This is a genomic window from Caballeronia sp. A2-2, from assembly GCF_057612605.2.
This window is the reverse complement of the sequence record NZ_CM172587.1, coordinates 3,022,731-3,079,390: the sequence shown is the minus strand read 5'-3', so window position 1 is coordinate 3,079,390 and position 56,660 is coordinate 3,022,731. Positions and strand designations below refer to the sequence as shown.

Sequence of the window (56,660 nt, the reverse complement as noted above, 5' to 3'; positions counted from 1 at the left end):
TGCGCGATCACGTCATGCCTGCGCTTGCCGCCATCGGCCCTTTGCGCGATGCCATGCGCCGCACGGTGAGCGAGCTGTCGATCAACTATCGCAAGAGCCCGCTCACGCTTGAGCGTCTGCTCGATGGTGGTCCGCGCGCGGGCGAGCGTGCGCCGGATGCGCGTGTGCATGTGGTCGATGGGCCGCTCGGGCGCTGGCCGGGTGTCGGTTGTCTTTTCGATCTGCACGATCCGGCGTGCTTTTCGCTGTTCCTGCTCGTTAATCCTACGGGGGAGGATGATATTGCGCTCGCGCCGGCGACGATTACCGTTGCGCACGCCATGCGCGATCCTGATCTGGATGGGCTGGTGAAGTCTGTTGAAGCCATTCTGCCGGACGCGGTGCGGGTTTGGCGTATTACCGATACGACTGGCGAAGGTGCGCATTCGCTCACCGATAATTACGGACGCACGCGTCCTGCGTTTTATCTTGTGCGGCCGGATGGGTATATCGCGGCGAGAGGGCGTGCGCCTTCCGATGTGCATGCGTTGCTGCGGCATTGCGAATTGTGGTTTGGGGCGCAGGAGGTGCAGGGGTCGGAGACGCAGGCGGCGCAGGAATATCGGGAAGATTAATCGTGGACGGTAGCACTCGAAGTGTGTTTGTTGTTCTTTCGTGCAAAGGGCTTCTCTTGTTTGTGCGGTTTATTCAGTAGCCGCCTCCCCGGCGGGGGGGTAACTTTCTTTGCTGCTGCAAAGAAAGTCACCAAAGAAAGCAGCTTTTACCCCCATGCACGATGGCTGGAAAGTGTTGGTCTGGATTAACCAATACGGTGGCCGCAATAGGACTTTCCACGCGTAAAAAGCCGCTTAGGTAACCTTGCGATTGCGCGCTCGAATCCTTTGGTCTCAGTGGACCGCAGTCATTCATTCGGCCATGCGCTGCGCGCGCCGAGAGCTTTAGAACGGAATCCCGCAGCGTATCAGCGCCCAGCCACATCACGCCACATCGCACCTCTCCCATTGGGCCCTACCTTGGTTAGCGCTTCTGGGCAAAGCGCGCACACCAACGGCAGTCACCTTTAGTCGGAGCACTAATCAAGGTAGGGCCGAATAGCAATCTTGCGGGGAAGTGTGAGGTGGCTGGGCGCTTATAGGCTGCGGGGTTCCGTTCTCAAGTTCTCGGCGCGCGAAGCGCATGGCCGAAAGCATGAATGCGGTCCACTAAGCGTTGATTCTGAGAGCGCGCAATCGCGAGGTTGCCTAAGCGCTTGTTAAGCGTGGAAAGCCCTATTGCGGCCACTGTATCCGTTAATCCAGACCAACCCTTTCCAGCCATCGTGCATGGTGTAAAAAGCTGCTTTCTTTGGTGACTTTCTTTGCAGCAGCAAAGAAAGTTACCCCCCCGCCGGGGAGGCGGCTACTGAATAAACAGCACAAACAAGAGAAGCCCCTTGCACGAAGCTGCTTTCTTTGGTTGCTTTCTTTGCAGCAGCAAAGAAAGTTACCCCCCCCGCCGGGGAGGCGGCTACTGCAATAAAAGCCCAAACAAAAGCAGCCCCTTGCACGACATGCAGACAGCAGCCCCTTCAAGTCACAATAGCCTTAGGCATCAAATCCCCCCGATGCTTAGTCAACGCCTCGCGCAGGAAAGGCTCCATGCTAGCCCTAGCATCAGGATCATCCAACGCATTCAGGATCGCCAACCGCATGCGCGGCTCCCAAAACCGCCGGATATGATCCGCGACCCCATCCAGCGATTCCTCCCGATCCGGCATCGAATCGAAAAACTCGCTGATGCGGTTCGCCATCTCGATCAAATTATCGACATCCATTGCTTATTTTCCTGATGTCGAAGTAGCGAGGTTGAGCAATTCGAGCTGTTGCGTGTTGAAGCGCGAGTACTCCTTCTGCCATTGCGACGGCTGCTCCACCGGCATGACCTGCACAGCGGTGACCTTGTATTCCGGGCAATTGGTCGCCCAGTCGGAAGAATCCGTCGTGATGACGTTCGCGCCCGACTCCGGAAAGTGGAAGGTCGTATAAACGACGCCCGGCTGCATGCGCTCGGAAATCTTTGCGCGCAGCACCGTCTGCCCCGCACGCGATTCGATGCCCACCCAGTCGTCGTGTTTGATGCCGCGATCCTCCGCATCGACCGGATGAATCTCCAGCCGGTCCTCGTCGTGCCAACGCGAGTTCTCAGTGCGACGCGTCTGCGCACCGACGTTGTACTGCGACAGAATGCGCCCCGTCGTCAGCAGCAACGGATACTTGCGCGTGACCTTCTCCGGCGTCGCCACGAACTTGGTGATGACGAAACGCCCCTTGCCACGCACGAATTCGTCGATATGCATGGTCGGCGTGCCATCCGGCGCGCGTTCGTTGCACGGCCACTGAATGCTGCCGAGTTCGTCGATCCGCGCAAAGGACACACCATGGAAAGTCGGCGTGAGACGCGCGATCTCATCCATAATCTCGGACGGATGACGGTAGTTCATCTCATAGCCAAGCGCGGCGGCGAGCTTGATCGTCACTTCCCAGTCGGACAAGCCCGCGAGCGGCGGCATGACCTTGCGCACGCGTGAGATGCGGCGTTCTGCATTGGTGAAGGTGCCGTCCTTTTCCAGGAACGTGGAACCCGGTAGCAGCACATGCGCATACTTCGCGGTCTCGTTCAGGAAAATGTCCTGCACGACGATGCATTCCATCGACGACAAGGCATCCGCCACGTGCTGCGTGTTCGGGTCCGACTGAACGATATCCTCGCCCTGGCAGTACAGGCCCATGAACGTGCCGTGCATGGCGGCATCGAACATATTGGGGATGCGCAAGCCCGGCTCGTCCTGCAACGTTACGTTCCATGCTTCTTCAAAGAGCGCGCGCGTGGCGCCGTCGCTGATATGGCGATAGCCCGGCAGTTCGTGCGGGAACGAGCCCATGTCGCACGAGCCCTGCACGTTGTTCTGCCCGCGCAGCGGATTCACGCCGACGCCTTCGCGCCCGATGTTGCCCGTCGCCATCGCGAGGTTCGCGATGCCCATGACCGTCGTGGAACCCTGCGCGTGCTCGGTGACGCCGAGGCCGTAATAGATCGCGCCGTTGCCGCCCGTCGCGTAGACGCGCGCGGCTTCGCGGACCTTGTGCGCAGGCACGCCGGTGACCGCTTCCATCGCTTCCGGCGAGTTTTCTTCGGATGCCACGAAATCGCGCCAGTGCCCGAACGCGCGCGTGTCGCATCGCTCGGCGATGAAATCTTCCTTCATCAAGCCTTCGGTCACGATCACATGCGCGAGCGAATTGACCATCGCGACGTTCGTGCCGGGACGCAATTGCAGATGATGCTGCGCCTTCACATGCGGCGTATCGACGATATCGATGCGGCGCGGATCGATCACGATCAGCTTCGCGCCTTCGCGAATGCGGCGCTTCAAACGCGAGCCGAACACCGGATGCCCGTCCGTCGGATTCGCGCCCATCACGACGATCACATCGGCCTGCTCGACCGAGGCGAAGGTCTGCGTGCCCGCCGATTCGCCGAGCGTCGTCTTGAGGCCATAACCGGTCGGCGAATGGCACACGCGCGCGCAGGTATCGACGTTGTTGTTGCCAAACGCCGCGCGAACCAGCTTCTGCACGAGATACGTTTCCTCGTTCGTACAGCGCGACGAAGTGATGCCGCCAATCGAATTGCGTCCGTACTTGGCCTGAATGCGCCGGAACTCGCTTGCGGCATAACCGATCGCTTCGTCCCACGACACTTCGCGCCACGGGTCGGTGATCTTCGCGCGGATCATCGGCTTCTTGATGCGGTCCTTGTGCGTGGCATAACCCCACGCAAAGCGGCCTTTCACGCACGCGTGACCTTCGTTGGCCTGACCATTCTTGTTCGGCGTCATGCGCACGACGGTGCTGCCTTTCATCTCCGCCTTCAACGAACAGCCGACGCCGCAATACGCGCAAGTCGTGATCGCCGAATGCTCCGCCTGACCGAGCATGATGACGCTCGATTCCTGCAAGGTCGCGGTCGGGCACGCAGCGACGCACGCACCGCACGACACGCACTCCGATTCCATGAACGGCACGTTTTCGCTCGCCGCGACGCGCGATTCGAAGCCGCGCCCCGCAATCGTCAGCGCGAACGTGCCCTGCGTTTCCTCGCACGCCCGCACGCAGCGATTGCAGACGATGCACTTCGACGGATCGTAAGTGAAGTACGGATTCGATTCGTCCTTCTTGTCCTTCAGGTGATTCGCGCCTTCATAGCCATAGCGCACTTCGCGCAAACCGACCACGCCCGCCATGTCCTGCAACTCGCAGTCGCCGTTGGCGGGGCAGGTGAGGCAATCGAGCGGGTGATCGGAGATGTACAACTCCATCACGTTACGGCGCAGCGATTGCAGCTTGTCGCTCTGCGTGCGCACCTTCATGCCCGCTTCGACAGGCGTGGTGCACGACGCCGGATAACCGCGCTTGCCTTCGATCTCGACGAGGCACAGACGGCACGAGCCCCACGGTTCCAGCGAATCCGTGGCGCAGAGTTTCGGCACGTTGACGCCCGCTTCGATGGCGGCGCGCATCACCGACGTGCCCGCCGGAACCGTGACGGATTCGCCGTCGATTTCCAGCGTGACATCGACATCCGCGTGACGCAGCGGCGTGCCGTAATCGGTATCGTCGAAAGGATCGCGGCGCTGCACGGAAGCCGCGCTCTTGCACGCGCAGTTTCCCGAGCCGCAGCCGTTGTTGGTGTTGGACATGGTTGTCTCCTTGTTACGCCGCCTTCTGCGCGGGCGTGCGGGGCAAGCCGAAATCTTCGGGGAAATGGTCGAGCGCGGACATCACCGGGAACGGCGTCATGCCGCCCATCGCGCAGAGCGAGCCGGACACCATCGTGTCGCACAGTTCGCGCAGCAGCGTGATCTGTTTCGCCGAGGTATCGCCGCCGCGAATCTTCGCGATGACTTCCTCGCCGCGCGTCGAACCGATGCGGCACGGCGTGCACTTGCCGCACGATTCGAGCGCGCAGAAGTGCATCGCGTATTGGGCGAGATCGGCGAGATTCGAGGTGTCGTCGTGAATCACGAGACCGCCGTGGCCGACTACCGCGCCGACCTTCGCGTATTCCTCGTAATCGAGCGGAATGTCCCACTGGCTTTCGGGCAGATACGTGCCGAGCGGACCGCCGACCTGCACCGCGCGCGCCGGACGGCCGCTTGCCGTGCCGCCGCCGTAGTCGTAGACGAGTTCGCGCAGCGTCACGCCGAACGCGAGTTCGACGAGCCCGCCTTGCTTCACGTTGCCCGCAATCTGAAACGGCAGCGTGCCGCGCGAGCGTCCCATGCCGAAATCGCGATAGAACGTCGCGCCCTTCGCGAAGATGATCGGCACCGTGGCCAGCGTGATGACGTTGTTGATGACCGTCGGCTTGCCGTACAGACCGACCAGCGCCGGGACAGGCGGCTTCGCGCGCACGATCCCGCGCTTGCCTTCGAGCGATTCGAGGAGCGCGGTTTCCTCGCCGCACACATACGCGCCCGCGCCCTTCGCCACGAAAAGATCGAACGCATGCGACGAACCGAGCACGCTCGCGCCGAGCCAACCCGCATCACGCGCTTTATCGATCGCGCGATTTAACGTGGCGATGGCATGCGGGTACTCGCTACGCACGTAGATATACCCCGTGGTCGCGCCCACTGTCACGCCCGCGACGATCATGCCTTCGATCAGCATGTACGGATCGCTTTCCATCACGAGCCGGTCGGAGAACGTGCCGGAATCGCCTTCATCTGCATTGCAGACGATGTACTTCTGATCCGCCAGCGCCGCGCGCACCGTCTTCCATTTGATGCCCGCCGGAAACGCCGCGCCGCCGCGTCCGCGCAAGCCCGAATCGATGAGCGCCTGAACCACGGCATCGCCATTCATGTCGAGCACGTTGCGCAAGCCCTGCAAGCCGCCGAGCGCCACATAATCGTCGATGGAAAGCGGGTCCGTCTTGCCGATGCGCGCGAACGTGAGCCGCTGCTGGTTCTTCAGATACGGAATCTCATCGACGATGCCGACGTTCTTTTCATGCTCCGCGCCCTCGTGAAAGCGCGCGTCGAACAGCGCGGCGACATCCTCGGCTTCGACATTCGAATACCCGATGCGATGGCCTTCCGCCGTCTCGACTTCGACAAGCGGCTCCAGATAAAACAGGCCGCGCGAACCGTTGCGCACGATCTGCACGTCGATGCCACGACGTTGCGCCTCATCGGCGATGGCATCGGCCACGGCTTGAGCGCCGAGCGCGAGTGCGGCCGAGTCGCAGGGTACGTAGATGCGCGTCATGCCGTCACCTCGGTCACTTTGGATTGCGCGGCGGCGAACAGGCGGTCGAACTTGACCGATGTGACGCGCGCGTGGAGTTCGCCGTTGATCGTCATTGCCGGAGAAAGCGCGCACTGGCCGAGGCAGAAGACCGATTCGAGTTCGGTGTCTTCCGCGTGGCCAGCATCGAATTGGCAACCCGTGTGCGCTTCGATGTGATCCTTCAGCGCCTCGGTGCCCATGCTGCGGCACGCTTCGGCGCGGCACAGTTGCACCGTCACGCGCGCAGGCGGCGCGGAACGAAAGTGGTGATAGTAGGTGATGACGCCATGCACCTCGGCACGCGACAAGGACAACGCACGCGAGAGCGGTGCCACCGCCGATGCCGGCACGTAACCGACTTCGTCCTGAATGGCGTGCAGGATCGTCATGAGCGTCGCGCCTTGAATCGCGTGACGGCGAACGAGGTCTTCGGATGCGGCAGCGGACAGCTGCGGGTGTGTCATTGTGGGCTCCTCCAACAAGCTCGGCATATGTTTTATCAGCGCATATTCGGTGACTATAATGAAAGGCGCCGAGCTTCAAAAAGAACAATAGGCGTCGTGATATATCTTGGCAATAGGAGGAGGGAAAACATATGGTCGATGTCGACTGCCGCGCCGAGCTGATCCTGAGAGACGCCGATGGCCGGGAAACCAGTCTCAGCGCGGTCGTGCCGCTTTTGCAGCTTGTTTCACAGACGGGCAGCATCGCGAATGCCGCAAGCGCTAAGGGTTTGTCCTATCGGCATGCGTGGGGTTTGTTGCGCGAAATCGAGCAGCGGCTGGGCGGCGCGCTCATCACGAAATCGCGCGGACGCGGGTCGGTGCTGTCGGAACTGGGCGAGTCGGTGCTGCGTGCGGAGCGTGTGTGCAACGAGCGGCTCGAAGCGCCGATGCAGTCCGTCGCCAGCGATGTATCGAGCGAACTGAATCGCAGGCTGTCGGGCGCGGTGTCGCAGGTGCGGATTCATGCTTCGCACGGCTATGCAGTCGCGACGCTCGTGCGCGCGCTCGGCGAACAGCGCGTGCCGGTCGATATCAAGTATCGCGAGAGTGCGGAGGCCGTGTGCGCGCTGGCGCGTGGCGAATGCGAACTGGCGGGATTTCATTTGCCGATCGGGCCGTTTCGCGCGACCTGCGCCGAGATTTACCGGCCGTTTCTGGATTCGGGCAAGCATCAGTTGATTCATCTGACGCGGCGCACGCAGGGGCTCTTTTTGCCGAAGGGGAATCCCAAGGCTGTCGCGGGCCTGCGCGATCTCGCACGCGATGACGTGCGCTTCGTGAATCGTCAGCCGGGTTCGGGCACGCGCATGCTGCTCGATCTTTCGTTGCGCAACGTCGGCGTCGATCCCGATCAGATCAACGGCTACGCAACGACCGAACTCACGCATTCGGCAATTGCCGCGTTCGTCGCGAGCGGCATGGCGGACCTCGGTTTCGGCGTGCAGCCGGCGGCGCAGCACTTCGCGCTGGACTTCATTCCGATCGTCGACGAGGACTATTTTTTCGCTTGCGAACGCGCGCGGCTCGACGAGGCGCGGCTCGCTTCGGTGCTGCGCATTCTTCGCAGCGACGCGTTCAATGACAGCGTGGCGCACCTCGAAGGCTACGATCCCGCGCATTGCGGCGCGGTGCTCGAAGTGGACGACGGCTTGCGCGGCTGATCATGCCTATGCATCCTCGAAACGAACCGTAAAGAGGCGTAGTCCTACAAAAACTGTCACACCGGGCGATATGGTTTAACCTAACGGTTGGCCCACGGCGCAGCGCCCGTTGCGCCGCCCTCGGGAAAGTCCGGTTCCACCTTTGTTTTCGACGCGTCGCCCGCGCGACTTATCGCCATGAAATTCACGTTGCTCGCTTGTTCGTCCGCCGCGCTTATCGCCGGTGCGGTTTATCTGGTTCCTGTTGCTTTCGCGCAGAATTCGCCCGGCGTGCCCGGCGGCGTGCTACAGGACGAATTCCGTCTGAACCAGCATCCGCAGATGCAGTTCGCCGCGTCCGCGCCGTCGGGGAAGTATCAGACGGGCAAGTCGGCGCTGCGCCGCAAAGCCGATGACGGCGACCCCAACGGGTGCAATCTGAAGTGCCCGAACTACGAAAGCAACTCCAACTGACCTTCCCTCCACAACGCGGCGCGTTAATTGCGCCGCGTTCGTGTCAACTCGCGCGTCGTATCGTGCGCATCGTGTCTGAATTTTCCTCTCGTTGCACATGGTGCAATGCCGGCGTGCGCCGCGCCGCACAACGCTTTTAGTGCCACGAACACCGACCGAAAAACACTACCTGATGGCGTGCGTTTGGTATGAAGTCAGGAGTAACTTAACCGGGCGTGTCGCTGATCGGGTTTCATGGCGCGCGCGTTTCATGAATCTATACAAAGAAGAAAAACTGGAAGTGTGCCGCGACCGCATGTAGGCGGCTCGAACATTGCGGCGAAGCGGCAACGGGGTCACGAGATTGCAGGCATCATGTGTCCTTGGAAGCACACTTCGGAAACAGCCGAGGGACTGCACGATGCGTATTCTTCAAGTCATTTTGGCGCCCCGCTTATCGGGCGCAGAGGTACTGGCAAAAGGCGTGGCAATTGGCCATCAACACGCGGGGCACAGCGTGTGCATCGCCTCGTTGATGCCGGAGCACGACGATTTCAAGCACATCAGCGCCGAGCTTGCGTCGCACGGCGTGGCTTGCATTTTTCCGACCAAGAACCTGGGCAAGCTCGGGCGTTTGCTGTTTTTGCATCGCGCGATTCGCACGTTCAGGCCGGACATCATCTTCGCGCACGCGACCATTCCGGCGCTCTATGTGCGCGCGTTGCCGACGGCCGTGCCGATCGTCTGGGTCATGCACTCGGGCGCGAACGACTTCGCCAATCGCGCGCTGCTGCGCGCCGAGCGTCTGCTGTCGAGCCGCGCGAAAGCGGTGATCGGTGTATCGCAGAAACAGATCGACGATTACGTGAAGGAGATCGGCTCGCATCCTTCGATGATCGTCGTGCCGAACGGCGTGGACCTGTCGCGCTTCGCGAGCGAGCCGCAGGCGTCGATGCCTGCTGCGTGCAGGCAGATCGTGCAGGTGGGACGTTATATCCCCGAGAAGAACCAGTTGCAGACGGTCGAAGCGTTCGCGCATGTCGCGCGCACCGAACCGGATGCACGGCTGCTTTTGTGTGGCGTGATCGAGAATCTGGCGTATCACAAGGCGGTAGTCGATCGCGTCGCCGCACTCGGGTTGACGGAGCGCGTGTCGATCGAAGGGCCGCAGACGAACGTCGCGCAGATTTTGCGTGAATCGACCGTGTATGCCATGCCGTCGAGCTTCGAGGCGCACAGCGTGAGCTTTCTGGAGGCGCTGGCGTCGAGCATTCCGGTGGTGGCGAACGAGATTCCGTCGTTTGCCTTTGCGAGCAATTTCCCGAGCGTCAAGCTGCTGGATACGAACGATATCGATGCCTACGGCCGCGCACTTCGCGAGGCGCTCACGCAGCCGCGCACCACGCGTCCGCTGAATGGCTTTACCTTGCAGAGCACGGCGGACCGCTATCTGGCGATCGCGCGCGATGTGCTGAATCTGCGGGTTGGCTTGAGTTGATTTCGATGTGAAGAAAACGCGCCGCCCTTTATCGGGCGGCGCGTTTTTATTTGCTCCAGTAGGCGAGCGTTTTTAGCCACAGCGATTCCGAGAACAACCCCGGCAAATCACCCCAGATTTGCACCGGCCCGAGCGCGCCCGAAGCGTCGAAATCGTAGCCCGACAGACTCGGTGCGCCGCCCGTGTAGTAGTAGTCCTGCAGCCGTGCGTTCGCTCGCCGGAAAAGGATCAGCGTCGCGTGATCTTCGTTGTCTTTGTGGCGGATGATCGCGGGCATCGAGTCCGCGTAGGAGACGCCCGCGAGCGTGGCGGCTTCGCGCGCCGGGCCGAACACCTTGCCGCCTTTCATCGTGAAAACGTGCGTGCCGGTGGCATCGGCTTGCGGGGCGAGCACGGTGAGATCGTCGATGCCGTCGTCATCGATATCGCCCGCCACTACCTTCGCGTACGCCGCCTTGAATTGCGTGTAGGTGTTGGTGCGATAGCTTGCCGTGAACGCGTTGCCGTCGTTCGTAAATTGCGAGAGCGCGAGCGCGCCATCGACGTCTTCCAAGGCGAGCAGGCCTGTGTGCTTCGAGCCTTGAACGCGCGCGGGCAAGAGGCGGGCGCTTGCGTCCAGTTCGCGCGCTTCGAGCCAACGTACAGGCGCTTTGTCGCTCGATGTCAGCACCCAGAAGTCAAGTCCCGCATCCGGTCGCTTCTGCGCGATTAGCACATCGGCGCGGCCCGCACCTGTGAAATCCGCGGCGACGTATTGCTGGGCGATATCCGGCGTCCACTGGGCCGTCGTCTGATACCAAAGACGCGGCGCTTCGAAATGCGTGCCCGCGCTGCGCAGGAGCCAGAACGCAGTGCCGCCGTTGCGCGGCGTGATGACCATGAGGTCGGCGCGGCCGTCGCCGTCGAAATCGCCGAGCAGGAAGCGCGCGCTGTCGAAGCACATCGTGTCGGCCTGACAGGTTGGCGTGGTCGCCGCTTGCGGGTCGAACGGCACGGCATTCAGATACCACGGCGACGCCTGATCGATGCGCGACATCTCCGCGACCCATACGTTGAAGCCCGGGCCGTCCTTGCGTCGCTGAACGTAGACGGCGCTGTCGCGGCCCGTGCCCTTCACGTCGCCGAACAGCGCGCCTTCCTGACGCGTGTCCGTCCACACGGTCTGCGATGACGGCGACCAGCGGTATTGCGCGGTCAGCATCGAGCAACGGCTCGCGACGAGCGCGCCGTCCTTCTCGCCGAGACAATGGTTAAGCGGCGTATAAACGAAGCCGAAATCCCACGGCGTCCAACGTTGCGCGGCGCTTGTCGGATTGCACGCTTCTTCGACAAGCCCCGACTCTTTCTCCGCGATGCACGCGCGCGTCGCCGCGTTGACGAGCAGGGCGTCGTTCTTTTCGCCCGGATTGGCGGGGAGTTGTTGCCAGTACCAGTTCTGTTTGGGCGTGCCTGCGCAGGCGGCGAGCAGCGGTGCGTGTGTCGCGCCGTCGGAGGTGATGCATCGGCTCGAATATTCGTTGACGAGCTGAAATGGACGAAGCTGGAACTCCGCGCCGGCATCGTTCGCGTGCGCCATGCTGAAGTACCGGCGCGCGACCCAGTTGCCATCCCACATGTACTCGCCGAAGACGTGGCCTGCATCGTCGCCGTCGATGGCGAAATAGCTGCCGACCACGTCGCGCTTTCTGAGCGTTTGCGCGGCATCGAGATTCTTGGGCAGCCCGCCGGTCGGATAGGTGATGTGATAGCCGATCGGCAGATCCCGGTTCAGGCTCTGCGCGACCACGCGCGTGATGCGCGCCGCGAGAATGTGATCCGGATGCTCCATGAAGGCGACCGTGTCCGGATTGAGCGTATAAATTTCCGTGGCCGATGCGAGGATCGCGCGCAGTGTCGCCATCAGCGATGCGCGGTCGTAGGTCGTGGCGCCCGTGCCATCGGAGTGCAGAGGGTAGGTCGAAAGCGTCTGGCCGCGTTCCCACAACAGGCCCAGCGGCACTTTTCCGCCACGCACGGCGCCGCCCGGCAGACGCAGTTCGAGCAGCTTCACGCGCGGCTGCTTCGTGAGCACTAGTTGATGCACCGGTTTCCCGGCGATCGTCACCGTCGATTCGGTCCATTGATCCGGCACGTTCGCCATGCGCGCGTAGGCGAGCTTCGTGCCGGTCTCGCGCAGCACGACGTAATCGAACTTCGCGCCGTTCGCGCCGCCGATCAGATGCACGGTAGTCACGCACCATCCCGCATCGAGTTTGTCGCTGATGCCGGGGTTCACGAAGAGCAGGTCGTCATCCAGATGCGCCACGACGGTGATGAGCGTGCCGGCGTGACAATCCGGCGAAGGAGAAGGTGTGGCGGCGCGCGCCTGATTGGAGATCACCGCGGGGATCGCCCACGCGAGGATCGAACAGACAACCCGGAACCACTGCATCGATGCGCCTTTCAGCATGCTCTCCCCGAAGGCGCGAGTCCGTGCGCCAGCCCGTTAGGATAAAGCAGAAGAATGACGTGACCCCGTTGGATCGGTCGGTGGCCGAGCGAACATGCCGGTTGGATCGATCGCTTGACAGGCCTTTTGTGTCGGCGCAGGCCAAAAAAAAGGCCTCGTGCTAGACGAGGCCAAAGTACTTGGAATGACTCTTGTTGCCGAGGCGAACTCGAGTGGGTGGAGAATAAGTGCATTTACCCGAGCGGAACATAGGAGCTTTCCGGAGGATGCGCGGCCGGGGAGTTTATTGCCAGTAGGCAGCTAGTTTCGGAGCTATCCGATGTGAAGGTCTTCGCGATAAGCCTATTCTGTTCGACGTAGCCAAGGACGTCTCTGCCAAGGCTATGTCTCTCAAGGATGTTTGCCCCGCGCCATGCGGGGCTTTTTTTTGCGCATGAGATTCGTCGGGCAATAAAAAACCCGCATCAGCGGACTGATGCGGGTTTTCAAAAGTTGGTGGAGGCGGCGGGAATCGAACCCGCGTCCAAAAGCGCTCTACGACCAGTTCTACATGTGTAGTTCTGTCTTTTGATTTAACCCGAGCGACGCGGACGAACACGCTGCGCTAAGGCGATTCACTAGGTTTTCGACCCGGATGTCGTGACACCACCAAGGCTTAACTGACGTATATGACCTCTGTCGGTATTGCTACCGGTCTTGCGACTCTAGCCCGTCAGTAAGCTAGGCAGAGGACGGCGGCCCTTAGGCTGCCAGTGCGAACGTTTCGTCGTTTGCAGTTACGTTTTTCCCGCTTATTTACGAGGTGACGGGGCCTCGACATGCCCTGGCCGCTTTGCAACCCCTGTCGAAACCAGGTCGCCCCCAAGCGGAAAAGCGATTATCCCACGAAAGCCGATATAAAGGCGAAGAGCGGCACTTTCAAGCCGCGTCCTCACGCGTTTTAGCCGATGTCGCGCAACAATTGTTGTAGTTCTTCGGGCGACGCCACGACGTGATTGGCGTGCCAGCGCTGCGGCGGAATATCGTCGCCGCAATAGCCGTACGCGGCCGCGACGGTGATCATGCCCGCCGCAAACCCCGCCTGCACATCGCGCAGATCATCGCCGACATAGACGATGCGCTCCGGCACCGTGTCCAGCAACTCCGCCGCATGCAGAAGCGGCGCGGGATGCGGCTTCGAATGCGGCGTCGTGTCGCCGCACACAAGACAGCCCGCGCGTGTATCCAGCCCGAGCAGACCGACGAGCGGCGCCGCAAGCCGCGTCACCTTGTTCGTGACGATGCCCCAGCGCACGCCGCGCGCATCGAGCTGATCGAGCAACTCGGCGATGCCCGGAAACAGCGTCGTCTCGATGCACAGATCGGCTTCGTAATTGGCGAGGAATTCATCGCGCATCGCCGCGAAATCGTGATGCTCCGGTCCGATCTCGAACGCGCCGCCAAGCAGCCCACGCGCACCGGCCGAGGCGAACGGCCGCAGCGCTTCGAGCGGCCGCATTTCGAGACCGCGATCGTGCCGCATCTTGTTGACCGCCGCGACCAGATCCGGCGCGGTATCGGCGATGGTGCCGTCGAGGTCGAACAACACGGCCTGACACAGCCCGAGGCCGTCGCCGTCCGCGACGCGCTGAGGCAGGGGCGTGGGATCGTCGGGAAGGGGACGAGTGATGATGGTGCCTGTGGGATCGTCTTGAATCATGGCGTCAGGCTTCCCGGCGGCAAGCCATCATGTAGTTGATGCTCGTGTCGTCCGAAAGGCCGAAGCGCTTCGAGAACGGGCGATAGGTGATGCCCTTGAGATCCACCGGCAAGAGCGATGCCGCGCGCGCGAAGGTCGCGAGTTCAGACGGCTTGATGAAGCGCGCGTAATCGTGCGTGCCACGCGGCAGCATGCGCGCGATGTATTCCGCCCCGATGACCGCGAACAGATACGCCTTGGCGTTGCGGTTGAGCGTGGAGAAGAACACCCAGCCGCCCGGTTTGACCAGCGTCGCACATGCGGCGACGGTGCCCGCCGGGTCCGGCACGTGTTCGAGCATTTCCATGCAGGTGACGACGTCGTAGGACGCGGGTTCGCGTGCGGCGAGCGCCTCGGCGGCGATCTCCTCGTACGCCACTTCCACGCCGCTCTCGAGACTATGCAGATCCGCTACCCCAAGCGCACTCGACGACAGATCGATGCCCTTGACCTTCGCGCCGCGCGCCGCCATCGACTCCGACAGAATGCCGCCACCGCAGCCGATATCCAGCACTTGCTTGCCCGTGAGATGCGCGTGTGCATCGATCCAGTCGAGTCGCACAGGGTTCAGTTCGTGTAGCGGCTTGAACTCGGCGTTCGGGTCCCACCAGCGATGCGCAAGCTCGCTGAATTTCTGCAGTTCGTGGGGATCGACGTTGGTCATGTGATGAGGCTTCCAGAGTCGTGATGCAAAGTCGTGAATCGGTTAGAGCGAGTATATAGGCGGCGCAATAGGTCGGCAAAAAGGCGAATCGACTTCGGGCGCGACCCGACATCGATATTTGCGCCGGATGCCCGATGTTTCGCGCATAAAAAAACCCCCGCCGAGGCGGGGGTTCGATCTGCTACGAGACAGCTCGCAATTACTGTTGCGGCTGACGCGTCGTGCCGACAACTTCGACTTCCACGCGACGATCCGGCGCGAGGCAGGCGATGAGTTGCTTGCGGTTCTTCTGCGTGCAGCTGCCCTTCGTAACCGGGTCGCGCTTGCCCTTGCCTTCCGTGTAGATACGGTTGGCTTCGATGCCCTTGCTGACCAGATACGCCTTCACAGCTTGCGCACGGCGCAGCGACAGACGATCGTTGTACTTGTCCGAACCGATGCGGTCCGTGTAACCCGTTGCAACCACGACTTCCAGGTTCAGCGCGCCGATCTTCGATGCGAGATCGTCAAGCTTTTCCTTGCCAGCCGGCTTCAGGACGGCCTTGTCGAAGTCGAACAGAGCGTCGGCCTGATAGGTGACCTTTTGCGACTGAATGACCGGCGGCGGCGGCGACACTTGGGCCGGCGGCGTCGGTGCAACAGCGACCAGTGCGCCATCGCACTTCGCGTTTGCCGTAGCCGGGGTCCAGAATGCGTCGCGCCAGCACAGTTCGTTCGTGCCGTTCATCCACACATATTCGCCCGTGCCATTCACCCAGTTATCGTTCACAGCTTGTCGCGAGGCCGGCACGGACTGCGCCGAGGCCGATGCAGCCATAACTGCGGTAGCTGCAATGAACGCGAGCTTTGAAAGTTTATTCATATTTCTCCTCTCGAAATTGAGATTACCGCAGGTTTACTGCGAGCCTGTAGACGGAAGACTAGTCATACATTGCTCGAAGTATAACATTCCCACGGAACACAACGCGTTGTATAGACTTCGAGCAGTGTCTAACTTTGTGCGTTGGCATTTTGCCATATCGTTCCCTTGCAACGATAAAAATATCCCCGCACCCAGTTCGCCCGCAACCTTATGTGGTGCATGAGCAACAAGCAGGGAACAGGAGCCGCTTTGGGCCGTAGAGAGCGCGAAACATGCGCACTTTGCGTGCCCGAGGGCCATTTCCTGCGAATTTTTATCACCGCGTTTTCCCGTACCGGCGAAACGATGAGGCGGCATGATAGCCCGACGCGATGACGAATTGATTGATTCGTTCCCGCTGTTTTTGTAAGTAATTGGTACGGCGTTGCGCATCGTGCACGCGGCTTTCATCTGGCGGCGATCGACGTCAGCACCAACACTATGTATACGCACGCGTCCGGGGCGGCATATCGCGCATGTTAGAATCTTTTGATGCGCTGCGTCCGCAGCGCCGCAGCGTGCGTCGGCTGCGCGCCACACCGGCGCACGTCGTGCGGCTGGCGTGCGAATGTCCTGGACGCGCTGCCGTGTCGCCGCTGCACAGTTCAAGACACGGATAATGGATCAATTCGCCAAAGAGACTCTGCCAATCTCCCTCGAGGAGGAAATGCGCCGTTCGTATCTCGATTACGCGATGAGCGTGATCGTCGGACGTGCGCTTCCCGATGTGCGCGATGGCCTGAAACCGGTGCATCGCCGGGCGCTGTATTCCATGCACGAGCTGAACAACGACTGGAACCGCCCCTACAAGAAGTCGGCGCGTATCGTCGGCGATGTGATCGGTAAGTACCACCCTCACGGCGACGCCTCGGTCTACGAGACCATCGTGCGCATGGCGCAGCCGTTTTCGCTGCGCTACATGCTGGTGGACGGCCAGGGCAATTTCGGTTCCGTGGACGGCGATAACGCCGCCGCCATGCGCTACACCGAAATTCGCATGGCGAAGATCGGTCACGAACTTCTGGCGGACATCGACAAGGAGACCGTCGATTTCGGCCCGAACTACGACGGCAGCGAAAACGAACCGCTCGTTCTTCCCGCGCGTATCCCGAATCTGTTGATCAACGGTTCGGCCGGCATCGCGGTCGGCATGGCGACCAACATTCCGCCGCACAATCTGCGCGAAATCGTCGATGCCTGTCTGCATCTGCTGAACAATCCTGAAACGACCGTCGACGAACTCATCGAGATCGTGCCGGCGCCGGACTTTCCGACCGCGGGCATCATCTATGGCGTGGCCGGCGTGCGCGACGGTTATCGCACCGGGCGCGGGCGCGTGGTCATGCGCGCGACCACGCACTTCGAGGAGATCGACCGCGGCCAGCGCATGGCGATCATCGTCGACGAGATTCCTTATCAGGTGAACAAGCGCACGCTACTCGAGCGCATCGCCGAACTCGTCAATGAAAAGAAGATCGAGGGCATCTCCGATATTCGCGACGAATCCGACAAGAGCGGCATGCGCGTCGTGATCGAACTGAAGCGCGGAGAAGTGCCGGAAGTCATTCTGAACAACCTGTACAAGCAGACGCAGTTGCAGGACACGTTTGGCATGAATCTGGTCGCGCTCGTCGATGGCCAGCCCAAGCTGTTGAATCTGAAGGAAATGATCGAGTGCTTCCTGTCGCATCGACGGGAAGTGTTGACGCGGCGCACTGTATACGAACTGCGCAAGGCGCGCGATCGCGGACACGTGCTGGAAGGTCTGGCTGTTGCGCTCGCAAATATCGACGAGTTCATCGCCATTATCAAAGCCGCGCCGACGCCGCCCATCGCCAAGCAGGAATTGATGGCGCGTCCGTGGGATTCGTCGCTTGTGCGCGAAATGCTCACGCGCGCCGAGACCGAGGAATCGGGCGGGCGGCTGGCGTATCGGCCGGAAGGGCTGAACCCGGCGTACGGTTTGCAGGAAGACGGTCTGTATAAGTTGTCGGATGTGCAGGCGCAGGAAATTCTGCAAATGCGTCTGCAACGCCTGACTGGCCTCGAACAGGACAAGATCACCAGCGAATATCGTGACGTGATGGCGCAAATCGCGGATCTGCTCGACATCCTGGCGCGCCCGGAACGTATCCGCCAGATGATCGTGGACGAACTGGGCCAGGTTCGCGCCGAGTTCGGCGATGCACGCCGTTCGCGCATCGAGCTGAATGCAACGGAACTGAACACCGAAGACCTGATCACGCCGACGGACATGGTCGTGACCATGTCGCACACGGGTTACGTGAAGTCGCAGCCGCTGTCCGAGTATCGCGCGCAGAAGCGCGGCGGGCGCGGCAAGCAGGCCACGCAAATGAAGGAAGACGACTGGATCGATACGTTGTTCATCGCGAACACGCACGATCACATGCTGTGCTTCTCGAATCGCGGCCGCGTGTACTGGATCAAGGTCTACGAAGTGCCGCAAGGCTCGCGCAACTCGCGCGGCCGTCCGATCGTCAACATGTTCCCGCTGCAGGACGGCGAGAAGATCAATGTCGTGCTGCCGATCAAGGAGTTCTCGGCGGACAAGTACGTGTTCATGACCACTTCGCTGGGCACGGTCAAGAAGACGCCGCTCGAAGCATTCAGTCGTCCGTTGAAGAAGGGCATCATCGCGGTTGGTTTGGATGAGGGCGATTTCCTCATCGGCGCGGCGATCACCGATGGCGCACATGACGTCATGTTGTTCTCGGATGCCGGCAAGGCCGTGCGTTTCGACGAAAACGATGTCCGCGCGATGGGCCGCGAGGCACGCGGCGTGCGAGGCATGCAACTGGAAGACGGGCAGCAGGTCATCGCCATGCTGGTTGCGGGCGGCGAAAATCAGTCAGTGCTGACCGCTACCGAGAACGGTTACGGCAAGCGCACGCCGATCAACGAGTACACGCGTCACGGTCGTGGCACGAAGGGCATGATCGCGATCCAGACCTCCGAACGCAACGGCCGCGTGGTCGCGGCGACGCTCGTGGAGCCGGAAAGCGAGATCATGCTGATCACCACGGCAGGCGTGCTGATCCGCACGCGCGTGTCGGAAATCCGCGAAATGGGGCGTGCGACTCAAGGTGTTACACTCATCAGCCTTGACGAAGGAACGAAATTGTCGGGACTGCAACATATCGCTGAGGCCGAAGCCGAAGCCGCGCTGGAAGGCGAGGCGGATGCGAACGGCGCGGCATCCGAACCTGACGATTCCAACACCGGCGAAAGCGGCCCGAACGAAGAAGGCGCCTGATACTTTTTGTGTCGCGGCGCATTCGTTATCGCTTTTGTAAGCCTGAATTAGTTAAGCTGCGCGACTTGGGCACTTTTGCGGCGCTCCGTCCTCGCATGAAGTCGATGCATCATGGAACCGAAACGCGAAAGCCCGTCGCCAGTGCAGAACTGGATATTTTTAACAGGGAGTAATGATGCAAGGACGTTTCAAGCAGTGGATGTTGCTGGCCGCTTTCGTGCCGACTTTCGCGATGGCTCAGTCGCTTCAGAATCAGGCGCCGGCTCAGTCGGCCGCGCCGGCACCCGCAGCAGCACCGGTTGATCCGGCCAAGCAAGCTGCGATCAAGGATCTGCTCGACGCGATCGACGCGCAAAAGCTGGTCAGCGCAATCGGCAACAGCGCTCAGATGCAATCGAAGCAGCTCGTTCCGGCCATCCTGTCGGACGCGCTCTCCGAGAACAAGACCCTGAACGACAAGCAAAAGCAAGCTGCCGTGCCGACGCTGCAAAAAAACGCAGTGCCGAAGCTGGTTGATTCCGCAGGTCAGGTGTTCGCCACGGATTCCTTCCGTCACGACGCCATGCAAGCTCAGTACGACGCCTACGCGAAGTACTACACGACCGACGAAATCAAGGATCTGACCACGTTCTACAAGAGCCCGACTGGCCGCAAGTTCATTCAGGTTCAGGACCAGGTTGGCCGTGATGTCGTGAACGGTCTGATGCAAAAGTACATGCCGCAATCGATCAAGGCAACGCGCACGCAAGCCGATTCGGAAGTGGCAAGCGTCAAGCCGGGCAAGTAAGCACGGCGGCATCGTCCTTCGAAAATCCGGCGGCGGGGTCATCCGACTTCGCATTGGCGGGTTTTCGGGACAGTGCGATAATGGCTGTTTGCGCGCAAGCGCAAGCAGCCATTTCTTTTTGAGCGTGATTTCGCGAATATTCATCGCGTTTCGTTGACTTTCGCCGCTCTCGCTTCTGCACCACGGGATTCCACATGCGCGTGTTCAATTTCTCCGCCGGTCCGGCCGCTTTGCCCGAAGAAGTGTTGAAACAAGCCGCCGACGAAATGCTCGACTGGCACGGCAGCGGCATGAGCGTGATGGAAATGAGCCATCGTGGCGCGGAATTCATGTCGATACACGAAGAAGCGCTGACTGATCTGCGCGAACTGTTGAACGTGCCGGCATCGCACCGGATTTTGTTCTTGCAGGGCGGCGGCATCGGCGAAAACGCCATCGTGCCGATGAACCTGCTCGGCAAGAAAAAAACGGCGGACTTCGTCGTGACCGGCTCGTGGTCCGCGAAGTCGTTCAAGGAAGCGCAGAAGTACGGCACGCCGCACCTCGCGGCGAATGGCAAGACCGAGAAGGGCTACACGCGCGTGCCGGCGTTCAGCGAATGGAAGCTCTCTGACGATCCGGCCTACGTGCATCTCTGCACCAACGAAACCATCGATGGCGTGGAAGCGTTCGAACTGCCCGATCTCGGCGACATTCCGCTCGTCGCGGATGCCTCGTCGCACATCCTGTCGCGTCCCATGGATGTCGCCAAGTACGGCGTGCTGTTCGGCGGCGCGCAGAAGAACATCGGCATGGCGGGCGTGACTGTGGTGATCGTGCGCGAAGATTTGCTGGACCGCGCGCTGCCCATTTGCCCGTCGGCGTTCGAATGGAAGACCGTCGCCGAGAACAATTCGATGTACAACACGCCGCCGACCTACGCGATCTACATCGCCGGGCTCGTCTTCAAGTGGCTGAAGAAGCAGGGCGGCCTGACGGCCATGGAAGCGCGCAACATCGAAAAGGCCAAGCTGCTGTACGACGCGATCGATGCCAGCGATTTCTACCTCAACAAGATCGAGCGGCACAACCGCTCGCGCATGAACGTGCCGTTTTTCCTCGCGGACGAATCGCGCAATACCGATTTCCTGACCGGCGCCAAAGCGCGCGGTCTGCTGCAACTGAAGGGCCACAAGTCCGTCGGCGGCATGCGGGCATCGATCTATAACGCGGTGCCGGTCGAGGCCGTGCGCGCGCTCGTCGAATACATGAAGGAATTCGAGCAGAAAAGCGCCTGAGCGCCTTCGCCGATCTCACCGCATCCAATCAACCGCATGGACGACGATCTCAATTCAAGACTCAAACCGCTGCGCGAACGCATCGACACGCTCGACGCGCAGCTCATCGCGCTGCTGAACCAGCGCGCCTCGGTCGCGCTCGAAGTGGGCGAAGTGAAGAAGCATTTCAACGCGCCGGTGTTTCGTCCCGAGCGTGAGATGCAGGTCATCGCGCGCCTGCAGGAAATGAGCAAAGGGCCGCTTGCCGATGCGCATATCGAGTCGATCTGGCGCGAGATCATGGCCGCGAGCCGCGCGCTCGAACAGACACTGAGCGCGGCGTATCTCGGCCCGGTCGGCACGTACAGCGAACAGGCCATGTTCGAATATTTCGGCCATTCGATCGATGGCCTGCCGTGCCCGTCCATCGACGAAGTGTTTCGCTCGGTCGAAGCGGGCGCGGCGAACTACGGCGTCGCGCCTGTTGAGAATTCGGCGGAAGGCGCGGTGTCGCGCACGCTGGATTTGCTGCTGGAAACGTCGCTCTTGATCGGCGGTGAACTCGCGTTGCCGATTCATCACAACTTGCTGACGGCAAACGGCACGCTCGAAGGCGTCACGCGCGTGTGCGCGCATCCGCAGGCGTTGGCGCAGTGTCAGCGCTGGCTCACGGCGAACGCGCCGCATCTGGAGCGCGAGGCGGTGTCGAGCAACGCGCAGGCCGCGCGCATGGCGGTGGACGATCCGAGCGTCGCGGCCATCGCGGGCGACCGCGCCGCCACGCATTACGGTCTGGGCGTCGTGTTCTCGAAGATTCAGGACGATCCGCACAACCGCACGCGTTTCGTCATCATGGGTCGCGAGCCGACCGGCCCGAGCGGGCACGATCAGACCTCGCTCATCGTGACCGTGAAGAACGAATCCGGCGCGATGTTCAAGCTCCTCGAACCGCTCGCGAAGCACGGCGTCTCCATGACGCGTTTCGAATCGCGGCCCGCGCGCTCGGGCACGTGGGAGTACTACTTCTACATCGATTTCGAAGGGCATCGCGACGATCCGTTCGTTGCCGCCGCGCTGGAAGAACTGGGCCGCAAGGCCGCGTTCCTGAAGATTCTCGGCTCGTATCCGCGGGCGCGCTGAAGTTTGTCTCATGCCGTTGCGCGTGCCGGGTGATTTCGGCGCGCGCGGCGGTTCGATTGTCCAAGCGTCGCGAGACGCGTTTTTATCGATGTCCCGTGGCTGCGTTCTCTTTCAACAAACTGGTGATTTTCGGCGTCGGTCTGATCGGCGGATCGCTCGCGCGCGCGTTGCGTGAACGCGCGGGGCTGGCGGGGCACATCGTGGGCGTCGGGCGCTCGGCGTCGTCGGTCGCGCGTGCGCTCGAACTCGGCGTGATCGACGAAGCGGCCACGCTCGACGACGACGCATCGCTTGCGCGCGCGCTGCATGGTGCCGATGTCGTGCTGATCGCCGCGCCCGTCGCGCAGACCGAAGCGCTGCTCGCGCGCATCGCGCCGCTGCTGGATGCGCGCACCGTCGTGACGGACGCAGGCAGCACGAAGGGCGATATCGTCGCGGCGGCGCATCGTGCGCTGGGTGCGCGCGTCGGCCAGTTCGTGCCGGGACATCCGATTGCCGGGCGCGAGTCGTCGGGCGTGGATGCGGCGCTCGCCGATCTCTACGTCGGCCGCAATGTCGTGCTGTGTCCGCTCGCCGAGAACGCGCCGGAAGCCGTGGAACGCGTCGCGTCGATGTGGAGCGCGACCGGCGCGGCGGTACGTCAGATGAGCGAAACGCAGCATGACCGCGTGTTTGCATCGGTGAGTCATTTGCCGCACGTGCTTTCGTTTGCGCTGGTCGATCAGATTCTCGCCACGCCCGACGCCGAACTCAAATTCTCGTTCGCCGCTGGCGGCTTCCGCGATTTCACGCGCATCGCGGCGTCCAGTCCGGAAATGTGGCGCGATATCTGTCTCGCCAACCGTTCCGCGCTGCTCGCCGAACTGGATGACTACGCCGCCGTGCTCGCGCGTTTTCGCGCGGCCATCGATGCATCGGATGGCGCGGCGCTCGAAGCCGCGTTCTCGCGCTCGCGCGTGGCGCGCCAGGAATGGCAGGAACGCGGCGGCATCAAACCGTCTGGCGACATCGCCGCCAAATAAGGAATGACCATGGAACATCTCGATCTCGGACCCTTCGCCCGCGCGTCGGGAACGGTCCGGCTGCCCGGCTCGAAGAGCATCTCGAACCGCGTGCTCTTGCTGGCCGCGCTCTCGGACGGCGAAACGTCGCTCACCAATCTGCTCGATTCCGACGACACGCGCGTGATGATCGCGGCGTTGAAGGATCTGGGCGTCGGCGTGACGCAGGAGGGCGAGCGCGTCGTCGTGCGCGGCACGGGCGGCGCGTTTCCGTCGAAATCGGCGGAACTGTTTCTCGGCAATGCGGGCACGGCGGTGCGTCCGCTGACGGCGGCGCTGGCCGTGAATGGCGGCGAATACCGCGTGCACGGCGTGCCGCGCATGCACGAGCGGCCGATCGGCGATCTCGTCGATGGCTTGCGGCAGATCGGCGCGCGCATCGATTACGAACTGAACGATGGCTTTCCGCCGCTCAAGATCCACGCGGCGAAGATCGCGATCGATAAACCCATCCGCGTGCGCGGCGATGTGTCGAGCCAGTTTCTCACCGCGCTGCTCATGAGCCTGCCGGTGATCGAGGGCCGCAGCGCGCCGGTGACGGTGGAAGTCGAAGGCGAACTCATTTCGAAGCCGTACATCGAAATCACCGTGCGGCTGATGGAGCGCTTCGGCGTGACGGTCGAACGCGAGGGCTGGGCGCGCTTCACGGTTGCCGCCGACGCGCGTTATCGTTCGCCGGGCGCGATCATGGTCGAGGGCGATGCATCGTCCGCGTCGTATTTCCTGGCGGCGGGCGCGATCGGCCACGGCCCGTTGCGCGTGGAAGGCGTCGGGCGCGCGAGCATTCAGGGCGATGTCGGTTTCGCCGACGCGCTCAATCGCATGGGCGCGAACGTGATGATGGGCGAGGACTGGATCGAGGTGCGCGGCGTCGAATCGGACGATGGCAAGCTGCTGCCCATCGACATGGACTTCAACCTGATTCCTGACGCGGCGATGACCATCGCCGTGGCCGCGCTGTTCGCGAGCGGCACCACCACGCTGCGCAATATCGCGAGCTGGCGCGTGAAGGAGACGGACCGCATCGCCGCGATGGCGACTGAACTGCGCAAAGTCGGCGCGACGGTCGAGGAGGGCGCGGATTACCTTGTCGTCACGCCGCCGGCGACGCTCGTGCCGAATGCCGCCATCGACACCTACGACGATCACCGCATGGCGATGTGTTTTTCGCTGGTGAGTCTGGGCGGCGTGCCGGTGCGCATCAACGACCCGAAGTGCGTCAACAAGACGTTTCCGGACTATTTCGACCGCTTTTTGACGCTCGTCAAGGCGTGACCGACGAGGTGTAATGATGAAGCGCGAATCCTTCGACTTTTATGACAGCACTCATGCGCCTGACCGGCCCGATTCAATGAAACCGACGCGTCCATTCGACCCCACTCCAGTGATCGCCATCGACGGGCCGACTGCTTCGGGTAAAGGCACGGTCGCGGCGCTCGTCGCGGCCACGCTCGGCTTCCATCTGCTCGACAGCGGCGCGCTCTACCGGCTGGCGGCGCTGGCGAGCATCCGCTACCGCATCGAGAAGGACGATGCGCCGGGCCTTGCAAAACTGATCGAAGCGCTCCACATCACGTTCCGCGAAGGCTGCGCGCAGCTCGACGGGCTGGACGTTTCGACGGAAATCCGCGCGGAGGAAGTGGGCAACCGCGCGTCCGCCATCGCCGTGCACACGGAAGTGCGGCAAGCGCTGGTGGCGCGTCAGCGCGCGTTTCGCAAGCGTCCCGGGCTCGTCGCGGACGGCCGCGACATGGGCACCGTGATCTTCCCCGACGCGACGCTAAAGGTGTTTCTGACGGCCAGCGTCGAGGCGCGTGCCGCCAGACGGCATAAGCAATTGATGCAAAAAGGCTTTTCTGCTAATATGGATGACTTGCTGCGCGATTTGCGCGAGCGCGATGCCCGGGACATGAACCGAGCCACCGCACCGCTCAAGCCCGCAGCGGACGCGAAGACGCTGGATACTTCCGGTCTTTCCATCGATCAGACGGTCGAGGAAATCATCGGCTGGTATAGCAAGATTCGCGTGCAGTAACCGGCAGTTGCCGGAAGTTTGGTGCTCCCTCGAATCTGGGAGCGTGTGTTAAACCCTTTAACCCCGTTCGGCTTCGCGCACTTTCCGGTCGATACCGGCGGTCCATTTCAAGGACCATCGCGCCAGCTGTACAAATATCGATTTTTATGTCCGACCTGCAAACCTCTACCCCGAATACCGAATCCTTTGCGGCTCTGTTCGAAGAGTCGCTGACCAAGCAAGACATGCGCGCTGGCGAAGTGATCTCCGCCGAAGTCGTGCGCGTCGACCACAACTTCGTGGTCGTCAACGCTGGTCTCAAGTCCGAAGCCTACATTCCGCTCGAAGAGTTCCTGAACGACGCGGGCGAGGTAGAAGTGCAGGCGGGCGACTTCGTTTCCGTCGCGATCGACGCGCTGGAAAATGGCTATGGCGACACCATCCTGTCGCGCGACAAGGCGAAGCGTCTGGCTTCGTGGCTGTCGCTGGAAAAGGCGCTGGACAACAACGAACTCGTGACCGGCACGATCACGGGCAAGGTCAAGGGCGGCATGACCGTGATGGTCAACGGCATCCGCGCGTTCCTGCCGGGTTCGCTGGTCGACACGCGTCCGGTCAAGGACACGACCCCGTACGAAGGCAAGACGCTGGAATTCCGCGTCATCAAGCTCGACCGCAAGCGTAACAACGTCGTGCTGTCGCGCCGTGCCGTGATCGAAGCCACGCAAGGCGAAGAACGCGCCAAGCTGCTCGAAACGCTGAAGGAAGGCGCGATCGTGGAAGGCGTGGTCAAGAACATCACCGATTACGGCGCGTTCGTGGACCTCGGTGGTATCGACGGCCTGCTGCACATCACCGACATCGCATGGCGTCGCGTGCGTCACCCGAGCGAAGTGCTGTCGGTTGGCCAGGAAGTCACCGCCAAGATCCTCAAGTTCGATCAAGAGAAGAACCGCGTTTCGCTCGGCATCAAGCAACTCGGCGACGATCCGTGGGAAGGCATCTCGCGCCGTTACCCGTCGGGCACGCGCCTGTTCGGCAAGGTCACGAACATCACCGACTACGGCGCATTCGTCGAAGTGGAATCGGGCATCGAAGGCCTGGTCCACGTGTCGGAAATGGACTGGACGAACAAGAACGTTGCACCGTCGAAGGTCGTGCAACTCGGTGACGAAGTCGAAGTCATGGTTCTCGAAATCGACGAAGACCGCCGCCGTATCTCGCTCGGCATGAAGCAGTGCAAGCCGAATCCGTGGGATGACTTCAGCCGCAACTTCAAGAAGGGCGACAAGATCAGCGGCGCGATCAAGTCGATCACCGACTTCGGCGTGTTCATCGGTCTGCCGGGCGGCATCGACGGTCTGGTTCACCTCTCCGACCTGTCGTGGAGCGAAACCGGCGAAGAAGCCGTGCGCAAGTACAAGAAGGGCGACGAAGTCGAAGCCGTGGTTCTGGGCATCGACGTGGACAAGGAACGCATCTCGCTGGGCATCAAGCAGCTCGAAGGCGATCCGTTCAACAACTTCGTCGCGATCAACGACAAGGGCGCCACGGTTGACGGCGTCGTGAAGTCGGTGGATGCGAAGGGCGCGGTCATCACCCTGACGGCGGACGTGGAAGGTTACCTGCGTGCTTCGGAAATCGCGCAAGATCGCGTGGAAGATGCTCGCAACGTGCTGAAGGAAGGCGACAAGGTCAACGCGATGATCATCAACATCGATCGCAAATCGCGTGGCATCAACCTGTCGATCAAGGCGAAGGATTCGGCCGAACAGCAGGAAGCAATTCGCAGCCTGCAGGGCGATTCCACCGCTGCCGCCACCGGCACGACCAACCTCGGCGCGCTGCTCAAGGCCAAGCTCGACGGCCAGAACAGCTAAGCCCTTCAAGGCAAGCTGAAGTATGACCAAAAGTGAATTGGTCGCCCAGTTGGCGTCGCGATTTCCGCAACTTGTCCTCAAGGATGCGGATTTCGCGGTGAAGACGATGCTGGATGCGATGTCGGAGGCGCTTGCCAACGGTCATCGCATCGAGATTCGCGGCTTCGGCAGCTTCGGGCTCAATCGTCGTCCGTCACGCGTCGGGCGCAATCCCAAGTCGGGTGAAAAAGTGCTGGTGCCGGAGAAATTCGTGCCGCACTTCAAGCCGGGCAAGGAACTGCGTGAACGCGTCGATGGCCGTGCAGGCGAGCCGCTGACGGAGTCGGATGACGACGATTCGGACGATCTCTGATCGCAGCGCTTCGTCAATCAGGCCAAACGGGCACTCGACCAGAAAGGCACCCTTCGGGGTGCTTTTTTTATGCCCGCGCGCCCGGTGATCTGCGTAAAGTGCGATGGGTGCGCGCCTTGCTGCCATCGACAAACACCGACGATGCGCCGTTGCAAACGCATCCATTACAATACCGGTCACTTTGACCTGATCGTCCATCCCGCAGGCTGCGCCGAAAGGGCGGCCGCGCACTTGCGAGAGACCACCATGAAAATAATCGTCTGGCTGTTTCGCGTCTTGATCTTCGTGCTTCTGCTGGTGCTCGCTGTCGAGAATCGCGATTTGGTCACGCTGCACTTCTACGCGAATTACGACTGGTCCGCGCCGCTGATTCTGATCGGTCTGGCTTTCTTTATCGTGGGCATGCTGGCGGGTCTGCTCACAGCCGTGGCGCCGATCTTTCGCATGCGCATGGAAAACGGCCGCCTCAAGCGCGAACTGCGCGTGGCTCGCGAGCAGCCGGTGGTGAAAGAAGAACCGCCGATGCCGCCGCTCATCTAACCGATTCAACGACTAAACGCATGGATCTAGACTTTTGGTGGCTGCTCGTCATCCCTATCGCGTTCGCGCTGGGCTGGATGACGTCGCGCTATGACCTCAAGACGCTGCTTTCCGAGAACGCCAACCTGCCGCGCTCGTATTTTCGCGGTCTCAACTTTCTGCTGAACGAACAGCACGACAAGGCCATCGACGCGTTCATCGAAGTGGCGAAACTCGATCCCGAAACCATCGAACTGCACTTTGCGCTGGGCAATCTGTTTCGGCGACGCGGCGAGACGGATCGCGCGATTCGCGTGCATCAGAATTTGTTGAGCCGTGCCGATCTGCCGGTTGCGGAACGCGATCACGCACTGTACGAACTCGGGCAGGATTTTCTGAAGGCCGGTCTGCTCGACCGCGCCGAGGAAACGTTCCGCTCGCTCGAAGCCGGCGAATATTCGCTCGGCGCGCAGCGGGCGCTGCTGACCATTTACGAGATCGAAAAAGACTGGCCGAAGTCGATCACGACAGCGGAGCGCATCGAAAAGATGGGTGCGCCGTCGCTGCATATGGAGATCGCGCATTTTCACTGCGAACTCGCGCAGGAAGCCTTGCAGCGCAAAAGCCCGGACGGCGCGCGCAGCGAACTGAAACTCGCGCTGGCATCGAACCCGGACAACGTGCGCGCGACCATTCTCGCGGGCGATGTCGAAGCCGCCGCCGGCAACCTCGACAGCGCGATCGAGCACTGGAAGCGCGTCGAGGCGCAGAACGAGGCGTATCTGCCGCTCGTCGCCGAGAAGCTGATGAAGGCGTACAGCGCGATGGAGCGCAAGGATGCGGGCGTCGATCTGCTGATCGATTACGCAAGCCGCTATCCGTCGAACGATTTGCTCGATGTCGCCTATAAGCATGTTCAGGAATTGCGCGGCCTCGATGCGGCGCACGCGCTCGCGCGCAAGCAAATGCAAAGCGCGCCGAATCTCGCCGGCATGACGCGGCTGCTCGAAGCGCAGGAAGCCACCGCCGAGGAACCGCGACGCGGCGAGCTTGAACTAATGCGCAATCTGGTGAAACAGCGCACCAAGAATCTGCCACGCTATACGTGTCAAACTTGCGGTTTCCGGGCGCGTCTATTCTATTGGCAATGCCCTGGCTGCAGCGGCTGGGAAACTTACGCGCCGCGCCGCGTCGAACCGATCACGAGTTCGGCCTGAAACCCGGACGCACCACCGGGTTCGAAACGCTGGAGACACACGCGCGGCGCAGGCCTTCGTGGCGCGCCGCTTTCGCCATCCCTCTCTGAAGAACCTCCAGACCCATGAAAATCACTATCGTCGGCACGGGTTATGTCGGTCTCGTCACTGGCGCTTGTCTTGCGGAAGTCGGCAACGATGTTTTCTGCGTCGACGTCGATGCCCGCAAGATCGAAATCCTCAATAACGGCGGCGTGCCGATCCACGAGCCGGGCCTCGAAGAAATGCTGCGCCGCACGCGCGCGTCGGGCCGCATCCAGTTTTCCACCGATGTGAAGGCGAGCGTCGAGCACGGCGACATTCAGTTCATCGCGGTCGGCACGCCGCCCGATGAAGACGGTTCCGCCGACTTGCAATACGTGCTCGCGGCGGCGCGCAATATCGGCATGTACGCGAACGGCTTCAAGGTGATCGTCGATAAATCGACGGTGCCGGTGGGCACAGCGTTGCAAGTCAAGGCCGTCGTCGAGGAAGAACTGAAGGCGCGCGGTTTCGAGAATCGCGGCAAGCACGGCTTCTCGGTCGTGTCGAATCCCGAATTCCTGAAGGAAGGCGCGGCCATCGACGATTTCATGCGGCCAGACCGTATCGTGATCGGCATCGACGACGATGAAAACGGCCAGACCGCGCGCGAGAAGATCAAGCGCCTCTACGCGCCGTTCAACCGCAATCACGAACGCACGCTTTACATGGATGTGCCGTCCGCCGAGTTCACTAAATACGCCGCCAACGCGATGCTCGCCACGCGCATCTCGTTCATGAACGATCTGTCGAATCTCGCGGATACGGTCGGCGCGGATATCGAATCGGTGCGGCGCGGGATTGGCTCGGACCCGCGGATCGGCTATCACTTTCTGTATGCGGGCTGCGGTTACGGCGGCTCGTGTTTCCCGAAGGACGTGCAGGCGCTCGTGCAGACGGCGCGGGAGAACGGGCATCGGCTGCGCATTCTCGAATCGGTCGAGGCGGTGAACAACGACCAGAAGGAAGTGCTCGTCAACAAGATCGTCAAGCTCATGGGCGAGGATTTGCGCGGGCGCACCTTCGCGATGTGGGGCCTCGCCTTCAAGCCGCAGACCGACGACATGCGCGAGGCATCGAGCAGGCGTATTGCGGCGGCGCTGCTGGCGCGCGGGGCGACCGTGCGCGCCTACGATCCCGTCGCGATGCAGGAAGCCGAGCGCGTGCTCGCCCTGGATCTGAAGGATCGTCCTGACGACATGAAGCGCATGCATCTGGTCGGCACGCAGCACGAAGCGTTGCGCGGCGCGGATGCGCTCGTCGTCGTGACCGAATGGAAGGAATTCAAGAGCCCGGATTTCGCGTATCTGAAGAACGAATTGAAGGTTCCGGTGATCTTCGATGGCCGCAATCTGTACGAACCGGAAGCGATGGCCGAATTGGGCATCGACTACTACGCAATAGGACGTCCCCATGTCGAACTCGACAACCACGGCAGCAGCCGTGACTGAACCCGCCGATATTCCCGTCGTGCCGCGCGCCCGCATTGCCGCCGCGCGCGTGCTCGTGGTCGGCGATGTGATGCTCGACCGCTACTGGTTCGGCGATGTGAACCGCATCTCGCCGGAAGCGCCCGTGCCGGTCGTGCGCGTGCAGAGGAAGGAAGATCGCCTGGGCGGCGCGGCCAACGTCGCGCGCAATGCGGCGGCGCTCGGCGCGCAGGCGGGCTTGCTGTGTGTCGTTGGCCATGACGAGCCGGGCGAACGCATCGTCGAATTGCTGGGTGAGAGCCGGGTGGCGGCGCATCTGGAGCGCGATCCCGAGCTGCCGACGACCATCAAATTGCGCGTGCTGTCGCGCCAGCAGCAGTTGCTGCGTGTCGATTTCGAGGATGCGCCGAATCACGAAGTGCTGACCGCGTGCCTCAACCGTTTCGCGGACCTGCTGCCGCAACACGACGTGATCCTCATGTCGGACTACGCGAAAGGCGGCCTCACGCACGTCACGCAAATGATCAGCGATGCCAAACGCGCCGGCAAACCCGTGCTCGTCGATCCGAAAGGCGACGACTGGGAGCGTTATCGCGGCGCCACGCTCATCACGCCGAACCGCGCGGAGTTGCGCGAGGTCGTCGGCCAATGGAAGTCGGAGGACGATCTGCTGAACCGCGTGAGAAAGCTGCGCGAGGAACTCGAACTGAGCGCGCTGTTGCTGACGCGCTCGGAAGAGGGCATGACGCTCTTCACGGAGAACGAAGTGCTGCACACTTCGGCCGAAACGCGCGAAGTGTATGATGTCTCGGGCGCGGGCGACACCGTCATCGCGACGGTCGCGACCATGCTGGGCGCGGGCGTGCCGCTCGTCGATTCGATCGTTTATGCGAATCGCGCGGCGGGCATCGTCGTGGGCAAGCTCGGCACGGCAACCGTGGACTACAACGAACTTTTCGCCTGAACTCCATCGACTCCACCATGACTATCATCGTCACCGGCGCGGCCGGGTTCATCGGCAGCAATATCGTCAAGGCACTCAACGATCGCGGCGAGCATCGCGTGATCGCCGTGGACAACCTCACGCGCGCCGACAAGTTCAAGAATCTGGTCGATTGCGAGATCGACGATTATCTCGACAAGACCGAATTCGTCGAACGCTTCAGGCGCGGCGATTTCGGCAACGTGCGCGCGGTGTTCCACGAAGGCGCCTGTTCGGACACGATGGAAACCGACGGCCGCTACATGATGGACAACAACTTCCGTTATAGCCGCGAGGTGATGGACATTTGTCTCGCGCAGAACGTGCAGTTCTTGTATGCGTCGTCGGCGGCCACGTATGGCGGGTCGAGCCGGTTCGTGGAGGAACGCGAGTTCGAGAAGCCGCTCAACGTCTACGGTTATTCGAAGCTGCTGTTCGATCAGATCGTGCGGCAGACCATGCCGAACGCAAAAAGCCAGATCGTGGGCTTTCGCTACTTCAACGTCTACGGCCCGCGCGAGACGCACAAGGGACGCATGGCGTCGGTCGCGTTCCACAATTTCAACCAGTTCCGTGCCGAGGGCAAGGTCAAGCTGTTCGGCAATTACAACGGCTATGCAGCGGGCGAACAGACGCGCGATTTCATCTCCGTCGAGGACGTGGTGAAGGTGAATCTGTTCTTTTTCGATCATCCGGAGAAGTCAGGCATATATAACCTGGGTACGGGGCGCGCACAGCCGTTCAACGACATCGCATCGACGGTGGTCAACTCGCTGCGCGCGATGAACGGCGAGGGCGCGTTATCGCTCGCGGAGCTTGTGCAGCGGGGCTTGATCGAGTACATCCCGTTCCCGGATGCCCTGCGCGGCAAGTACCAATGCTTCACGCAGGCGGACCAGTCGAAGCTGCGCGCGGCGGGTTGCGAAGCGCCGTTTTTGACCGTTCAGCAGGGGGTAGAGCGCTACGTTCATTGGCTGTTCGGCCAGCTATAAACACGTTCGCAGTCTCTCTACACTGGGTCTCACGGCTGGCGCGTCGCCAGCCGCTTCTTCACGGAGACTCAGCATGTTCAAGCACATTCTTTCCTCGGTCGCCGCGCTCGCGCTGACCTTCTCGATCGGTTCCGCGTTCGCATCGGTCGATGTCAACACCGCCAACACGGATGCGTTGCGCGGCATCAAGGGCATCGGGCCCGCCAAGGCCAAAGCCATTCTCGACGAGCGACAGGCGCACGGTCCCTTCAAGGACGCGAGCGATCTTTCCACGCGCGTGAAGGGCATGGGCGGCAAGACCGTTCAGCGGCTCGAAGCCGAGGGTCTCACCGTCGGCGGCGGCGCGACGAAAACGGCGGCCGCTCCGGTGAATGCGACGCAGGTGTCGTCGTCGGCATCGACCAAACCGGTCGTGGTCAAGAAATAGGATCGGCGGTCTTCTAGCTACTTGGTGTTGGTTCTCGGATTGGCTTCTCCTTCAGCCTTCGAATGATTTGGGCTCCCCGCGGTTCGCATTGGCCGCGGGGCTTTTTGCGTGTGGCGCGGCAATCCATCCGCGCAGCAGGGGCGCGGCGGCATCGGACGGAACGCTGGGCTACAATCGGCGAATCCTTATATCTAAATGATGCGATGGATCGCGCGATGCGTTGGAAATCGCGTCGCGGGATCGAACCGGTTCCCCTTATGGCTTACATGACTATCGAAGACACGATCGGCAACACGCCGCTCGTGCAGCTCGTTCGCATCGTGGACGAGGACATCCGCAGCCGCAACAACGTGGTGCTGGGCAAGCTCGAAGGCAACAATCCGGCGGGTTCGGTGAAGGACCGCCCGGCCTTGTCGATGATCAGGAAAGCTGAAGAGCGCGGCCGCATCAAGCCGGGCGATACGCTGATCGAAGCGACCAGCGGCAATACCGGCATCGCGCTGGCGATGGCCGCCGCCGTGCGCGGCTACAAGATGGTGCTGGTCATGCCGGAAGATTTGTCGATCGAGCGGCGTCAGAGCATGGGCGCGTATGGCGCGCAGATCAGGCTTACTCCGACGACGGGCGGCATGGAATACGCGCGCGATCTCGCCGAACAGATGCAGCGCGATGGCAAGGGCATCATCCTCGATCAGTTCGCGAATCCGGACAATCCGCTCGCGCACTATGAGACCACGGGTCCCGAGTTGTGGAAGCAGACGGAAGGGCGCATCACGCACTTCGTTTCGTCGATGGGCACGACCGGCACGATCATGGGCGTGTCGCAATACCTGAAGGAAAAGAACGAGAAGATTGAGATTGTTGGTGCGCAGCCGGAGGAAGGCTCGCGTATTCCGGGCATCCGCAAATGGCCGGAAGCGTATTTGCCGAAGATCTTCGACCGCTCGCGCGTGGATCGCGTGGAGAACGTGAGTCAGGCTGCGTCGGAAGCGATGGCGCGGCGGTTGGCGTCGGTGGAAGGCATCTTCGCGGGCATTTCGTCGGGCGGCGCGTGTGAGGTGGCGCTGCGCGTGGCGCGCCAGGTGGAGAACGCGACGATTGTGTTCGTGGTGTGTGATCGCGGAGATCGGTACTTGTCGACGGGGGTGTTTCCGGCTTGAGGGCTAATCGACTCATGGTTTAAGGCGATTAGCGGTTTTAATCGCCTCATGGCGCTATACTTATTCGACTCATGTTTTGAGTCGAATAAGTCGCTTAATCGCCTCACAGGTCATCCGTCACCATGTCCCTCACTCCTTTGCTTATCTGGCAGGCTTCGACGTGGCCGGGCATGCACTATGACCTCGTGCGTGTCGGAGGCGAACTGGCGAACGCCCATCGGGTTCGAGGCGTGGTCGAAGGGAAGTTGGCTGGTCTTGGCTTCGAGCGACGTCTCGAACTGGCCGCCGAGGCATGGAGTCAGGATGCGGTGGCGACGGCCGCCATCGAAGGCGAGCGAATCGATCTGACCGCCGTGCGTTCATCGGTTGCGCGTCGGCTGGGTGTCGGCAATCAGGACGGCCCGAATGCGCCTCGAAGCGTCGAAGGTCTGCTCGACATCATGGACGACGCGGTGCGAGGGAGAGACGCGCCACTCACACACGAGCGCTTGTGCGCATGGCAGGCGGCGCTGTTCCCGACGGGTTATTCCGGCATGGTCAAGATTCTCGTCGGGGCTTATCGAACACATCCCGAGCCGATGCAAATCGTGAGCGGACACGTGGGACGCGAACGGGTGCATTACGAAGCCCCGTCATCGGCGCGCGTGCCGGTCGAAATGCAAACGTTTATCGACTGGTTCAACGCAAAGACCGAGCACGACAGTCTGGTCAAGGCTGCGCTGGCTCATTTGTGGTTCGAGACTATCCATCCTTTCGAGGACGGAAACGGCCGGGTGGGCCGAGTCCTGATCGACCTCGTACTGGCGCAGGAAGCCGGTGAGATCAGCCGCCTCATTAGAATTTCTCAGCGATTGCTCGACAAGCGGCGTGAATATTACGAGCAACTCGAACGTGCTCAGCACGGCGACCTGAACGTGACCGAATGGGTTCTGTGGTTCGTCGAACAGGTGCGGGTGTCCTGCGAGGAAGCGTCCGCTGCCATCGACGCCGCGCTCGCCAAAGCCGCTTTCTGGATGAACCATCACGACAAGGCGCTCACGACCAGACAGCGCAAGGTCGTGAATCTTCTCCTCGATGCCGGTCCCAACGGATTCGAAGGCGGCATGAGCACGAAGAAATACGAGAGCATCGGCGGCACTTCGCGGGCCACTGCGTCGCGCGAACTTATCGAACTCGAAGACATGAAGCTGTTGTCGAGAATTGGCGCCGGTCGGTCAACGCGCTACTACCTGAACATCGCAGGGTGGGGACCGGCCGACGCATGATGCGTCTTGCTTACTGCGCCCCCGCCTGCATCCTAGCCTTCACCGCCTCACCCAACTGATAAACCGCCAGCGCATAAAAGAAGCTGCGGTTATACCGCGTGAGCACATAGAAGTTCTTCAGCCCAAGCGTGTACTGCGTCGCCATTCCCGGCGTGGGTAGATCGACCACCGTGAGCGGCGTCGCCGCTTCGGCATCGATATTGAGCCCCGGCTCGCTCAGCAGCATGCCCGCTTTGGTCAACTGCGCGAGCGACCAATGCAGCTCCGCCTGACCATCGGCCGCGGCCTGCGCGATACCCTGGCTGCCTTCGTCCGGCGCGATCCGCCACACCACCGGCCGACCCGTCTCCCATCCGTTCTGCTTCAGATAATTCGCGACGCTGCCGATGGCATCCGCCGGGCTGTTGCGCAAATCGATGCGGCTGTTGTTGTCGTAATCCACCGCGTATTGAACGATGCTGCTCGGCAGAAACTGCGGAATGCCGATCGCGCCCGTGTACGAACCGAGCACGGAAGTCGGCTCGATCTGCGAATCGCGCGTCCACACGAGGAAGTCTTCGAGATTCTTGCGGAACGTCACCATGCGTTCGGCACGGTTCGGCGTGTTCGGATAGTCGAACGTGAGCGTGGTGAGCGCATCGAGCACGCGGAAGTTGCCCATGTATCGCCCGTAAATCGTCTCCACGCCGATGATGCCCACGATCACCTCAGGCGGCACGCCATACTGTTCGCTCGCGCGCTGCAAGGTAACCTGATTCGCGCGCCAGAACTTCACGCCCGCGTTGATGCGCACCGGCTCGATGAAGCGCGCCTGATACGCCTTCCAGTTCTTCGCTTGCGGCGTGGGCGAGGGCAGCACGAGCTTCGCCGCCGTCGCCGAATAACTCACGCGGCCGAACAGGTCGTGCAGCATGGCCGGATCGAAATCGTAGCGCGCCACCATGTCGTTGATGAACGCATCGACGTTGGGATTGTTCGTGTAGCGCTGCGGAATGATTTCTTCTTCGAAGTCCTGTCCTTGCGGCGTCGCGGTCTGCGGTTGCTGCGACTGCGCGAAAACGCGATTGCCCGCAGTCGCGCCGAGCGCGCAGACGAGCGTGAGAAGACAGGCGCGGCGCAATGGCTTGAACGAGTTTCCGGGCGAAGCGAACAGAAAAGTCATAGTGTGCGTGGTTGGGGCGAAGGTGCGCTGCCGATTATTGACGTTTGAAGGGATCGCGCGGATGTCATGCAGCGTCCCGCAATGGTCCCGATGGACGCAGCAGCGATGCATGAACAGCGACGGACGACCGGCGAGGCGTCGGGGCAGTATAACCGACGCCTCGCGCCCTTACTGACCGAAGCGGCACGCCAGACGGCGGCTCGGGGCGATGTGGTAACTTAACGTCAAACGCGCGCGTCATGGTCGCGTATGACGAAAAAACACGAGACGAAAGCCGATTAAACAGCGGCATTGCGAGACATCATGGCCACCGGCTTTTATTCCCACCCCGACTGCCTGCGCCACGACAACGGCGAATATCATCCCGAGTGTCCGGCGCGTTTGCAGGCCATCGAAGATCAGTTGATCGCGAGCCGTATCGATTCACTCATCGGACGTGAAGAAGCGCCGCTCGCGCAGGAATATCAGCTTGCGCGCGTGCATACGCAGGCGCATATCGACTACCTCAAAAGCCGCACGCCAGAGCATGGCCGCAGCGAGCTGGACCCGGATACGTCGATGTGCCCCGAGTCCTATCGCGCGGCGTTGCGCGCAGCGGGCGCGGCCATCGCGGCCACGGATGCCGTCATCGCCGGGCGCTACGACAACGCGTTTTGCAGCGTGCGCCCGCCGGGCCATCACGCCGAACCCGCTCGCGCGATGGGCTTCTGCCTCTTCAACAACGTCGCGATTGCCGCGCGTCACGCGTTGCACGTGCATGGACTGGAGCGCGTGGCCATCGTGGATTTCGACGTGCATCACGGGAACGGCACCGAGGCCGCATTCGCAGGCGACCCGCGCGTGCTGATGTGCAGCTTCTTTCAGCATCCGTTCTATCCGTTTTCAGGCGCGGAGAATCACGCGTCGAACATGGTCAACGTGCCGTTGCCCGCGCGCACGAAAGGCATGGCGGTGCGCGAAGTGGTCGATATGCTGTGGCTGCCGCGTCTGGAAGAATTCAAGCCGCAGATGATCTTCGTGTCCGCCGGATTCGACGCGCATCGCGAAGACGACATGGCGAACATGGGACTCGTTGAAGATGACTACGCGTGGATCACGCAGCAAGTTCGCACGGTGGCGTTGCGTCACGCGCAGGGGCGCATCGTGAGTTGTCTGGAAGGCGGTTATAACTTGTCAGCGCTCGGACGGAGCGTGGTCGCGCATTTGCGGGTGTTGGCGGAGATTTGAGCGCTGAGAAATGCGCCTCTAAATTGCATCCGGTTATGAAAACAGCAGGAATCATTATATGAGGGAATGAAGCCCGTCCTGTAAAATCCGGGATCACTCTGAACAAGCGAGCAGAATCAGCGGCGGCCGGTGGCGCGGGTGCAATGCACCTGGGCACTGCGTCCGCCGTTTGCGTTTCTGCGCGCGATGCACGATCGACGAATGATCCGCGAATGATCCAACTAAGCAATCTCTCACAGCGCTTCCCCGGCCCCACAGGCTGGGTCGAAGCGCTGCACAACGTCAATCTGACGATTCCCGCCGGCGAAGTGTTCGGCATCATCGGGCGGAGCGGGGCGGGCAAAAGCACGCTGGTGCGCACGATCAATCTGCTGACGCGTCCGAACGAAGGCAACGTCGTCGTCGATGGACGCGATCTCATGACGCTCGGCCGCGACGACCTGCGCGCCGCGCGCCGTGACATCGGCATGATCTTTCAGCATTTCAATTTGCTGTCCTCGCGCACGGTGTTCGACAACGTCGCGCTGCCGCTCGAACTCGCGGGCAAGAAACGCGCAGAGATCGCCGAAACCGTGTTGCCGCTGCTCGATCTCGTCGGGCTGACGGCGCACAAGGACAAATATCCCGCGCAGATCAGCGGCGGGCAGAAACAGCGCGTGGGCATTGCGCGGGCGCTGGCGAGCAAGCCGAAAGTGCTGCTGTCCGATGAAGCGACCTCCGCGCTCGATCCCGAAACCACGCGCGCCATTCTCGACCTGCTGCGCAAGATCAATCGCGAACTCGGCCTGACCATCGTGCTCATCACGCATCAGATGGATGTCATCAAGCAAGTATGCGATCGCGTCGCGGTGCTCGATGCGGGGCGCGTGGTCGAAGAAGGCCGCGTCGTCGATGTCTTCATGCAGCCGCACCACGAAGTCACGCGCGCGCTGATCGGCGATGTCATCGCGCACGAGTTGCCGCCCGCTCTCAAGGTGCGCGTGGCCGAGCGCCTGAAAAGCGGCGGCCATCTGCTGCGGCTCGCCTTCACCGGCTCGGGCGTCGATCAGCCGATTCTCTCCGAGACCATCCGCCGCTACGAGCTGGACTTCAACATCCTGCACGGTCAGATCGACGAGATTCAGGGGCAGGCGTTCGGCTCGCTCGCGGTGCTCGCGGGCGGTCAACCGGCGAAGGTCGCGGAAGCGATCGTTTATTTGCGCACGCAAGGCGTGGTGGTGGAGGAGTTGTCCCATGTTGAGTGAAATGTTCGACATGTTCGTGCAGTCGTTCTGGGAAACGCTGGTGATGGTCGGCATCTCGGGACTCATCGGCGCGGCGCTCGGGTTGCCGCTCGGCGTGCTGCTCTATCTGACCGATCGCGATGGCGTGCTGCGCAATCTCGCGGTGAATCGCGTGCTCGGCGGCGTCGTGAATGCGGTGCGCTCGACGCCGTTCATCATCCTGCTGGTCGCGGTGATTCCGTTCACGCGGCTGGTGGTCGGTTCGTCCATCGGGACGGCGGCGGCGGTCGTGCCGTTGACCATCGCGGCGGCGCCGTTCATCGCGCGGCTCGTCGAGACGGCGTTGCGCGAGGTGGATCGCGGTCTGATCGAAGCCGCGCAGGCGATGGGCGCGACCACGCGTCAGATCGTCTTCAAGGTGCTGTTGCCGGAATCGCTGCCGGGCATCGTCGCGGGTCTGACGATCACCTTCGTCTCGCTGGTCGGCTATTCGGCGATGGCGGGCGCGATCGGCGGCGGCGGTCTGGGCGATCTCGGCATCCGCTACGGCTATCAGCGCTTTCTGCCGGAAGTCATGCTGACGGTGGTCGTCATCCTGATCGTGTTCGTGCAGCTCGTGCAGTCCTTCGGCGACTGGCTCGTGCGGCGTCTGAGTCACAAATAAACCTTCGGAAAATCATGCAACGTCGATTCGTCTTCAAGTTGGCCGCGGCATTCCTGAGCACGGCTCTCATCAGCTTCAACGCGTTTGCCGACGACAGCATCAAGGTCGGCGTGACGGGCGGCCCGCACGCGCAGATCATGGACGTGGTGAAGCAGGTCGCCGCGAAGAACGGCCTGAAGATCACCGTGGTCGAGTTCTCCGACTATGTGCAGCCGAACGCCGCGCTTGCCGCGGGCGATCTCGATGCCAACAGTTATCAACATCTGCCGTATCTGGATGCGCAAGTGAAGGATCGCGGCTACAAGCTCATCAAGGTGGCCGACACGGTCACGTTCCCGATGGGCATCTATTCGAAGAAGCTCAAGTCGCTGTCGGAGTTGCAGCCGGGCGCGCGCATCGCCGAACGATCCGACCAACGGCGGGCGCGCGCTGCTTCTGCTGCAAAAGATCGGGCTCATCAAGCTGCGCGCCGATGCGGGCCTCAAGGCAACGCCGCTCGATATCGCCGAGAATCCGAAGAAGCTGAAGATCGTCGAACTCGATGCCGCGCAAATCCCGCGCTTGCTCGCCGATGTCGATGCCGCCGCGATCAACACGAACTTCGCGATGGAAGCGGGCCTGAAGCCCAAGAGCGATGCCATTGCCATCGAAGATCCGCACGGTCCGTATGCGAACGTCATCGCGATTCGTGCGGCCGACAAGGACAAGCCGTGGGTTGCGAAGCTCGTCGCGGCGTACCACTCGCCGGAAGTGAAGCAGTTCATCGACGGGAAATACGCGGGCGCGGTCATCACAGCGTGGTGAGCGAGGGTTTTCCGGGAATGCAATGCGAACGATCGTTCGATAAAATTTCGGCCTATACCTATATACCGACTGCACGACGAGCCGGACTACCCGTTTCGGCGGGGGGAAGCCCGCTCGCGTCGCTCGTATAATGACGCTGGGTTGACGTATTCGTAACTTTGGAGCGTGTGGATGAAAATTCTGGTGCCAGTCAAGCGCGTGGTCGACTACAACGTCAAGGTCCGCGTGAAATCGGACAACACGGGTGTCGATATCGCCAATGTGAAGATGTCGATGAACCCGTTCGACGAAATCGCTGTGGAAGAGGCGGTTCGTCTGAGGGAAGCGGGCGTCGCCACCGAAGTGATCGCGGTGTCGTGCGGCGTCACGCAATGTCAGGAAACGCTGCGCACGGCGCTGGCCATTGGCGCGGATCGCGCCATCCTCGTCGAATCCGCCGATGAACTGCAACCGCTGGCCGTCGCCAAGCTGCTGAAGGCGCTGGTCGATCAGGAGAAGCCGGAACTGGTGATCCTCGGCAAGCAGGCCATCGATGACGACTCGAATCAGACCGGTCAGATGCTTGCTGCTCTTGCAGGTCTGCCGCAAGCGACGTTCGCCTCGAAAGTCGTCGTCGCGGATGGCAAAGCCACCGTGTCGCGCGAAGTCGATGGCGGCGCGGAAACGCTTTCTTTGAAGCTCCCGGCGGTGATTACCACCGATCTGCGCCTGAACGAGCCGCGCTATGTGACGCTGCCGAACATCATGAAGGCGAAGAAGAAGCCGCTCACGACGGTGAAGCCGGCCGACCTCGGCGTGGACGTCACGCCGCGCCTGAAGACGCTGAAGGTCGTCGAGCCGCCGAAGCGCAGCGCGGGCATCACGGTGCCGGACGTGAGCACGCTGGTCCAGAAGCTGAAGAACGAAGCGAAGGTGATCTGAACATGACGACTCTCGTAATTGCAGAACACGACAACGCGTCGATCAAGGCGGCGACGTTGAACACGGTGGCGGCGGCGGCGAAGATCGGCGGCGATGTGCATGTGCTGGTCGCGGGTTCGAACGCGCAAGGCGCGGCGGATGCGGCGGCGAAGATCGCGGGCGTGTCGAAAGTCCTGCTGGCCGATGCGCCTCAACTCGCCGAAGGGCTGGCTGAGAATATCGAAGGCACGGTGCTGAATATCGCGAAGGATTACACGCATATCCTCGCGCCCGCCACGGCTTACGGCAAGAACATCGCGCCGCGTATCGCGGCGCATCTCGATGTCGCGCAGATCAGCGACATCACCGCCGTCGATAGCGCGGACACGTTCGAGCGCCCGATCTACGCGGGCAACGCAATTGCCACCGTGCAATCGGGCGATCCGATCAAGGTCATCACCGTGCGCGCGACGGGTTTCGATCCGGTCGCGGCGGAAGGCGGCAGCGCATCGGTCGAAAAAATCGAAGCGGCGGCGGATGCGGGCATCTCGTCGTTCGTCAGCCGCGAAGTCACGAAGCTGGATCGGCCTGAACTGACGAGCGCGCACATCATCGTGTCGGGCGGGCGCGGGTTGGGCAGCGGCGAGAACTACACGGCGACGCTCGAACCGTTGGCCGATAAGTTGGGCGCGGCGCTGGGCGCATCGCGTGCGGCGGTCGATGCGGGTTATGTGCCGAACGATTATCAAGTCGGTCAGACGGGCAAGATCGTCGCGCCGCAGTTGTACGTGGCCGTCGGCATCTCGGGCGCGATTCAGCACTTGGCCGGGATGAAGGACAGCAAGGTCATCGTCGCGATCAACAAGGATGCCGAAGCGCCCATTTTCAGCGTCGCGGATTATGGTCTGGTCGGCGACCTGTTTTCGGTCGTGCCGGAACTGGTGAAGGAACTCGGCTGACGCGGGCGGCTGAAGGAATCGGCGTGTGAGAGAAGGGGCGTGACGAGGGTTGCGCCCCTTCTTTTTCATCTGAACTGGAAGGAGACGAACAATGAGCTACAACGCCCCGGTCAAGGACATGCTGTTCGTGATGAAGGAACTCGCGGACATCGAGCGCATCGCCGCGTTGCCCGGTCATGAAGATGCGGGCATCGACACCGCGCAGGCCGTCATCGAGGAAGCTGCGCGCTTTTGCGGCGAAGTGGTCGCGCCGCTGAACGTCACGGGAGATCGTCAGCCGAGCACGTGGGCGAACGGCGAAGTCACCACCACGCCCGGTTTCAAGGACGCGTTCAGGCAGTTCGCGGAAGGCGGCTGGCAAGGCGTCGTGCATTCGACGGAATTTGGCGGTCAGGGCTTGCCGAAGCTCATCGCGACGCCGTGCATGGAAATGCTCAACGCGGCGAACTTATCTTTCGCGCTGTGTCCGTTGCTGACCGATGGCGCCATCGAAGCGCTGCTCACCGCAGGCAGCAACGAGCAGAAGGCGCGCTATCTGCCGAAGTTCATCGAAGGCGAATGGACCGGCACGATGAACCTCACCGAGCCGCAAGCGGGCTCCGATCTCGCGCTGGTGCGCACGCGCGCGCAACCGCAGGGCGACGGCAGCTTCAAGATCTTCGGCACGAAGATTTTCATCACCTATGGCGAGCACGACATGGCGAAGAACATCGTCCATCTCGTGCTCGCGCGCACGCCGGATGCGCCCGAAGGCGTGAAGGGCATCTCGCTTTTCATCGTGCCGAAGTTTTTAGTCAACGATGACGGCTCGCTCGGCGCGCGCAACGACGTGCATTGCGTGTCGATCGAACACAAGCTCGGCATCAAGGCGAGCCCGACCGCCGTGCTGCAATTCGGCGATCACGGCGGCGCGATCGGGCATCTGATCGGCGAGGAAAATCGCGGGCTCGAATACATGTTCATCATGATGAACGCGGCGCGCTTCGCGGTCGGCATGCAGGGCGTCGCGGTGGCGGAGCGCGCGTATCAGCAGGCGGTTTCGTATGCGAAAGAGCGCGTGCAAAGCCGTCCGGTCGATGGCAGCGCGAAAGAGCCGGTAACGATCATTCATCACCCGGACGTGCGGCGCATGCTCGCGACCATGCGTGCCTATACCGAAGGCGCGCGGGCGCTGGCGTATGTCGCGGCATCGCACAGCGATCTGGCGCACGGCCACGCGGATGAGGACGCGCGCAAAAGTCATCAGGCGATCTACGAATATCTGGTGCCGATCGTGAAGGGCTTCAGCACGGAGATGTCCGTCGATGTCGCGAGTCTCGGCGTGCAGGTGCATGGCGGGATGGGTTTCATCGAGGAAACCGGCGCGGCGCAGCATTATCGCGATGCACGCATTCTGCCGATCTACGAAGGCACCACGGCCATTCAGGCGAACGATCTGATCGGCCGCAAGACCGTGCGCGATGGCGGACGCGCGGCGCAGGCGCTGCTCGCGCAGATCGATCAGACCATCGTCGCGCTGTCGGATGTGGAAGGGCAGGCGTTCAAGTCGATGCATCGGCACTTGAGCGCGGGGAGTTTGTCGCTGGCGCGCGCGATCGAGTTTATCGTCGCGAAGTTCAAGAGCGATCCGAACGCGGTGTTCGCGGGCAGCGTGCCGTATCTGCGTCTGGCTGGAACCGTGCTGGCAGGCTGGCAAATGGCGCGCGCGATGCTCGTCTCACACGCGAAGCGCGGCGAAGACGAGCGCTTTCATACGGCCAAGATCGCGACGGCGGAGTTTTACGCCGAGCACATTCTGTCGCACGCACCGGCCATCGAGGCTTCGATTGTCAGCGCGAACGGGAAGGAAGGCGTGCTGGCGTTGAGCGAAGATCAGTTCTAGGAACGACAAAGGCGCCCGAGAGCGCCTTTGTTCGGATTACGCGTTCGCGTAGCCCGGACGCGCCTTCACGCCCGCATCGCCGAAATAACGATGCACCGACAAATCGTCCGCGCGGATGGCGGGTTGCGTGCCCGACATCACATCGGCGAGCAACTGGCCGGAACCGCACGACATCGTCCAGCCGAGCGTGCCGTGACCGGTGTTGAGGAACAGATTCGGCACCGGCGTGCGGCCGACGATGGGCGTGCCGTCCGGCGTCATCGGACGCAGGCCGGTCCAGAACGTGGCGCTGGCCGTATCGCCGCCGCCGGGGAACAGGTCGTTGACGCACATTTCGAGCGTCTCGCGGCGCGCTTGCTTCAGCGCCTTGTCGTAACCCACGATCTCCGCCATGCCGCCCACGCGAATACGGTCGTCGAAGCGCGTGATCGCGATCTTGTACGTTTCGTCGAGAACCGTGGAGACCGGCGCGCGGTTCGCATCGACGATGGGCGCGGTGAGCGAATAACCCTTGAGCGGATAGACGGGAATCTTCAACAAATTGCCGAGCAGCCTCGGCGAATACGAACCGAGCGCGACGACATACGAATCCGCCTGCACAAGTTCCTTGCCGCACTGCACGCCCGCGACGCGGCCGTTGTTCATGGCGAGCGCATCGATGGACGTGTTGTAGCGGAACTTGACGCCGAGCGCTTCGGCCATCGCGGCGAGGCGCGTGGTGAACATCTGGCAGTCGCCGGTTTCGTCGTTCGGCAGGCGCAGACCGCCCGTGAGCTTGTGCGACACGGCGGCGAGCGCGGGTTCGGCGTGCTTAAGTTCTTCCGCGGAGAGCAGTTCGAAGGGCACGTTCGCATCCTTCAACACGGCGATGTCTTTCGCCGCGCCGTCGAGTTGCTGTTGCGTGCGGAAAAGCTGCAGCGTGCCGCCGGTACGGCCTTCGTAGTGGATGCCGGTGTCCGCGCGCAACGCCTGCAAACAGTCGCGGCTGTATTCGGCCAGACGCACCATGCGGCCCTTGTTGACCGTGTAACGATCCTGCGTGCAGTTGCGCAGCATTTGCCACATCCACTGAAGCTGGTTCATGGTGCCGTCCAGACGGATGGCGAGCGGCGCGTGTTTTTCGAACATCCACTTCACGGCCTTGAGCGGCACGCCCGGCGCGGCCCACGGCGACGCATAGCCCGGCGAGATTTGCCCGGCATTCGCGAAACTGGTTTCCAGCGCGGGCCCGGCTTCACGGTCGATGACCGTCACTTCGTGCCCGGCGCGCGCGAGATAGTACGCGCTCGTCACACCGACCACGCCGCTTCCCAGAATAACGATACGCATGTGAATACCTTCCTGAATCGAAGAAACCGTCTGCGCGTTCGTTTGAGTGGATCAACGGGGCAGTCGGATGTTTGAATAGTGTTATCGACTATAGTATTGATGTCGATATAGTTTTTGTTATTGTATTTCGTCGATTTTCAGGAAAAGGCGATGAGAACACAGCGTAATCCCGTCCGCGCGCTCGATAAGCTCGATCACAAGATTCTCAACGCGCTTCAGCAGGACGGCCGGATCGCGATGAAGGACCTCGCGGAGCGGGTTGGATTGTCGGTGACGCCGTGCATCGAGCGCGTCAAGCGGATGGAGCGCGATGGCGTCATCACGGGCTATTACGCGCGGGTGAATCCGGCGCATTTGGGCGCGGCGCTGCTGGTGTTCGTCGAGATCACGCTGGATCACAAGAGCGGAAACATGTTCGATCAGTTCCGGCGCGAAGTGCAGAAGATTCCCGAGGTGCTCGAATGCCATCTCGTTTCGGGCGATTTCGACTATCTGATCAAGGCGCGCATCGGCGAGATGGCGGATTATCGAAAGCTGCTCGGAGACATTCTTCTGCAACTGCCGGGCGCTGTGCAGTCGAAAAGTTATGTGGTGATGGAGGAGATCAAGGAGACGTTGTTCATCCCTGTCGAAACGTGATTTCCTGCTTGCGGTCGTGCGCCGATACTGTATATTTATACAGTACTTTTTCAGCGTTATCGTTCCGCCATGTCCGACTCCAACGACCACGAATATCCTGTCGCGCCGCCTGCGCCGCACAAAGGGCGCGGCGCGGTCACGAACATGCAGGGCCGTTATGAGAAAGACGCGCGCGAGCGGGTGGATGACGGCTGGCTGCATATTTCTGAAGACGGACCGCCGCCGTTACGAACGCAGGTGTTCGAGGAGCGCGCGAAGAGCATCCTCACGCGCAACAACTCGCCGGACATTCCGTTTTCGGTGTCGCTCAATCCGTATCGCGGGTGCGAGCACGGCTGTATTTATTGCTTCGCGCGGCCTACGCATAGTTATCTCGGTTTGTCGCCGGGACTGGATTTCGAAAGTCGCATTTACGCGAAGATCAACGCAGGGGAACTGCTCGAACGCGAACTGGCGAAGCCGAGCTACAAGCCCGAGCCGATCGCGTTGGGCGTGAATACGGATGCTTATCAGCCGGTCGAGCGCGATTTGAAGCTCACGCGGCGCGTGATCGAGATCCTGCATGACTGCGGGCATCCGTTCGCGGCGATCACCAAGTCGTCGCTGATCGAACGGGATATCGATCTGCTGGCGCCCATGGCGGAGCGCGGGCAGGTCATGGCCGCGATCACTGTTACTACGTTGGATGCTGAAATCGCGCGCACGCTCGAACCGCGCGCGGCCACGCCGGCGCGGCGTCTGCGCACCGTTCGCATGCTCACGCAGGCGGGCATTCCGGTGGGCGTGAGCATCGCGCCGGTCATTCCGTTCGTGACGGAACCGGACATGGAGCGCGTGCTGGAAGCGTGCGTGGAGGCGGGCGCGACGAGCGCGAGTTATATCGTGCTGCGTCTACCGTGGGAGGTCGCGCCGCTGTTCAAGGACTGGCTGGCCGCGCATTTTCCGGATCGCGCGGATCGCGTGATGAGCCGTGTGCGCGACATGCGTGGAGGCAAAGACTACGACTCGGATTTCGCCAAGCGCATGAAGGGCGAAGGCATTTGGGCCGACATGCTCAAACAGCGCTTCAACACGGCGACGAAGCGGCTCGGCTTGAATCAGCGCCAGCGCGGGATTCTGGATATATCGGAGTTTCAGCGACGTATCGTTGATGCGGCGAAGCCTCCCGCCGCGCCGCCTTCGAATCCACAACTCGACTTGTTTTAGCTTATTGCGACAGCGTTTTTGCCGCTTCGACCTGGCTTTCGAAGTAAGTCTGGAACGTAAGCGCCAGGCCGGTCATGAGCAGGAACGCGCCGAATAGCAGCGAGAAGATCACGATGAAAATCACTGTCCAGCCGGAATCGCTCTCTCGGTTCGTGTGCGCGTTGAACTGCGCGTCCCACTTAGCATCTGGCCGCAGCCCATAAACGATGGCGGAAAGAAACGCCGCAAGCAGCGACACCGCGCCCGGAAACGCGAGCACCCAGCCCAGAATCGACGTGCGCTCGGTGGCGGCAAGCAGCAGATAACCGAACGCCCCCATGACAATGCCGACGATATGCGCCCATCCGTACTTGTCGCGCATCCCGTACAGATAGAAGCGGTGCAGCCCGATATAGCCGAACAGGAACGCGAGCGCCGCCGTGAGCGTCTTCGAACGGAAATACGACGGCGCTGGTTTCGAACGGGGGTGTATAGCGACGGACGGGGAAGTCATCGGCAAATGCGGAGATTAGAGGAGATCGATGTACTACAGGTCCGGCATTTTACGCTGACGGACAGGTGCACCGACAGAAAGTCACATTGTCGCAGCGCGTGCTTTGTGCTCCCTGACGCGTTTCGAAACTCGCACCACCCCGTATGATGCACGCAAAAAATGCGTTAAGTGTTTGTTAGGGCTTCGGATTCCAGCTATAATCGCCTGTTCTCGTTGTTCCGAACCCCGGTTTTTCAAGGATTTCAGCATGGTCATCATCCGCTTGGCTCGTGGCGGCTCGAAGAAGCGCCCGTTCTACAACATCGTCGCCACTGACTCGCGTAGCCGCCGTGACGGCCGCTTCATCGAGCGCGTCGGCTTCTACAATCCGGTTGCGACGAAGGGCGAATCGCTTCGTATCGCTCAGGATCGCCTGACCTACTGGCAAGGCGTTGGCGCGCAACTGTCGCCGACCGTCGAGCGTCTGGTCAAGCAATCGCAGCAGGCTCAACCGGCCGCCTAAGTGGTTTCTGGCGCTGGAAGTGTTTGCAAGCTGTTCAAAGTCGTTCGAAATCTGCCCAAGGCTCGCTGATGTCCGCGCGTGATCCACAAGATAGCCGCGCATCGAAAGACATCGGCCAGCCGAAGCCGGGGCAAGATGACAGCGCCGCCGCATTCGGCGCGTTCGTCCGCAAGCCGGGCGCGCGTCGGGCGGCGGTTGAAGTTTCGGGGCGTGAATCCGAGAAGCGCGTGCAGGAAGTTTCGGCAGGCGCGGTCGAATCGGTTCAGGCCTTGCCGGAAGACGCGGTGGAAGTCGGCTTCATCGCCGATGCCTACGGTCTGAAGGGTTGGGTCAAGCTCGTGCCGCATGCAGGCCAGTCAGGCGGTGACGCGCTCCTGAGCGCGAAACGCTGGTGGCTCGTAAAGGGCCGCGACGTCAAGGCGGCGCGTTGCGCGCAGTCGAAAGTGCATGCGGACACCATCGTCGCGCGCCTTTTGGGTTGCGACGACCGCGATGCCGCACTCGCCCTCAAAGGGCATACGGTGCACATCGCGCGCAGCGACTTCCCGAAACTCGACGACGAAGACGAATTTTACTGGGTCGATCTGATCGGCCTCGATGTCGAAAACGAAGCTGGCGTGGCTTTGGGCCGCGTGGCGGACCTGATCGACAACGGCGCGCAATCCGTTCTGCGAATCGAGTATCCGATTACCGGCGCGGAAGGCAAAGCTGGCATCGGCGAGCGGCTCATTCCGTTCGTCGGCGTGTATGTGAAGACGGTGGACCGGGCGGCGAAGCGTATCGTCGTCGACTGGGATGCCGATTATTAACGGCATCAGTCAAGGGACGGGAGCGCGATGCAGTTCGATATCGTGACGCTCTTCCCCGAGATGTTTCGCGCGCTGACCGACTGGGGCATTACCAGCCGGGCGGTGAAGCAGGGGCGGTTTGGTCTGCGGACCTGGAATCCACGCGATTTCACCACGGACAATTACCGCACCATCGACGATCGCCCTTACGGCGGCGGCCCCGGCATGGTCATGCTGGCGCGCCCGCTGGAAGACTCGATCGCCGCCGCGAAGGCCGCGCAACGCGAGCAGGGCATTGCGTCCACGCGCGTGGTCATGATGTCGCCGCAAGGTGCGAAGCTGGATCACGATCGCGTCATGAAGATCGCGCAGGAGCCGGGTTTGGTGCTGCTGTGCGGCCGTTATGAAGCCATCGATCAGCGTCTGATCGACCGCGAAGTGGACGAGGAAATCAGCCTCGGCGATTTCGTGCTGTCGGGCGGCGAATTGCCCGCCATGGCGCTTATGGATGCCGTTGTGCGTCAGTTGCCCGGCGTGCTGAACGATTCACAATCGGCGGTGCAGGATAGTTTCGTCGATGTCTTGCTGGATTGCCCGCACTACACACGCCCGGAAGAATACGAAGGCGTGCGTGTGCCGGATGTGCTGCTCGGCGGCCATCACAAGGAAATCGAAGCGTGGCGTCGACGTGAAGCATTGCGCAACACCTTCGACAAGCGGCCCGATCTGATCGAGCGGGCGCGCAAAAGCAGAATGCTGAGTCGTGCCGATGAGGCATGGCTCGTGGAACTCGCCAGGCAAGCATCGAAGTCTGACTAGATTTCGGGCTGACGAGCGGGAATAGTGGGTGCCAAAGCATCGGTGCCTGAAGCAAACCCATCCTCTACCGAGGCCTCATCCAAGCGGAAACGCGAGGCACACAACTTCGGCAAGATGGCACAAGGAGTCAGTAATGAATCTGATTGAACAACTCGAGAAAGAAGAAATCGCCCGCGTGCTCGGCGAGAAGACCATCCCCGACTTCGCGCCGGGCGACACGGTCATCGTCAACGTGAACGTGGTCGAAGGCACGCGCAAGCGTGTTCAGGCTTATGAAGGCGTCGTGATTGCCAAGCGCAATCGTGGCCTGAACTCGAACTTCATCGTTCGCAAGATTTCCTCGGGTGAAGGCGTCGAGCGTACGTTCCAGACGTACTCGCCGCTGCTCGCGAGCATCGTCGTGAAGCGTCGTGGCGATGTCCGTCGCGCAAAGCTCTACTACCTGCGCGAGCGTTCGGGCAAGTCGGCGCGTATCAAGGAAAAGCTGTTCACGAAGGACCGCTCGGCAGCAGCAACGGCAGAGTAAGTCGCAAGACAGCCGGCAGTCGATGCACCGGAAAAAAGCACCCCAAGCGGGTGCTTTTTTCTTTGGTGTGTTCAAATCATGGCTTCGACAGCGAAATTTCCGACCGTGTCCACCGGCAAGACATCGACTCCACGCATTCTCGAACCCGAAAGCATGCCCGTCGTTTCGACGGGTGACGACCTTCCGCCCGTGCCATCCGAGCGTCTGACGCCGGACGGCTTACGCGCGCGATTCGAGATGGAGCTCGACTGGACACAGGAAGCGCGCGAACAGCGCGTCAAGGCGATTGGCGGCGATCCGCGTGTGGCGTCCGTGCTGGTGCCGCTCGTCGTGCGCGAGGACGGCCTGACCGTGCTGCTGACTCAGCGCGCCGATCATCTGTCCGATCACGCGGGCCAGATCAGTTTTCCCGGCGGACGCCGCGAGCCCGAAGACGCCGATGCCGCCGCGACCGCGCTGCGCGAAGCACAGGAAGAAGTCGGCCTGAACCCGGAGCATTGCGAGGTCATTGGCGCGATGCCGGAATATCTGACGGGCACGGGCTTCAAGGTGACGCCGGTCGTCGCGCTGGTTCATCCACCGTTCACGCTGAAGGCCGATTCGCGCGAAGTCGCCGATATGTTCGAGGTGCCGCTCGCGTGGCTCATGAATCCGGCCAACCATCAAGTGCGCGTGTTTCGTTGGGAAGGCGGCGAACGTCGTTTTTTTGCGATGCCTTACGCACCCGCCGAAAATCGCGCTCCGTATTTCATTTGGGGCGCAACGGCCGGCATGTTGCGCAATTTTTATCGTTTCCTCGCTGCTTGACGCGTTCGGTACGCGAAGCGCGCGTCAACGTAATGACCCGCGCGATTACTTAGCGCGCAAGACGTATAAGGCGCTGTGCTATCGTTACGCGAAACTCGAACTCATCCGACTGTTTCGGCGCACCGCATGACTTTTTTTTCCGTATTGCTGGCACTCATCATCGAACAGGTGCGCGCGCTGTCGCCGCACAATCCGATCTCGTCGTTGCTTCACTATCATGCGGATTCCGCCGCACATGGTTTCGATGCGGGCAAGGAGAAGCATGGCCTCATCGCATGGCTGGTCGTGGTGTTGCCGTGGACGCTCGCGGTCGGGCTGATCTACTACGTGCTGTATCGCATCAACTTCGTTCTGGCGTTTCTGTGGAACGTGGTGATCGTGTACTTCACGCTCGGCTTCCGGCAGTTCAGCCACTATTTCACCGACATCCATCTCGCGCTCAATAACGACGACGTGCCGCGCGCGCGCGAAATCCTCACGGAATGGACGGGCATGGACACGGTCGATATGCCCGTCAGCGAGATCGTGCGGCATACGCTCGTGCACGCGGTGGTGGCGTCGCACCGGCATGTGTTCGGCGTGTTCTTCTGGTTCCTGATTCCGATTGGTCCGGCGGGCGCGGTGTTCTATTGCATTGCCGAATATCTGGCGCGTGCGTGGTCGGTGCCGAATCCCGAGCGCACGACCGCGTTTTCCACCTTCGCGCAGCGCGCGTTCTTCGTGATCGACTGGATTCCTACGCGTCTTACTGCGCTGGGCTTTGCCATCGTCGGCAATTTCGAGGATGCGATCTACGCGTGGCGCAATCAGGCGCGCCAATGGCCGGACGCCAACGAAGGCGTGCTGCTCGCGGCGGGCAGTGGCGCACTCGGCGCACGTCTGGCTGGACCGCTTGCGGAGCCGTTGAGCGTGGAAGCGCTCGCCGTCGGCGATGCCAGTCCGCCCACCGTCGGCGATGACTGCACGCCGCGCACGCTGCAATCCGCCGTCGGCCTCGTCTGGCGCGCGGTCATTCTGTGGATGCTGCTGTTGTTGATGCTCACCATCGCCGTCTGGCTGGCGTGATAAAGCGCGATAAGGTCAGTCGTCGAGCGGATCGCGCGGCGTCTGACACTGCCAGCAAACGGTGAACTGCGGCTCCAGTCTTTCGCCGCATTGTTTGCATATCCAGGGCCGGGCATTCGCATCCGGCCCATTTTTCGCGCGTTCCAGCAGACGCCGCGCCAAAGTCTCGTCGCGCTCGTCGCTGATCCAGATTTCCGGCGCGCACTGATCCGCCGGAATTTCCCCCATCGCGCCATTCAAGTAGCGGTTGTGCAGTTCGCACGGCACGCCCGCGGTCGTCAGCACGTTCATCCAGTGATGAGCCGTGATGAGATTGGGCGCGCGCGTGAGGCGTTTCATCGCACGATCTGGCTGGCTTCGTGAACGAGTTGCGCGTAGAGCGCGTGCCGTTCGCGACGAATCTTGCCTTCCTCGACCGCTTCCAGCACCGCGCAACCCGGCTCATGCAGATGATGGCAGTTATAGAACCGGCATTTGCCGAGATAAGGCCGGAAATCGGCGAATGCGCGTTCGAGCTGCCCTTCGGACAGATGATGCAGTCCGAACTCCTGAAAGCCTGGCGAATCGATCAGCGAACCGCCCTCCGGCAAGCGATAGAGCCGCGTGAACGTCGTGGTGTGACGCCCGCTGTTGAGCGCGGACGAAATCTCGCGCGTGGCGGCATCGGCGTCGGGCACCAGCAGATTGACGAGCGTGGATTTGCCCATGCCCGACTGGCCGAGCAGGATGGTCGAGCGGTCCTTGAGACGCGCATCGAGTTGCGGATGCACATCGCCGGGCGCCATCTTCGCCGACAGTTCGATCACCATGTAGCCGAGTTCGCGATATGGCGCGAGCCGCTGGCGTGCGAGCGGCAACGCGCTTTCCACGTCGATCTTGTTCAGCACGATGAGCGCATCCAACCCATGCGCTTCCGCCGAAATCAACGCGCGCCCGAGCAGGTCTTCGCTGAAATGCGGCTCCGTGGCGAGCACGACCAGCAGTTGATCGAGGTTCGCCGCGAACAGCTTCGACTTGAACTGATCCGAGCGATACAGCAGATTGCGCCGCTCGCCGATCTCGACGATCACACCCTGATCCGCCGACGATTGCTCGTAGCTCACGACATCGCCGACGGCGACTTCGCTTTTCTTGCCGCGCGGGAAGCACTGGAGCATCGCGCCGCCATCGTCGGGCGCGACGAGATAGTGCCGGCCGTGCGCGGCGATCACCGTGCCTTTGAGCCGCGCGTCAGCGGATGCCGAACCGTGTCCGCGCGATGCGCCGCGCGTCGTCATGCGGCGTGCTGCATCAATCGGTCGATGCGCTGCGAAGCAGGCGGATGCGAGTAATAGAACGCGGTATAGAGCGGATCGGGCGTGAGCGTCGAGGCGTTGTCCTCGTACAGCTTGACGAGCGCGTTGACGAGATCCTTCGGATCGGTCTGGCTCGCGGCGAAAGCATCGGCCTCGAATTCGTTCTTGCGCGAAGTGAGGCTGCCCAGGGGCGTGATGAAGAACATGAACACCGGCAACACCAGCATGAACAGCACGAGCGCCAGCCCGTTATTGCTGTCCACGAGCGACGGCCGCACGCCCAGTCCTTCGTAGAACCACACGGTTTCCTTGAGCCAGCCGAGCAGCGCGAGCATGGCGAGGCTGATGCCGAACATCACGACCATCAGCTTGAGGACGTGGCGGCGTTTGAAGTGGCCGAGTTCATGCGCGAGCACCGCTTCGATCTCGCTGCCGGACAGGCGCGCGAGCAGCGTATCGAAGAACACGATGCGCTTGGCCGCGCCAAAGCCCGTGAAATACGCATTGCCGTGCGCCGAGCGGCGGCTGCCGTCCATCACGAAAAGGCCTTTCGCGGCAAAGCCCGTGCGCGACATCAGATTCTGGATGCGCGCGACGAGCGCTTCGTCCTTCAGCGGCTCGAACTTGTTGAAAAGCGGCGCGATGAAGGTGGGATAAATGATCATCGCGAGCAACTGGAACGCGACCCAGACCGCCCACGTCCACAGCCACCACAAGTCGCCTGCGCGCCCCATCAGCCAGAGCGTGAGCAACAGGAGCGGCACGCCAATGACTGCCGCGAGCACGGTTCCCTTCACCAGATCGACGAAAAACAGCTTCTTCGACATGCGGTTGAAGCCGAACTTTTCCTCGATCACGAAATGGCGGATGTAGTCGAACGGCAAGTCGATCACGCTCGTGATGACGACGACCGCGCCGATCAGCGCGATCTGCCCGAGATAGCCGCGCCCGAGCGAATCCGAGATGGCGTTATCGAGCGCCTGAACGCCGCCCAGCAGCGTGAGCGCGACCAGCACGACCGCGCTTGTCACCACTTCGATCATGGTCAGGCGCGTGCGCTCGACCGTGTAATCCGCCGCGCGCTGATGCGCCGACAGCGGAATGGCGGCGGTGAACTGGCTCGGCACGCCGTCGCGATGGGCGGCGACATAGCGAATCTGGCGCGAGGCCAGCCAGAGCTTGGTCGCCACCATGGCGACGAGCGCGATCGTGAAGACCGTGGAGAAGGCGAGGGTGAGGTGCGTCATGCGGGAATTCCGATTGAACTATGCGAGAATTATAGGTTCTAGCCGTTTACCGCGTTGTCACTTCATGCAATCGCTGTCGGGCGGCGAACCTTCCTTTCAGGCCATCTTCATGACCGACTCTCCAGATTCCGCCGAAACCACGCTCGTGCGCAGCGACATGAACCTCGTGTGGCTCGACATGGAAATGACCGGGCTCGATCCCGACAATGATCGCATTATCGAGATCGCGGTGGTCGTGACGAATTCGACGCTCGACAAACTGGTGGAAGGCCCGGTGTTCGCGATCCATCAGACGGACGAGGCGCTCGGGCGCATGGACGAGTGGAACCGTAACACGCATGGGCGCTCGGGACTGACGGAGCGCGTGAAAGCATCGACGGTGGATGAAGCCGAGGCCACGCGGCAAATTCGCGAGTTTCTCGGTCAATACGTACCGCCCGGCAAGTCGCCGATGTGCGGCAATTCCATCTGCCAGGACCGCCGCTTCATGGCGCGCTGGATGCCGGAACTGGAGACGTTCTTCCACTACCGCAATCTGGATGTCAGCACGCTCAAGGAACTGTGCCGCCGCTGGCAGCCGGCCATCTACAAAGGCTTTCAGAAGCGCGCGATGCACACGGCGTTGGCGGATATCCACGAATCCATCGACGAACTGAAGTACTACCGCGAGCACTTCCTGATTCCGTCGGCGCAAACCGGCGCGTCTTAACTCTTCGGCGCGCGAATCGCGTTTTTGGGACGAAACGCGGCCACGACTTCCGGCCGCGTCTCGATATACGGCCCGCCGATCAGATCGATGCAATACGGCACCGCCGCGAAAATGCCCGGCACTTTCGCGCGGCCGTCGGCGTCTTTCAGACCTTCGAGCGTCTCGCGAATCGACTTTGGCTGCCCCGGCAAATTGATGATGAGCGCGGCGTGATCCGCCGTCTCGCGAATCACCGCGACTTGCCGCGACAGAATGGCGGTCGGCACGAAGTTCAGGCTGATTTGCCGCATCTGTTCGCCGAAGCCGGGCATGGGTTTGGTCGCGACGGCGAGCGTCGCTTCGGGCGTCACATCGCGGCGCGATGGGCCGGTGCCGCCGGTCGTCAGCACCAGATCGCAGCCGATCGTATCCACGAGTTCGATGAGGGTTGCGGAAATGGTGGCGGCATCGTCGTGAATCAGGCGGGTTTCCGCGCGCCACGGTGATGCAAGCGCCGCGCCCAGCCATTCCGTGAGCGATGGCACGCCCTTGTCCTCGTACACGCCTTGCGAAGCCCGGTCGCTGATCGACACGAGCCCGACGATCAGTTCGTCTGGATGATTACGCGTCGCGGTCATCGGAATCGTCCTCGTCGTCGTGATCGGCGTCCGGTGCGTCTTCGTCGTCATCCACGCCCGCTGCGGTCTTTATCCACTGGAACAATTCACGGTAATAGCGCGGCGGCTTTTGCTGGTCGCGTTCCTTGCGCGCATTGCGGATCAGCGTGCGGCCTTCCTGCGGATCGACACCCGGATGTTTATCGATGAATTCGGTCAGCGCGGCGTCATTGGCGAGCAACTGATCGCGCGTGCGCTCGATCCAGTGCAGACGCGCGGTTTCCGCCTTATTCACGCCGCGATACGAATCCAGCGCGGTGCG

General features: G+C 61.7%; 52 protein-coding genes, 1 other RNA gene and 1 pseudogene (2 of these 54 cut by a window edge). 37 read left to right on the top strand and 17 right to left on the bottom strand.

Annotation, left to right across the window (positions count from 1 at the left end):
• Positions 1-614, top strand: partial view of an FAD-dependent monooxygenase gene (locus ACZCWR_RS14610; protein WP_487301443.1) — the 3' end only. It extends 1,138 nt beyond the left edge of the window; the window shows 614 of its 1,752 coding nt (coding positions 1,139-1,752); its start codon lies off the left edge, out of view; the stop codon is at positions 612-614.
• 953 nt (positions 615-1,567) lie between these two features.
• Here ACZCWR_RS14610 and ACZCWR_RS14605 read toward each other — a convergent pair.
• From ACZCWR_RS14605 to ACZCWR_RS14590, 4 genes are read right to left on the bottom strand one after another with little or no spacing between them, the layout of a single operon-like run.
• The gene (locus ACZCWR_RS14605; protein ID WP_487301442.1) at positions 1,568-1,813 is read right to left on the bottom strand and encodes a formate dehydrogenase subunit delta; all 246 of its coding nucleotides are present in this window, start codon (positions 1,811-1,813) and stop codon (positions 1,568-1,570) included.
• A gap of 3 nt (positions 1,814-1,816) precedes the next feature.
• Entirely contained in the window at positions 1,817-4,738 is a 2,922-nt protein-coding gene (fdhF, locus tag ACZCWR_RS14600) for a formate dehydrogenase subunit alpha (protein ID WP_487301441.1), read from the bottom strand.
• Between the two features lie 13 nt (positions 4,739-4,751).
• Positions 4,752-6,311, bottom strand: a complete 1,560-nt coding sequence (locus tag ACZCWR_RS14595) for a formate dehydrogenase beta subunit (RefSeq protein ID WP_487301440.1) — start codon at positions 6,309-6,311, stop codon at positions 4,752-4,754.
• Positions 6,308-6,796, bottom strand: coding sequence for an NAD(P)H-dependent oxidoreductase subunit E (locus ACZCWR_RS14590; RefSeq protein WP_487301439.1), 489 nt, complete (start codon positions 6,794-6,796; stop codon positions 6,308-6,310). The genes ACZCWR_RS14595 and ACZCWR_RS14590 overlap by 4 nt, the downstream gene beginning before the upstream one ends.
• A 131-nt stretch (positions 6,797-6,927) precedes the next feature.
• Between ACZCWR_RS14590 and ACZCWR_RS14585 the strand changes: the two genes are divergently transcribed.
• The 3 genes from ACZCWR_RS14585 (at position 6,928) to ACZCWR_RS14575 (ending at position 9,928) form a co-directional block, all read left to right on the top strand.
• Positions 6,928-7,998, top strand: coding sequence for a substrate-binding domain-containing protein (locus tag ACZCWR_RS14585; RefSeq protein ID WP_487301438.1), 1,071 nt, complete (start codon positions 6,928-6,930; stop codon positions 7,996-7,998).
• Between the two features lie 177 nt (positions 7,999-8,175).
• Positions 8,176-8,451 (top strand): hypothetical protein, encoded by a 276-nt coding sequence (locus ACZCWR_RS14580; RefSeq protein WP_487301437.1) that lies wholly within the window; start codon positions 8,176-8,178, stop codon positions 8,449-8,451.
• A gap of 400 nt (positions 8,452-8,851) precedes the next feature.
• Positions 8,852-9,928: a glycosyltransferase family 4 protein gene (locus tag ACZCWR_RS14575; RefSeq protein ID WP_487301436.1), complete on the top strand. Its 1,077-nt coding sequence runs from the start codon at positions 8,852-8,854 to the stop codon at positions 9,926-9,928.
• A 46-nt stretch (positions 9,929-9,974) separates the two neighbouring features.
• Here the strand turns inward: ACZCWR_RS14575 and ACZCWR_RS14570 are convergent, their stop codons facing one another.
• The 5 genes from ACZCWR_RS14570 to ompA form a co-directional block, all read right to left on the bottom strand.
• On the bottom strand, positions 9,975-12,377 hold the full coding sequence (locus ACZCWR_RS14570; RefSeq protein ID WP_487301435.1) for an FG-GAP-like repeat-containing protein: 2,403 nt from the start codon (positions 12,375-12,377) through the stop codon (positions 9,975-9,977).
• A gap of 493 nt (positions 12,378-12,870) precedes the next feature.
• Positions 12,871-13,240, bottom strand: a transfer-messenger RNA (tmRNA) gene (gene ssrA / locus ACZCWR_RS14565).
• Between the two features lie 77 nt (positions 13,241-13,317).
• A complete protein-coding gene (gph, locus tag ACZCWR_RS14560; RefSeq protein WP_487301434.1) occupies positions 13,318-14,076 on the bottom strand; it encodes a phosphoglycolate phosphatase in 759 nt (252 codons plus the stop codon).
• Between the two features lie 4 nt (positions 14,077-14,080).
• Positions 14,081-14,779, bottom strand: a complete 699-nt coding sequence (gene ubiG / locus ACZCWR_RS14555) for a bifunctional 2-polyprenyl-6-hydroxyphenol methylase/3-demethylubiquinol 3-O-methyltransferase UbiG (RefSeq protein ID WP_487301433.1) — start codon at positions 14,777-14,779, stop codon at positions 14,081-14,083.
• Positions 14,780-14,978: 199 nt separating this feature from the next.
• On the bottom strand, positions 14,979-15,641 hold the full coding sequence (gene ompA, locus ACZCWR_RS14550) for an outer membrane protein OmpA (RefSeq protein ID WP_487301432.1): 663 nt from the start codon (positions 15,639-15,641) through the stop codon (positions 14,979-14,981).
• Positions 15,642-16,299: 658 nt separating this feature from the next.
• Between ompA and gyrA the strand changes: the two genes are divergently transcribed.
• The 17 genes from gyrA (at position 16,300) to ACZCWR_RS14465 (ending at position 35,496) form a co-directional block, all read left to right on the top strand.
• The gene (gene gyrA / locus ACZCWR_RS14545) at positions 16,300-18,954 is read left to right on the top strand and encodes a DNA gyrase subunit A (RefSeq protein WP_487301431.1); all 2,655 of its coding nucleotides are present in this window, start codon (positions 16,300-16,302) and stop codon (positions 18,952-18,954) included.
• 175 nt (positions 18,955-19,129) lie between these two features.
• Positions 19,130-19,741, top strand: coding sequence for a DUF2059 domain-containing protein (locus ACZCWR_RS14540; protein ID WP_487303335.1), 612 nt, complete (start codon positions 19,130-19,132; stop codon positions 19,739-19,741).
• Positions 19,742-19,935: 194 nt separating this feature from the next.
• Positions 19,936-21,018, top strand: coding sequence for a 3-phosphoserine/phosphohydroxythreonine transaminase (gene serC / locus ACZCWR_RS14535; RefSeq protein ID WP_487301430.1), 1,083 nt, complete (start codon positions 19,936-19,938; stop codon positions 21,016-21,018).
• 36 nt (positions 21,019-21,054) lie between these two features.
• Positions 21,055-22,137: a prephenate dehydratase gene (gene pheA, locus ACZCWR_RS14530; protein ID WP_487301429.1), complete on the top strand. Its 1,083-nt coding sequence runs from the start codon at positions 21,055-21,057 to the stop codon at positions 22,135-22,137.
• Positions 22,138-22,232: 95 nt separating this feature from the next.
• Positions 22,233-23,159 (top strand): prephenate dehydrogenase, encoded by a 927-nt coding sequence (locus ACZCWR_RS14525; RefSeq protein ID WP_487301428.1) that lies wholly within the window; start codon positions 22,233-22,235, stop codon positions 23,157-23,159.
• A gap of 9 nt (positions 23,160-23,168) precedes the next feature.
• Entirely contained in the window at positions 23,169-24,473 is a 1,305-nt protein-coding gene (gene aroA / locus ACZCWR_RS14520) for a 3-phosphoshikimate 1-carboxyvinyltransferase (RefSeq protein WP_487301427.1), read from the top strand.
• 76 nt (positions 24,474-24,549) lie between these two features.
• Complete coding sequence (cmk, locus tag ACZCWR_RS14515; RefSeq protein WP_487301426.1) at positions 24,550-25,233, top strand: (d)CMP kinase; 684 nt, start codon at positions 24,550-24,552, stop codon at positions 25,231-25,233.
• A 146-nt stretch (positions 25,234-25,379) separates the two neighbouring features.
• Positions 25,380-27,092, top strand: a complete 1,713-nt coding sequence (gene rpsA / locus ACZCWR_RS14510; protein ID WP_487301425.1) for a 30S ribosomal protein S1 — start codon at positions 25,380-25,382, stop codon at positions 27,090-27,092.
• A gap of 22 nt (positions 27,093-27,114) precedes the next feature.
• Positions 27,115-27,444: an integration host factor subunit beta gene (locus tag ACZCWR_RS14505; protein ID WP_487301424.1), complete on the top strand. Its 330-nt coding sequence runs from the start codon at positions 27,115-27,117 to the stop codon at positions 27,442-27,444.
• A gap of 246 nt (positions 27,445-27,690) precedes the next feature.
• Positions 27,691-27,984 carry a LapA family protein gene (locus tag ACZCWR_RS14500; protein ID WP_487301423.1) on the top strand — a complete coding sequence of 98 codons (294 nt, stop codon included), beginning with the start codon at positions 27,691-27,693 and terminating at the stop codon, positions 27,982-27,984.
• A gap of 20 nt (positions 27,985-28,004) precedes the next feature.
• Positions 28,005-29,180, top strand: coding sequence for a lipopolysaccharide assembly protein LapB (lapB, locus tag ACZCWR_RS14495; RefSeq protein ID WP_487301422.1), 1,176 nt, complete (start codon positions 28,005-28,007; stop codon positions 29,178-29,180).
• A 104-nt stretch (positions 29,181-29,284) separates the two neighbouring features.
• Positions 29,285-30,691 carry a UDP-glucose dehydrogenase family protein gene (locus tag ACZCWR_RS14490; protein WP_487301421.1) on the top strand — a complete coding sequence of 469 codons (1,407 nt, stop codon included), beginning with the start codon at positions 29,285-29,287 and terminating at the stop codon, positions 30,689-30,691.
• A complete protein-coding gene (gene rfaE1 / locus ACZCWR_RS14485) occupies positions 30,654-31,634 on the top strand; it encodes a D-glycero-beta-D-manno-heptose-7-phosphate kinase (protein ID WP_487301420.1) in 981 nt (326 codons plus the stop codon). The genes ACZCWR_RS14490 and rfaE1 overlap by 38 nt, the downstream gene beginning before the upstream one ends.
• Before the next feature lie 17 nt (positions 31,635-31,651).
• Complete coding sequence (gene rfaD / locus ACZCWR_RS14480) at positions 31,652-32,644, top strand: ADP-glyceromanno-heptose 6-epimerase (protein WP_487301419.1); 993 nt, start codon at positions 31,652-31,654, stop codon at positions 32,642-32,644.
• A 73-nt stretch (positions 32,645-32,717) separates the two neighbouring features.
• The gene (locus ACZCWR_RS14475; RefSeq protein WP_487301418.1) at positions 32,718-33,071 is read left to right on the top strand and encodes a ComEA family DNA-binding protein; all 354 of its coding nucleotides are present in this window, start codon (positions 32,718-32,720) and stop codon (positions 33,069-33,071) included.
• Positions 33,072-33,328: 257 nt separating this feature from the next.
• A complete protein-coding gene (gene cysM / locus ACZCWR_RS14470) occupies positions 33,329-34,231 on the top strand; it encodes a cysteine synthase CysM (RefSeq protein ID WP_487301417.1) in 903 nt (300 codons plus the stop codon).
• Positions 34,232-34,353: 122 nt separating this feature from the next.
• Positions 34,354-35,496, top strand: coding sequence for a Fic family protein (locus ACZCWR_RS14465; protein ID WP_487301416.1), 1,143 nt, complete (start codon positions 34,354-34,356; stop codon positions 35,494-35,496).
• A gap of 10 nt (positions 35,497-35,506) precedes the next feature.
• Here the strand turns inward: ACZCWR_RS14465 and mltB are convergent, their stop codons facing one another.
• Positions 35,507-36,658 carry a lytic murein transglycosylase B gene (mltB, locus tag ACZCWR_RS14460; protein ID WP_487301415.1) on the bottom strand — a complete coding sequence of 384 codons (1,152 nt, stop codon included), beginning with the start codon at positions 36,656-36,658 and terminating at the stop codon, positions 35,507-35,509.
• 303 nt (positions 36,659-36,961) lie between these two features.
• Here mltB and ACZCWR_RS14455 point away from each other — a divergent pair, with 303 nt between their 5' ends.
• From ACZCWR_RS14455 to ACZCWR_RS14425, 7 genes and pseudogenes are all read left to right on the top strand, one after another.
• Positions 36,962-37,885, top strand: a complete 924-nt coding sequence (locus ACZCWR_RS14455) for a histone deacetylase family protein (protein ID WP_487301414.1) — start codon at positions 36,962-36,964, stop codon at positions 37,883-37,885.
• A gap of 212 nt (positions 37,886-38,097) precedes the next feature.
• Positions 38,098-39,129 (top strand): methionine ABC transporter ATP-binding protein, encoded by a 1,032-nt coding sequence (locus tag ACZCWR_RS14450; RefSeq protein ID WP_487301413.1) that lies wholly within the window; start codon positions 38,098-38,100, stop codon positions 39,127-39,129.
• Positions 39,119-39,772, top strand: a complete 654-nt coding sequence (locus ACZCWR_RS14445; RefSeq protein ID WP_487301412.1) for a methionine ABC transporter permease — start codon at positions 39,119-39,121, stop codon at positions 39,770-39,772. Before ACZCWR_RS14450 ends, ACZCWR_RS14445 begins: the two co-directional genes overlap by 11 nt.
• Before the next feature lie 14 nt (positions 39,773-39,786).
• Positions 39,787-40,576 (top strand): annotated as a pseudogene (locus ACZCWR_RS14440) (MetQ/NlpA family ABC transporter substrate-binding protein).
• 171 nt (positions 40,577-40,747) lie between these two features.
• Positions 40,748-41,497, top strand: a complete 750-nt coding sequence (locus ACZCWR_RS14435) for an electron transfer flavoprotein subunit beta/FixA family protein (RefSeq protein ID WP_487301411.1) — start codon at positions 40,748-40,750, stop codon at positions 41,495-41,497.
• A 2-nt stretch (positions 41,498-41,499) separates the two neighbouring features.
• Positions 41,500-42,435: an electron transfer flavoprotein subunit alpha/FixB family protein gene (locus ACZCWR_RS14430; RefSeq protein ID WP_487301410.1), complete on the top strand. Its 936-nt coding sequence runs from the start codon at positions 41,500-41,502 to the stop codon at positions 42,433-42,435.
• Between the two features lie 91 nt (positions 42,436-42,526).
• Complete coding sequence (locus ACZCWR_RS14425; RefSeq protein WP_487301409.1) at positions 42,527-44,317, top strand: acyl-CoA dehydrogenase; 1,791 nt, start codon at positions 42,527-42,529, stop codon at positions 44,315-44,317.
• Between the two features lie 36 nt (positions 44,318-44,353).
• Here the strand turns inward: ACZCWR_RS14425 and ACZCWR_RS14420 are convergent, their stop codons facing one another.
• A complete protein-coding gene (locus ACZCWR_RS14420; RefSeq protein WP_487301408.1) occupies positions 44,354-45,646 on the bottom strand; it encodes a D-amino acid dehydrogenase in 1,293 nt (430 codons plus the stop codon).
• 150 nt (positions 45,647-45,796) lie between these two features.
• On the opposite strand from ACZCWR_RS14420, the gene ACZCWR_RS14415 reads away from it, so the two are divergent.
• Both ACZCWR_RS14415 and ACZCWR_RS14410 read left to right on the top strand, forming a co-directional pair.
• Positions 45,797-46,285 (top strand): Lrp/AsnC ligand binding domain-containing protein, encoded by a 489-nt coding sequence (locus ACZCWR_RS14415; protein WP_487301407.1) that lies wholly within the window; start codon positions 45,797-45,799, stop codon positions 46,283-46,285.
• 69 nt (positions 46,286-46,354) lie between these two features.
• Positions 46,355-47,491: a PA0069 family radical SAM protein gene (locus ACZCWR_RS14410; protein ID WP_487301406.1), complete on the top strand. Its 1,137-nt coding sequence runs from the start codon at positions 46,355-46,357 to the stop codon at positions 47,489-47,491.
• 1 nt (position 47,492) lies between these two features.
• On the opposite strand, the gene ACZCWR_RS14405 is transcribed toward ACZCWR_RS14410, so the two are convergent.
• Positions 47,493-47,984 carry a TM2 domain-containing protein gene (locus ACZCWR_RS14405; protein WP_487301405.1) on the bottom strand — a complete coding sequence of 164 codons (492 nt, stop codon included), beginning with the start codon at positions 47,982-47,984 and terminating at the stop codon, positions 47,493-47,495.
• A gap of 247 nt (positions 47,985-48,231) precedes the next feature.
• Here ACZCWR_RS14405 and rpsP point away from each other — a divergent pair, with 247 nt between their 5' ends.
• The 6 genes from rpsP (at position 48,232) to ACZCWR_RS14375 (ending at position 52,491) form a co-directional block, all read left to right on the top strand.
• Positions 48,232-48,486, top strand: a complete 255-nt coding sequence (gene rpsP, locus ACZCWR_RS14400) for a 30S ribosomal protein S16 (protein WP_035925539.1) — start codon at positions 48,232-48,234, stop codon at positions 48,484-48,486.
• 68 nt (positions 48,487-48,554) lie between these two features.
• Complete coding sequence (gene rimM / locus ACZCWR_RS14395; protein WP_487301404.1) at positions 48,555-49,295, top strand: ribosome maturation factor RimM; 741 nt, start codon at positions 48,555-48,557, stop codon at positions 49,293-49,295.
• Between the two features lie 27 nt (positions 49,296-49,322).
• Positions 49,323-50,093 (top strand): tRNA (guanosine(37)-N1)-methyltransferase TrmD, encoded by a 771-nt coding sequence (gene trmD, locus ACZCWR_RS14390; RefSeq protein WP_487301403.1) that lies wholly within the window; start codon positions 49,323-49,325, stop codon positions 50,091-50,093.
• Positions 50,094-50,226: 133 nt separating this feature from the next.
• Positions 50,227-50,619, top strand: a complete 393-nt coding sequence (gene rplS / locus ACZCWR_RS14385; protein WP_487301402.1) for a 50S ribosomal protein L19 — start codon at positions 50,227-50,229, stop codon at positions 50,617-50,619.
• A gap of 78 nt (positions 50,620-50,697) precedes the next feature.
• Positions 50,698-51,426 carry a CoA pyrophosphatase gene (locus ACZCWR_RS14380; protein ID WP_487301401.1) on the top strand — a complete coding sequence of 243 codons (729 nt, stop codon included), beginning with the start codon at positions 50,698-50,700 and terminating at the stop codon, positions 51,424-51,426.
• A 126-nt stretch (positions 51,427-51,552) separates the two neighbouring features.
• Positions 51,553-52,491 carry a CobD/CbiB family protein gene (locus ACZCWR_RS14375; protein WP_487301400.1) on the top strand — a complete coding sequence of 313 codons (939 nt, stop codon included), beginning with the start codon at positions 51,553-51,555 and terminating at the stop codon, positions 52,489-52,491.
• A gap of 15 nt (positions 52,492-52,506) precedes the next feature.
• Here the strand turns inward: ACZCWR_RS14375 and ACZCWR_RS14370 are convergent, their stop codons facing one another.
• From ACZCWR_RS14370 to ACZCWR_RS14360, 3 genes are read right to left on the bottom strand one after another with little or no spacing between them, the layout of a single operon-like run.
• On the bottom strand, positions 52,507-52,830 hold the full coding sequence (locus ACZCWR_RS14370; protein ID WP_487301399.1) for a putative signal transducing protein: 324 nt from the start codon (positions 52,828-52,830) through the stop codon (positions 52,507-52,509).
• On the bottom strand, positions 52,827-53,768 hold the full coding sequence (gene rsgA, locus ACZCWR_RS14365; protein WP_487301398.1) for a ribosome small subunit-dependent GTPase A: 942 nt from the start codon (positions 53,766-53,768) through the stop codon (positions 52,827-52,829). The genes ACZCWR_RS14370 and rsgA overlap by 4 nt, the downstream gene beginning before the upstream one ends.
• A complete protein-coding gene (locus ACZCWR_RS14360) occupies positions 53,765-55,033 on the bottom strand; it encodes a M48 family metallopeptidase (protein WP_487301397.1) in 1,269 nt (422 codons plus the stop codon). Before ACZCWR_RS14360 ends, rsgA begins: the two co-directional genes overlap by 4 nt.
• 109 nt (positions 55,034-55,142) lie before the next feature.
• On the opposite strand from ACZCWR_RS14360, the gene orn reads away from it, so the two are divergent.
• Complete coding sequence (gene orn / locus ACZCWR_RS14355; RefSeq protein ID WP_487303334.1) at positions 55,143-55,742, top strand: oligoribonuclease; 600 nt, start codon at positions 55,143-55,145, stop codon at positions 55,740-55,742.
• On the opposite strand, the gene mog is transcribed toward orn, so the two are convergent.
• Positions 55,739-56,359, bottom strand: a complete 621-nt coding sequence (gene mog / locus ACZCWR_RS14350) for a molybdopterin adenylyltransferase (RefSeq protein ID WP_487301396.1) — start codon at positions 56,357-56,359, stop codon at positions 55,739-55,741. The two genes, orn and mog, sit on opposite strands and share 4 nt — an antisense overlap.
• Positions 56,343-56,660, bottom strand: the 3' portion of a protein-coding gene (gene yjgA, locus ACZCWR_RS14345; protein WP_487301395.1) for a ribosome biogenesis factor YjgA. Its footprint extends 303 nt past the window's final position; only the last 318 of its 621 coding nucleotides appear in the window; its start codon lies beyond the right edge, outside the window; its stop codon occupies positions 56,343-56,345. The genes mog and yjgA overlap by 17 nt, the downstream gene beginning before the upstream one ends.

Excerpts from the sequence above, each read along its gene's own strand:
- cysM (WP_487301417.1), top strand. The coding sequence starts at position 33,329 with ATGGCTTACATGACTATCGAAGACACGATCGGCAACACGCCGCTCGTG.
- rplS (WP_487301402.1), top strand. The coding sequence starts at position 50,227 with ATGAATCTGATTGAACAACTCGAGAAAGAAGAAATCGCCCGCGTGCTC.
- ACZCWR_RS14540 (WP_487303335.1), top strand. The coding sequence starts at position 19,130 with ATGCAAGGACGTTTCAAGCAGTGGATGTTGCTGGCCGCTTTCGTGCCG.
- ACZCWR_RS14455 (WP_487301414.1), top strand. The coding sequence starts at position 36,962 with ATGGCCACCGGCTTTTATTCCCACCCCGACTGCCTGCGCCACGACAAC.
- pheA (WP_487301429.1), top strand. The coding sequence starts at position 21,055 with ATGGACGACGATCTCAATTCAAGACTCAAACCGCTGCGCGAACGCATC.
- lapB (WP_487301422.1), top strand. The coding sequence starts at position 28,005 with ATGGATCTAGACTTTTGGTGGCTGCTCGTCATCCCTATCGCGTTCGCG.
- fdhF (WP_487301441.1), bottom strand. The coding sequence starts at position 4,738 with ATGTCCAACACCAACAACGGCTGCGGCTCGGGAAACTGCGCGTGCAAG.
- rfaE1 (WP_487301420.1), top strand. The coding sequence starts at position 30,654 with ATGTCGAACTCGACAACCACGGCAGCAGCCGTGACTGAACCCGCCGAT.
- mog (WP_487301396.1), bottom strand. The coding sequence starts at position 56,359 with ATGACCGCGACGCGTAATCATCCAGACGAACTGATCGTCGGGCTCGTG.
- ACZCWR_RS14595 (WP_487301440.1), bottom strand. The coding sequence starts at position 6,311 with ATGACGCGCATCTACGTACCCTGCGACTCGGCCGCACTCGCGCTCGGC.
- ACZCWR_RS14375 (WP_487301400.1), top strand. The coding sequence starts at position 51,553 with ATGACTTTTTTTTCCGTATTGCTGGCACTCATCATCGAACAGGTGCGC.
- ACZCWR_RS14590 (WP_487301439.1), bottom strand. The coding sequence starts at position 6,796 with ATGACACACCCGCAGCTGTCCGCTGCCGCATCCGAAGACCTCGTTCGC.
- ACZCWR_RS14500 (WP_487301423.1), top strand. The coding sequence starts at position 27,691 with ATGAAAATAATCGTCTGGCTGTTTCGCGTCTTGATCTTCGTGCTTCTG.
- ACZCWR_RS14605 (WP_487301442.1), bottom strand. The coding sequence starts at position 1,813 with ATGGATGTCGATAATTTGATCGAGATGGCGAACCGCATCAGCGAGTTT.
- ACZCWR_RS14360 (WP_487301397.1), bottom strand. The coding sequence starts at position 55,033 with ATGACGCACCTCACCCTCGCCTTCTCCACGGTCTTCACGATCGCGCTC.
- gyrA (WP_487301431.1), top strand. The coding sequence starts at position 16,300 with ATGGATCAATTCGCCAAAGAGACTCTGCCAATCTCCCTCGAGGAGGAA.
- orn (WP_487303334.1), top strand. The coding sequence starts at position 55,143 with ATGACCGACTCTCCAGATTCCGCCGAAACCACGCTCGTGCGCAGCGAC.
- rfaD (WP_487301419.1), top strand. The coding sequence starts at position 31,652 with ATGACTATCATCGTCACCGGCGCGGCCGGGTTCATCGGCAGCAATATC.
- rsgA (WP_487301398.1), bottom strand. The coding sequence starts at position 53,768 with ATGACGACGCGCGGCGCATCGCGCGGACACGGTTCGGCATCCGCTGAC.
- trmD (WP_487301403.1), top strand. The coding sequence starts at position 49,323 with ATGCAGTTCGATATCGTGACGCTCTTCCCCGAGATGTTTCGCGCGCTG.
- ACZCWR_RS14580 (WP_487301437.1), top strand. The coding sequence starts at position 8,176 with ATGAAATTCACGTTGCTCGCTTGTTCGTCCGCCGCGCTTATCGCCGGT.
- rpsP (WP_035925539.1), top strand. The coding sequence starts at position 48,232 with ATGGTCATCATCCGCTTGGCTCGTGGCGGCTCGAAGAAGCGCCCGTTC.
- cmk (WP_487301426.1), top strand. The coding sequence starts at position 24,550 with ATGAAACCGACGCGTCCATTCGACCCCACTCCAGTGATCGCCATCGAC.
- ACZCWR_RS14425 (WP_487301409.1), top strand. The coding sequence starts at position 42,527 with ATGAGCTACAACGCCCCGGTCAAGGACATGCTGTTCGTGATGAAGGAA.
- ACZCWR_RS14415 (WP_487301407.1), top strand. The coding sequence starts at position 45,797 with ATGAGAACACAGCGTAATCCCGTCCGCGCGCTCGATAAGCTCGATCAC.
- ACZCWR_RS14465 (WP_487301416.1), top strand. The coding sequence starts at position 34,354 with ATGTCCCTCACTCCTTTGCTTATCTGGCAGGCTTCGACGTGGCCGGGC.
- rimM (WP_487301404.1), top strand. The coding sequence starts at position 48,555 with ATGTCCGCGCGTGATCCACAAGATAGCCGCGCATCGAAAGACATCGGC.
- ACZCWR_RS14380 (WP_487301401.1), top strand. The coding sequence starts at position 50,698 with ATGGCTTCGACAGCGAAATTTCCGACCGTGTCCACCGGCAAGACATCG.
- serC (WP_487301430.1), top strand. The coding sequence starts at position 19,936 with ATGCGCGTGTTCAATTTCTCCGCCGGTCCGGCCGCTTTGCCCGAAGAA.
- rpsA (WP_487301425.1), top strand. The coding sequence starts at position 25,380 with ATGTCCGACCTGCAAACCTCTACCCCGAATACCGAATCCTTTGCGGCT.
- ACZCWR_RS14445 (WP_487301412.1), top strand. The coding sequence starts at position 39,119 with ATGTTGAGTGAAATGTTCGACATGTTCGTGCAGTCGTTCTGGGAAACG.
- ACZCWR_RS14450 (WP_487301413.1), top strand. The coding sequence starts at position 38,098 with ATGATCCAACTAAGCAATCTCTCACAGCGCTTCCCCGGCCCCACAGGC.
- ACZCWR_RS14475 (WP_487301418.1), top strand. The coding sequence starts at position 32,718 with ATGTTCAAGCACATTCTTTCCTCGGTCGCCGCGCTCGCGCTGACCTTC.
- ACZCWR_RS14405 (WP_487301405.1), bottom strand. The coding sequence starts at position 47,984 with ATGACTTCCCCGTCCGTCGCTATACACCCCCGTTCGAAACCAGCGCCG.
- ACZCWR_RS14570 (WP_487301435.1), bottom strand. The coding sequence starts at position 12,377 with ATGCTGAAAGGCGCATCGATGCAGTGGTTCCGGGTTGTCTGTTCGATC.
- ACZCWR_RS14585 (WP_487301438.1), top strand. The coding sequence starts at position 6,928 with ATGGTCGATGTCGACTGCCGCGCCGAGCTGATCCTGAGAGACGCCGAT.
- ACZCWR_RS14420 (WP_487301408.1), bottom strand. The coding sequence starts at position 45,646 with ATGCGTATCGTTATTCTGGGAAGCGGCGTGGTCGGTGTGACGAGCGCG.
- ACZCWR_RS14370 (WP_487301399.1), bottom strand. The coding sequence starts at position 52,830 with ATGAAACGCCTCACGCGCGCGCCCAATCTCATCACGGCTCATCACTGG.
- ACZCWR_RS14490 (WP_487301421.1), top strand. The coding sequence starts at position 29,285 with ATGAAAATCACTATCGTCGGCACGGGTTATGTCGGTCTCGTCACTGGC.
- ACZCWR_RS14435 (WP_487301411.1), top strand. The coding sequence starts at position 40,748 with ATGAAAATTCTGGTGCCAGTCAAGCGCGTGGTCGACTACAACGTCAAG.
- ACZCWR_RS14575 (WP_487301436.1), top strand. The coding sequence starts at position 8,852 with ATGCGTATTCTTCAAGTCATTTTGGCGCCCCGCTTATCGGGCGCAGAG.
- ACZCWR_RS14430 (WP_487301410.1), top strand. The coding sequence starts at position 41,500 with ATGACGACTCTCGTAATTGCAGAACACGACAACGCGTCGATCAAGGCG.
- ubiG (WP_487301433.1), bottom strand. The coding sequence starts at position 14,779 with ATGACCAACGTCGATCCCCACGAACTGCAGAAATTCAGCGAGCTTGCG.
- gph (WP_487301434.1), bottom strand. The coding sequence starts at position 14,076 with ATGATTCAAGACGATCCCACAGGCACCATCATCACTCGTCCCCTTCCC.
- ACZCWR_RS14410 (WP_487301406.1), top strand. The coding sequence starts at position 46,355 with ATGTCCGACTCCAACGACCACGAATATCCTGTCGCGCCGCCTGCGCCG.
- ompA (WP_487301432.1), bottom strand. The coding sequence starts at position 15,641 with ATGAATAAACTTTCAAAGCTCGCGTTCATTGCAGCTACCGCAGTTATG.
- aroA (WP_487301427.1), top strand. The coding sequence starts at position 23,169 with ATGGAACATCTCGATCTCGGACCCTTCGCCCGCGCGTCGGGAACGGTC.
- mltB (WP_487301415.1), bottom strand. The coding sequence starts at position 36,658 with ATGACTTTTCTGTTCGCTTCGCCCGGAAACTCGTTCAAGCCATTGCGC.
- ACZCWR_RS14505 (WP_487301424.1), top strand. The coding sequence starts at position 27,115 with ATGACCAAAAGTGAATTGGTCGCCCAGTTGGCGTCGCGATTTCCGCAA.